The sequence below is a fragment of the Bradyrhizobium sp. 18BD genome (assembly GCF_054185225.1).
In genome coordinates, this window is sequence record NZ_JAVAYL010000011.1 from 110,928 (window position 1) to 166,585 (window position 55,658).

54 protein-coding genes, 3 tRNA genes and 1 pseudogene (1 of these 58 only partly in view) are annotated in these 55,658 nt (G+C 64.6%); 39 read left to right on the plus strand and 19 right to left on the minus strand.

All coding sequences use genetic code 11. The annotated features are described in order from the left end of the window. A protein-coding gene (locus tag RAD16_RS20815; RefSeq protein ID WP_458159762.1) for a hypothetical protein crosses the window boundary here: on the plus strand, positions 1–480 show its 3' portion. The gene continues 102 nt to the left of window position 1, outside the view; 480 of the gene's 582 nt are visible here — the last part of the coding sequence; the start codon falls outside the window, past its left edge; its stop codon occupies positions 478–480. 13 nt (positions 481–493) lie between these two features. On the opposite strand, the gene RAD16_RS20820 is transcribed toward RAD16_RS20815, so the two are convergent. Then, on the minus strand, positions 494–1,273 hold the full coding sequence (locus tag RAD16_RS20820) for an NAD kinase (protein WP_458159763.1): 780 nt from the start codon (positions 1,271–1,273) through the stop codon (positions 494–496). A gap of 251 nt (positions 1,274–1,524) precedes the next feature. On the opposite strand from RAD16_RS20820, the gene RAD16_RS20825 reads away from it, so the two are divergent. Next, positions 1,525–3,096, plus strand: a complete 1,572-nt coding sequence (locus RAD16_RS20825) for a S10 family peptidase (RefSeq protein WP_458159764.1) — start codon at positions 1,525–1,527, stop codon at positions 3,094–3,096. A 204-nt stretch (positions 3,097–3,300) separates the two neighbouring features. Here the strand turns inward: RAD16_RS20825 and RAD16_RS20830 are convergent, their stop codons facing one another. Beyond that, positions 3,301–4,263: an alpha/beta fold hydrolase gene (locus tag RAD16_RS20830; RefSeq protein WP_458159765.1), complete on the minus strand. Its 963-nt coding sequence runs from the start codon at positions 4,261–4,263 to the stop codon at positions 3,301–3,303. Positions 4,264–4,377: 114 nt separating this feature from the next. Here RAD16_RS20830 and RAD16_RS20835 point away from each other — a divergent pair, with 114 nt between their 5' ends. Further along, positions 4,378–5,400, plus strand: a complete 1,023-nt coding sequence (locus tag RAD16_RS20835; protein ID WP_458159766.1) for a C13 family peptidase — start codon at positions 4,378–4,380, stop codon at positions 5,398–5,400. 166 nt (positions 5,401–5,566) lie between these two features. Then, positions 5,567–6,418, plus strand: a complete 852-nt coding sequence (locus RAD16_RS20840) for a dienelactone hydrolase family protein (RefSeq protein WP_458159767.1) — start codon at positions 5,567–5,569, stop codon at positions 6,416–6,418. Between the two features lie 381 nt (positions 6,419–6,799). Here the strand turns inward: RAD16_RS20840 and RAD16_RS20845 are convergent, their stop codons facing one another. The 3 genes from RAD16_RS20845 to RAD16_RS20855 all read right to left on the minus strand — a co-directional run bounded on the left by RAD16_RS20845 (position 6,800) and on the right by RAD16_RS20855 (position 9,766). Next, entirely contained in the window at positions 6,800–7,417 is a 618-nt protein-coding gene (locus RAD16_RS20845; RefSeq protein WP_458159768.1) for a DUF2865 domain-containing protein, read from the minus strand. Positions 7,418–7,695: 278 nt separating this feature from the next. Next, positions 7,696–9,093 (minus strand): serine hydrolase domain-containing protein, encoded by a 1,398-nt coding sequence (locus RAD16_RS20850; RefSeq protein WP_458159769.1) that lies wholly within the window; start codon positions 9,091–9,093, stop codon positions 7,696–7,698. Between the two features lie 130 nt (positions 9,094–9,223). Continuing rightward, positions 9,224–9,766, minus strand: a complete 543-nt coding sequence (locus RAD16_RS20855) for a tetratricopeptide repeat protein (protein ID WP_458159770.1) — start codon at positions 9,764–9,766, stop codon at positions 9,224–9,226. 252 nt (positions 9,767–10,018) lie between these two features. Between RAD16_RS20855 and RAD16_RS20860 the strand changes: the two genes are divergently transcribed. From RAD16_RS20860 to RAD16_RS20875, 4 genes are all read left to right on the plus strand, one after another. Beyond that, positions 10,019–10,447 (plus strand): His-rich protein BRANT, encoded by a 429-nt coding sequence (locus tag RAD16_RS20860; RefSeq protein ID WP_458159771.1) that lies wholly within the window; start codon positions 10,019–10,021, stop codon positions 10,445–10,447. A 235-nt stretch (positions 10,448–10,682) separates the two neighbouring features. Next, positions 10,683–11,078, plus strand: a complete 396-nt coding sequence (locus tag RAD16_RS20865) for a hypothetical protein (protein ID WP_458159889.1) — start codon at positions 10,683–10,685, stop codon at positions 11,076–11,078. A 276-nt stretch (positions 11,079–11,354) separates the two neighbouring features. Then, the gene (locus tag RAD16_RS20870; RefSeq protein ID WP_458159772.1) at positions 11,355–12,062 is read left to right on the plus strand and encodes an outer membrane protein; all 708 of its coding nucleotides are present in this window, start codon (positions 11,355–11,357) and stop codon (positions 12,060–12,062) included. Between the two features lie 252 nt (positions 12,063–12,314). Then, a complete protein-coding gene (locus RAD16_RS20875; RefSeq protein ID WP_458159773.1) occupies positions 12,315–12,557 on the plus strand; it encodes a hypothetical protein in 243 nt (80 codons plus the stop codon). Between the two features lie 25 nt (positions 12,558–12,582). On the opposite strand, the gene RAD16_RS20880 is transcribed toward RAD16_RS20875, so the two are convergent. After that, on the minus strand, positions 12,583–12,837 hold the full coding sequence (locus tag RAD16_RS20880) for a hypothetical protein (protein ID WP_458159774.1): 255 nt from the start codon (positions 12,835–12,837) through the stop codon (positions 12,583–12,585). A 308-nt stretch (positions 12,838–13,145) separates the two neighbouring features. After that, positions 13,146–13,541 (minus strand): hypothetical protein, encoded by a 396-nt coding sequence (locus RAD16_RS20885; RefSeq protein ID WP_458159775.1) that lies wholly within the window; start codon positions 13,539–13,541, stop codon positions 13,146–13,148. Positions 13,542–13,644: 103 nt separating this feature from the next. On the opposite strand from RAD16_RS20885, the gene RAD16_RS20890 reads away from it, so the two are divergent. Beyond that, positions 13,645–13,809, plus strand: a complete 165-nt coding sequence (locus tag RAD16_RS20890; protein ID WP_458159776.1) for a hypothetical protein — start codon at positions 13,645–13,647, stop codon at positions 13,807–13,809. A gap of 3 nt (positions 13,810–13,812) precedes the next feature. On the opposite strand, the gene RAD16_RS20895 is transcribed toward RAD16_RS20890, so the two are convergent. After that, complete coding sequence (locus RAD16_RS20895) at positions 13,813–14,004, minus strand: hypothetical protein (RefSeq protein ID WP_458159777.1); 192 nt, start codon at positions 14,002–14,004, stop codon at positions 13,813–13,815. Positions 14,005–14,262: 258 nt separating this feature from the next. On the opposite strand from RAD16_RS20895, the gene RAD16_RS20900 reads away from it, so the two are divergent. Then, on the plus strand, positions 14,263–15,960 hold the full coding sequence (locus RAD16_RS20900) for a methyl-accepting chemotaxis protein (protein WP_458159778.1): 1,698 nt from the start codon (positions 14,263–14,265) through the stop codon (positions 15,958–15,960). A gap of 249 nt (positions 15,961–16,209) precedes the next feature. Then, entirely contained in the window at positions 16,210–16,929 is a 720-nt protein-coding gene (locus RAD16_RS20905) for a class I SAM-dependent methyltransferase (protein ID WP_458159779.1), read from the plus strand. A 10-nt stretch (positions 16,930–16,939) separates the two neighbouring features. On the opposite strand, the gene RAD16_RS20910 is transcribed toward RAD16_RS20905, so the two are convergent. Next, positions 16,940–17,695, minus strand: a complete 756-nt coding sequence (locus RAD16_RS20910) for a dienelactone hydrolase family protein (RefSeq protein WP_458159780.1) — start codon at positions 17,693–17,695, stop codon at positions 16,940–16,942. Between the two features lie 88 nt (positions 17,696–17,783). On the opposite strand from RAD16_RS20910, the gene RAD16_RS20915 reads away from it, so the two are divergent. Both RAD16_RS20915 and RAD16_RS20920 read left to right on the plus strand, forming a co-directional pair. Next, the gene (locus RAD16_RS20915; protein ID WP_458159781.1) at positions 17,784–18,494 is read left to right on the plus strand and encodes a class I SAM-dependent methyltransferase; all 711 of its coding nucleotides are present in this window, start codon (positions 17,784–17,786) and stop codon (positions 18,492–18,494) included. Between the two features lie 79 nt (positions 18,495–18,573). Next, positions 18,574–18,840 (plus strand): annotated as a pseudogene (locus tag RAD16_RS20920) (GFA family protein); the annotation flags it as partial. 18 nt (positions 18,841–18,858) lie between these two features. Here RAD16_RS20920 and RAD16_RS20925 read toward each other — a convergent pair. Together RAD16_RS20925 and RAD16_RS20930 are read right to left on the minus strand one after the other, a co-directional pair. After that, a tRNA-Thr gene (locus RAD16_RS20925) sits at positions 18,859–18,933 on the minus strand. A gap of 165 nt (positions 18,934–19,098) precedes the next feature. Then, positions 19,099–19,569, minus strand: a complete 471-nt coding sequence (locus RAD16_RS20930; RefSeq protein ID WP_458159782.1) for a hypothetical protein — start codon at positions 19,567–19,569, stop codon at positions 19,099–19,101. Between the two features lie 305 nt (positions 19,570–19,874). Between RAD16_RS20930 and RAD16_RS20935 the strand changes: the two genes are divergently transcribed. Then, positions 19,875–20,360, plus strand: coding sequence for a hypothetical protein (locus RAD16_RS20935; RefSeq protein ID WP_458159783.1), 486 nt, complete (start codon positions 19,875–19,877; stop codon positions 20,358–20,360). A gap of 44 nt (positions 20,361–20,404) precedes the next feature. Next, positions 20,405–20,905, plus strand: coding sequence for a hypothetical protein (locus RAD16_RS20940; protein ID WP_458159784.1), 501 nt, complete (start codon positions 20,405–20,407; stop codon positions 20,903–20,905). A gap of 244 nt (positions 20,906–21,149) precedes the next feature. Here RAD16_RS20940 and rlmB read toward each other — a convergent pair whose 3' ends face one another. Then, positions 21,150–21,980: a 23S rRNA (guanosine(2251)-2'-O)-methyltransferase RlmB gene (gene rlmB / locus RAD16_RS20945; RefSeq protein ID WP_458159785.1), complete on the minus strand. Its 831-nt coding sequence runs from the start codon at positions 21,978–21,980 to the stop codon at positions 21,150–21,152. A gap of 207 nt (positions 21,981–22,187) precedes the next feature. Here rlmB and RAD16_RS20950 point away from each other — a divergent pair. Next, positions 22,188–22,273: transfer RNA gene (locus RAD16_RS20950), tRNA-Tyr, on the plus strand. Positions 22,274–22,391: 118 nt separating this feature from the next. Here RAD16_RS20950 and RAD16_RS20955 read toward each other — a convergent pair. Together RAD16_RS20955 and RAD16_RS20960 are read right to left on the minus strand one after the other, a co-directional pair. Continuing rightward, positions 22,392–23,423 (minus strand): LLM class flavin-dependent oxidoreductase, encoded by a 1,032-nt coding sequence (locus tag RAD16_RS20955; RefSeq protein WP_458159786.1) that lies wholly within the window; start codon positions 23,421–23,423, stop codon positions 22,392–22,394. Between the two features lie 154 nt (positions 23,424–23,577). Beyond that, entirely contained in the window at positions 23,578–24,501 is a 924-nt protein-coding gene (locus tag RAD16_RS20960; RefSeq protein WP_458159787.1) for a LysR family transcriptional regulator, read from the minus strand. A 114-nt stretch (positions 24,502–24,615) separates the two neighbouring features. On the opposite strand from RAD16_RS20960, the gene RAD16_RS20965 reads away from it, so the two are divergent. The 3 genes from RAD16_RS20965 to RAD16_RS20975 are packed head-to-tail and all read left to right on the plus strand — an operon-like array spanning position 24,616 to position 27,734. Then, on the plus strand, positions 24,616–25,974 hold the full coding sequence (locus RAD16_RS20965; RefSeq protein ID WP_458159788.1) for an MFS transporter: 1,359 nt from the start codon (positions 24,616–24,618) through the stop codon (positions 25,972–25,974). Then, positions 25,971–26,474 (plus strand): GAF domain-containing protein, encoded by a 504-nt coding sequence (locus tag RAD16_RS20970; RefSeq protein WP_458159789.1) that lies wholly within the window; start codon positions 25,971–25,973, stop codon positions 26,472–26,474. Before RAD16_RS20965 ends, RAD16_RS20970 begins: the two co-directional genes overlap by 4 nt. A 12-nt stretch (positions 26,475–26,486) precedes the next feature. After that, the gene (locus RAD16_RS20975; RefSeq protein ID WP_458159790.1) at positions 26,487–27,734 is read left to right on the plus strand and encodes an amidohydrolase family protein; all 1,248 of its coding nucleotides are present in this window, start codon (positions 26,487–26,489) and stop codon (positions 27,732–27,734) included. Positions 27,735–27,798: 64 nt separating this feature from the next. On the opposite strand, the gene RAD16_RS20980 is transcribed toward RAD16_RS20975, so the two are convergent. Continuing rightward, the gene (locus RAD16_RS20980; protein ID WP_458159791.1) at positions 27,799–29,856 is read right to left on the minus strand and encodes an ATP-dependent helicase; all 2,058 of its coding nucleotides are present in this window, start codon (positions 29,854–29,856) and stop codon (positions 27,799–27,801) included. Between the two features lie 124 nt (positions 29,857–29,980). Between RAD16_RS20980 and RAD16_RS20985 the strand changes: the two genes are divergently transcribed. Continuing rightward, positions 29,981–30,571: a TMEM175 family protein gene (locus RAD16_RS20985; RefSeq protein WP_458159792.1), complete on the plus strand. Its 591-nt coding sequence runs from the start codon at positions 29,981–29,983 to the stop codon at positions 30,569–30,571. An 8-nt stretch (positions 30,572–30,579) separates the two neighbouring features. On the opposite strand, the gene RAD16_RS20990 is transcribed toward RAD16_RS20985, so the two are convergent. Continuing rightward, positions 30,580–30,960 carry a YciI family protein gene (locus tag RAD16_RS20990; protein WP_458159793.1) on the minus strand — a complete coding sequence of 127 codons (381 nt, stop codon included), beginning with the start codon at positions 30,958–30,960 and terminating at the stop codon, positions 30,580–30,582. Between the two features lie 210 nt (positions 30,961–31,170). Between RAD16_RS20990 and RAD16_RS20995 the strand changes: the two genes are divergently transcribed. Together RAD16_RS20995 and RAD16_RS21000 are read left to right on the plus strand one after the other, a co-directional pair. After that, positions 31,171–31,356 (plus strand): hypothetical protein, encoded by a 186-nt coding sequence (locus RAD16_RS20995; protein WP_458159794.1) that lies wholly within the window; start codon positions 31,171–31,173, stop codon positions 31,354–31,356. A gap of 26 nt (positions 31,357–31,382) precedes the next feature. After that, the gene (locus RAD16_RS21000) at positions 31,383–31,586 is read left to right on the plus strand and encodes a hypothetical protein (protein ID WP_458159795.1); all 204 of its coding nucleotides are present in this window, start codon (positions 31,383–31,385) and stop codon (positions 31,584–31,586) included. Between the two features lie 10 nt (positions 31,587–31,596). Here the strand turns inward: RAD16_RS21000 and RAD16_RS21005 are convergent, their stop codons facing one another. Next, positions 31,597–32,310 (minus strand): substrate-binding periplasmic protein, encoded by a 714-nt coding sequence (locus RAD16_RS21005; protein ID WP_458159796.1) that lies wholly within the window; start codon positions 32,308–32,310, stop codon positions 31,597–31,599. Between the two features lie 334 nt (positions 32,311–32,644). Between RAD16_RS21005 and RAD16_RS21010 the strand changes: the two genes are divergently transcribed. The 3 genes from RAD16_RS21010 (at position 32,645) to RAD16_RS21020 (ending at position 38,031) form a co-directional block, all read left to right on the plus strand. Next, positions 32,645–35,056 carry an ATP-binding protein gene (locus tag RAD16_RS21010; protein ID WP_458159797.1) on the plus strand — a complete coding sequence of 804 codons (2,412 nt, stop codon included), beginning with the start codon at positions 32,645–32,647 and terminating at the stop codon, positions 35,054–35,056. A gap of 319 nt (positions 35,057–35,375) precedes the next feature. Continuing rightward, positions 35,376–35,449: transfer RNA gene (locus tag RAD16_RS21015), tRNA-Gly, on the plus strand. Positions 35,450–35,871: 422 nt separating this feature from the next. After that, positions 35,872–38,031: an exonuclease domain-containing protein gene (locus RAD16_RS21020; protein ID WP_458159798.1), complete on the plus strand. Its 2,160-nt coding sequence runs from the start codon at positions 35,872–35,874 to the stop codon at positions 38,029–38,031. A 15-nt stretch (positions 38,032–38,046) separates the two neighbouring features. Here the strand turns inward: RAD16_RS21020 and allE are convergent, their stop codons facing one another. Next, positions 38,047–38,844, minus strand: a complete 798-nt coding sequence (gene allE / locus RAD16_RS21025) for a (S)-ureidoglycine aminohydrolase (protein WP_458159799.1) — start codon at positions 38,842–38,844, stop codon at positions 38,047–38,049. 252 nt (positions 38,845–39,096) lie between these two features. On the opposite strand from allE, the gene gmd reads away from it, so the two are divergent. From gmd to RAD16_RS21080, 11 genes are all read left to right on the plus strand, one after another. After that, positions 39,097–40,167, plus strand: coding sequence for a GDP-mannose 4,6-dehydratase (gene gmd / locus RAD16_RS21030; RefSeq protein WP_458159800.1), 1,071 nt, complete (start codon positions 39,097–39,099; stop codon positions 40,165–40,167). After that, positions 40,148–41,095, plus strand: a complete 948-nt coding sequence (gene fcl, locus RAD16_RS21035) for a GDP-L-fucose synthase (protein WP_458159801.1) — start codon at positions 40,148–40,150, stop codon at positions 41,093–41,095. Before gmd ends, fcl begins: the two co-directional genes overlap by 20 nt. 76 nt (positions 41,096–41,171) lie before the next feature. After that, complete coding sequence (locus tag RAD16_RS21040; RefSeq protein ID WP_458159802.1) at positions 41,172–41,624, plus strand: DUF2231 domain-containing protein; 453 nt, start codon at positions 41,172–41,174, stop codon at positions 41,622–41,624. Continuing rightward, entirely contained in the window at positions 41,621–42,955 is a 1,335-nt protein-coding gene (locus RAD16_RS21045) for a PQQ-dependent sugar dehydrogenase (RefSeq protein ID WP_458159803.1), read from the plus strand. Before RAD16_RS21040 ends, RAD16_RS21045 begins: the two co-directional genes overlap by 4 nt. Positions 42,956–42,972: 17 nt before the next feature. Continuing rightward, a complete protein-coding gene (locus RAD16_RS21050) occupies positions 42,973–43,176 on the plus strand; it encodes a hypothetical protein (protein WP_458159804.1) in 204 nt (67 codons plus the stop codon). Between the two features lie 374 nt (positions 43,177–43,550). Next, the gene (locus tag RAD16_RS21055; protein ID WP_458159805.1) at positions 43,551–44,597 is read left to right on the plus strand and encodes a Rieske 2Fe-2S domain-containing protein; all 1,047 of its coding nucleotides are present in this window, start codon (positions 43,551–43,553) and stop codon (positions 44,595–44,597) included. Between the two features lie 277 nt (positions 44,598–44,874). Continuing rightward, positions 44,875–46,263, plus strand: coding sequence for an MFS transporter (locus RAD16_RS21060; protein ID WP_458159806.1), 1,389 nt, complete (start codon positions 44,875–44,877; stop codon positions 46,261–46,263). Positions 46,264–46,384: 121 nt separating this feature from the next. Further along, on the plus strand, positions 46,385–47,212 hold the full coding sequence (locus RAD16_RS21065; RefSeq protein WP_458159807.1) for a 3-keto-5-aminohexanoate cleavage protein: 828 nt from the start codon (positions 46,385–46,387) through the stop codon (positions 47,210–47,212). A gap of 133 nt (positions 47,213–47,345) precedes the next feature. Next, positions 47,346–48,548, plus strand: coding sequence for an MFS transporter (locus RAD16_RS21070; RefSeq protein WP_458159808.1), 1,203 nt, complete (start codon positions 47,346–47,348; stop codon positions 48,546–48,548). A gap of 179 nt (positions 48,549–48,727) precedes the next feature. After that, on the plus strand, positions 48,728–49,957 hold the full coding sequence (locus RAD16_RS21075) for a CaiB/BaiF CoA transferase family protein (protein WP_458159809.1): 1,230 nt from the start codon (positions 48,728–48,730) through the stop codon (positions 49,955–49,957). Between the two features lie 215 nt (positions 49,958–50,172). After that, positions 50,173–51,045: a 3-keto-5-aminohexanoate cleavage protein gene (locus RAD16_RS21080; protein ID WP_458159810.1), complete on the plus strand. Its 873-nt coding sequence runs from the start codon at positions 50,173–50,175 to the stop codon at positions 51,043–51,045. A gap of 7 nt (positions 51,046–51,052) precedes the next feature. Here the strand turns inward: RAD16_RS21080 and RAD16_RS21085 are convergent, their stop codons facing one another. Then, positions 51,053–52,048, minus strand: a complete 996-nt coding sequence (locus RAD16_RS21085) for an AraC family transcriptional regulator (RefSeq protein WP_458159811.1) — start codon at positions 52,046–52,048, stop codon at positions 51,053–51,055. Between the two features lie 251 nt (positions 52,049–52,299). Here RAD16_RS21085 and RAD16_RS21090 point away from each other — a divergent pair, with 251 nt between their 5' ends. The 3 genes from RAD16_RS21090 (at position 52,300) to RAD16_RS21100 (ending at position 55,650) form a co-directional block, all read left to right on the plus strand. Then, positions 52,300–54,807 (plus strand): autotransporter outer membrane beta-barrel domain-containing protein, encoded by a 2,508-nt coding sequence (locus tag RAD16_RS21090; RefSeq protein ID WP_458159812.1) that lies wholly within the window; start codon positions 52,300–52,302, stop codon positions 54,805–54,807. A 136-nt stretch (positions 54,808–54,943) separates the two neighbouring features. Beyond that, positions 54,944–55,159, plus strand: a complete 216-nt coding sequence (locus tag RAD16_RS21095; protein ID WP_326902534.1) for a hypothetical protein — start codon at positions 54,944–54,946, stop codon at positions 55,157–55,159. A 98-nt stretch (positions 55,160–55,257) separates the two neighbouring features. Beyond that, positions 55,258–55,650: a RidA family protein gene (locus RAD16_RS21100; RefSeq protein ID WP_458159813.1), complete on the plus strand. Its 393-nt coding sequence runs from the start codon at positions 55,258–55,260 to the stop codon at positions 55,648–55,650. Positions 55,651–55,658 lie beyond the last annotated feature (8 nt).

Sequence of the window (55,658 nt, forward strand, 5' to 3'; positions counted from 1 at the left end):
GCCAGCACGACGGACCTGTCGATGCTGCGCGTCGCCGTGCAACTGCCCGATGCGCTGCGGCCACGTTCGGGCGGCGTCAAGCTCGACGTCGTCACCAAACTGACGGGCGAGGCCGAGACCAGGACGAGTTTTGCCATGATGGAGATGAGCGCGCGCGAGCGGGGCGGCCTGCCGGCTCCGCCACAGAACGCGTCCATCTATGCCTATCGCCTGTCGCTGGAAGATGCCGCACGCTTCGAAGCGCTGCGTGCCTCGATGATCGAGCAGGGAAAGCAAGGCAAGCACGGGTCGATGGGGCTCGGCGTGGCCGCCAAGGAATTCTGCCGTGCAAATGCGGCGCCGCAGGCATCGCTGCCCGTCACGATCTATCTGATGACATCGGAGACGAAGAGCTTCGTTCCCGTCGCCAAGGATTTCGACCTGCTGAGCGATCCCGCGATGGCGGGAGGCCTGGAAGCCATTCAGCCTTGCGGGCAGTGATGCGCGCTCGGGCTCAGTAGCCGAACTGCTCGCGCAAAATGCGCTCTTCCAGGCTGTGGCCGGGATCGAACAGCATCCGCATCGAGATGGTCTTGTCGGAGAGCACCTCGACGCGGCGGACGTCGCGCACCTCGTCGTGGTCGGCGACGGCTGCGACCGGACGCTTGTCGCCCTCCAGCACCTCGATCACGACGTAAGCCGTGTTGGGCAGCAGCGCACCGCGCCAGCGGCGCGGACGGAAGGCGCTGATCGGCGTCAGCGCCAGCAGGGCAGCGTTGATCGGCAGGATCGGCCCCTGCGCCGACAGATTGTAGGCGGTCGAGCCGGCCGGCGTTGCCACCATGATGCCGTCGGCGATCAGCTCGGGCATACGTTCGCGCTCGTCGATCAGGATGCGCAGGCGCGCCGCCTGATAGGTCTGCCTGAACAGGGCGACCTCGTTGATGGCGTGATGCAGGTGAACGCGGTCGTTGACGTCGGTCGCGCGCATCAGCAGCGGATTGATCTCGGATTCATGAGCCGCCTCGAGACGGGCACGCAGATCGTGCGTCGAATACTCGTTCATTAGGAAGCCGACCGTGCCGCGGTGCATGCCGTAGATCGGCTTTCCCGTGTGCATGTTCTGGTGCAGCGTCTGCAGCATCAGGCCGTCGCCGCCGAGCGCGACCACGACATCGGCTTCCTCGGGGGTGCAATTGCCATAGTCCCGGGTGAGCTGGACGAAGGCGGTCTGCGCCTCGCTGCTCGGGCTGGCGACGAAGGCGATCCGGTCGTACCGCACGTGATTGGTCATGGCTTCCGGGCAGGGCCGCTGGCTTGAGAAAGTTCCGCCGCGCTCGTCTATACGAGGTGGGGCTCGATTGTCGAGGATGACCGCCGTTCAAGGCAAACGGGTGACTGCCGGTTTCGGGACGAAAATCACCTCATTTCGAGCCCGATCGGCCGCCTTGGGGGCCGCCGGACCCACGATCCCCCAAACCGTCGCAATTTCGCGCTAGCTTTTCGGCCTTCCCCGGCCCTCATGGCCGGGCAGGGAGGACGATCATGGTCACGAGCTTGCCGGCGCTCCGTCGTACGGCCCTGGTGCTGGCGGTGTCGGCTTTCGCCGTTGCGGGATTTGCGCGTGCGGACGATCCGCCGCAGCCGCGCACCGAGGCGGCAGCGCCAGCCGGACAGAAGGGGGGACGTGGCGGTGGTGCCGCTCAAAGCGGACCGCAGGCTTCGCCGTCGGCTACCGAGCCGCACCGCCTGCCGCCGGACCAGACCACGAAGCAGACGCTCGATCTGCCCGGCCGCAATCTCAACTTCGCGGCAACGGCCGGCTCGATCCGCGTGTTCGACGGCAAAGGCGATCCGCTGGCCGACATCGCCTACACGTCCTACGAGCTCGACGGCTCCGACCGCGCGACGCGCCCGGTGACGTTCCTGTTCAACGGCGGGCCCGGCGCATCCTCGGCATGGCTCCAGTTTGGAGCGGCCGGGCCGTGGCGGTTGCCGCTCGACGGCGAGGCGCTGTCGCCATCGGCCTCGCCCGAGGTGAAGCCGAATGCGGAGACCTGGCTCGACTTCACCGATCTCGTCTTCATCGATCCCGTCGGCACCGGCTACAGCCGCTTCGTTGCCAGCGGCGACGACGCGCGCAAATCCTTCTATTCGGTCGACGGTGACGCCAACGCGATCGCGCTGGTGATCCGCCGCTGGCTCGAGAAGCACGACCGGCTGACCTCGCCGAAATACGTCGCGGGCGAAAGCTATGGCGGCATTCGCGGGCCGAAAGTGGTGCGCCAGTTGCAGCTCCAGCATGGCGTTGGCGTCAGGGGATTGATCCTGGTGTCACCGCTATTGGACTTCCGCGAGTTCACCGGCACCAGCCTCCTGCAATATGTCGCGACGCTGCCGAGCTATGTGGCGGTCGCGCGCGAAGCCAAGGGACCGGTCAAGCGCGCCGATCTCGCCGATGTCGAGGCATACGCACGCGGCGAATTCCTGACCGACCTCGTCAGGGGCGAGGCCGACAGGGAAGCCACCAACCGCCTCGCCGACAAGGTCGCCGAGCTCACCGGCATCGACCAGGCGGTGAGCCGCCGGCTCTCCGGCCGCTTCGACGTCGGCGAATTCCGCCGCGAGCTCGACCGCAAGAACGGCAAGGTGACAGGACGCTATGACGGCTCGGTGCGCGGCCTCGATCCCTATCCGGATTCGAGCAACTCCCGCTTCGGCGATCCCTCGGGCGACGCGCTGCAGGCGCCGTTGACCAGTGCCGCTGTCGACGTGCTGACGCGCAAGCTCAACTGGCGCCCCGACGGCTCCTACGAAGTGCTGAACGGCTCGGTCGAGGGCAATTGGGATTTCGGCCGCGGCATCAACCCGCCGCAATCGGTGTCGGAGCTGCGCCAGATCCTCGCGACCGATGCGAGGCTCAACGTGCTGGTCGGGCACGGCCTGTTCGACCTCGCGACGCCCTATTTCGGCACGAAGCGGGTGCTCGACCAGCTCCCGGCCTTCGTGACCCAGCGCGTGAAATTCGTCGTCTATCCCGGCGGCCACATGTTCTATTCACGCGACGGCTCGCGCCAGGCGTTTCGCAGCGAGGTCGAGGCGCTGATCAGGGAGTAGCGCATGATCCGGAAAAGTGCGTAGCGGTTTTCCCTCGCGACAAACGCGGAACGCGTTTGCGCGTAATCATGCTTCAACTAGGGCGTGTACCCATAAATGAGACGCTTGATCTTGGTCGAACCTGATGTCCGCTTATCCTTCAACAGCGGCACAAAAGCGGACATCGACGAAGGTCGCCGAAGGGCCAAGAGCGGACTCAGTGCATCAGTTCTGTTTCAGGAATTCCAGGAGCGCATTGCTTACGTCTTTGGCGCGCTCTTGCTGAGTCCAATGACCGCAACCTTTCAAGACTATTGTCTCGCGAAGCAAGGGCACGAACTGTTTCAGGCTAGGGATGAGATGGTTCCAATTCGGCGATCTGTAAACCCCGTCTCGATCGCCAACGACATAGAGTGCCGGGACCTGAACCTTTGCGCCAGACCATGGTGCGAGCAGTTCCCAATTCCGATCAATGTTGCGATACCAATTCAAACCTCCTCCAAAGCCGGTGCGCTTGAACTCCTCGACGTAAAATTCGATGTCATTGTCCGTCAGCCACGTCGGCAATGATTGGGTTGTAGGCTTCCCATCAAGCCACCCCCCCTCACTAGGAAGCATTGCGAGCGACGCAGGATCTTCAACCGGCGCATCGCCGGATAGAGCAAACAATGTTGTCCTGATTGCGTTGTGGACGTCTTTTTCGAGTTCTGCCTCGGCAACGCCCGGCGTCTGGAAATACAGTTGATAGAAGCGCTGCTTTTCGGTCCTCGGCATGACGGTGCTTGGTCGGTTGGGACCACGCACCTGAAATGGCACGCTCAAGCCAACGACGGCCCTAAATCGATCCGGTCTGAACAGAGCGCAGCGCCAGGCGACCGGCGCTCCCAAGTCATGTCCGACAACGACTGCCTGATCCGTGCCGATCGCGTCGAGCAATCCGACCATGTCTCCGGTCAAATGCAATAGAGTGTATTGATCGATCGCATCCGGTTTGTCCGTCTGCCCGTAACCACGCATGTCGGGCGCGATGGCGCGATATCCGGCGGCAGCGAGCGCTTCCAATTGGTGCCGCCATGAATACCAGCACTCCGGAAAGCCATGGCAGAGAAGCACGGTGGGGCCGCTCCCTGCTTCGGCCAGGTGCATTCGAATGCCATTTGTCTCGATAAATCGATGCGAGATCGTCATTGCCAACCTCCGCAAGATCATTGATCTGACAGCTAATCAGTCACATTGTGAGCTCCAGCCACAGCCGAAGTGGCTCCGCCGACACCCAGTCGAACGGCGGACCGCCAAAACGACATGCTCTACGAATTTATTTTCGAGCCCGCACCGCGCCTCCGGCGGCATCGGCGCAAGGTCGGCTTCGGGGTCATTCGCGACGGTCTTGCAGAATCTCTTTTCGGTCCAGTCTCCCCCTCAGAGCCGACATGGAGGCAATGGCCGGACTTGGTCGCGAAGGGCCATATCCGGACCCTTGCACGTGCCATTCCGAAGGATGGATGGAAATTCACTGGCTTTCCGCTATTTTGTGTTGAGCCGCAGTTCTGTAGCGGCGATCTCGAAACGAGGTTCGCGATGACCTCCAGGTCCTCGATCAGGCGGCTCGGCGCGCCGCTCGTCGCTTTTTTTCTGACCATCTGGCCGCTGGTTTCTCCGGTACGCGCTATTGCGGACGCTGGAAAGGTTGGCGTGGTGTCCTTTGGCCTGTACGGGGATCAAGGCGTGTTTAGATCCGAGGCGACCGGCGCGGCTCAGGTCGTGGCCGGCCGTTTCGAGACTGGACCGATCAACGTGGAGTACAATTCCAAGAAAGGGGGAAGTGCAACGATCGAAGCCCTGGCCAAGTCGCTACAGATGGCAGCCAACCGCTTGGATGCTGAGAAAGATGTTCTCTTTTTGATTCTCACCTCGCATGGCTCTCCTGATGGCCTTGCAATCAAGGCGGGGCGGCTCACAGAAACGCTCACACCATCTCGTCTCCGCGACATGCTCGCGAAGACAGGTGTGCGACACAAGGTGGTGGTCATCTCGGCTTGTTATTCCGGGGTTTTTATCCCGCACCTGGCGACTCCCGATGTGCTGGTCATCACCGCGGCCGATGACAAGCATCCGTCGTTCGGCTGCCAGGACAAGGCCAAGTGGACCTATTTTGGCGACGCTTTTTTCAACGTCGCGCTCCGGAAAGCCGTCAGCCTGAAGGATGCGTTTCTCGATGCGCGCTCACTCGTCCGGAAGCGAGAATTGCGGGAACATTTCGAGCCGTCGAATCCGCTCATGGCGGGCGGTGCAGACGTGCTGCCATTGCTTGTCGGACATCCTTGAACAACCGGCCGCGAGCGCAGAGGCTATTGCTGTTGCTCGCGGGCGCATCGCCGTTTCCGGTCACCCACGCCGGCCATAAGTGTCCGTGCATTCTTAGACTTACGGTGTGGATGGGCGGACATGAGCCTGCTACGCTGACTCCGTTCGGGAAGCGGAGGGAAGGAAAATGGTTACACGAGCCAAAGCATGTCTCGGTGTAGCAGTGTTCGTTGCATACCTTTCCACCAACGCCGCGACCTTGGCGGGAGAATTGGTCAGGTTCGAAAGTGCTCCCGTTCACGTCGGCCAACTCCAGCAGCGCCTGGCGCGCGAACGTGGCGAAACGCCGAAAGCAGCGTCTGAAACGATTGAGGGTTACCTGTCGAAACCTGAGGGCGACGGCCCATTTTCCGCCATTGTGTATCTCCACGGATGCGATGGACTTTCGGAAGACGCCCGAACGTACAACGCGCGGGGCTATGTGTCGCTTATGCTGGATAGCTTTGCGACCCGTGGCATCAAGAACGCCTGCACCCAGGTGACGCCGGGCCTGCTGCTTACCCGCCAAGGTGATGCTTTAGGCGCGCTATCCTATCTTTCCAATCTTCCCTTCGTCGATTCTCAACGTATCGCGGTTATTGGATATTCGCAGGGTGCAATGGTTGCGCTGCAGTTGGCGTCGAACCATCAGGCGGAAATCTTTGACGTCCCCCGGGATCGAAAGTTCAAGGCCGCCGTGGCCTACTACCCGCTTTGCGGCGTTGCCTCCGAGGAACTCATCGTTCCTGCATTGATCATGATCGGCGAACTCGACGACTGGACGCCCGCGACGGACTGCGAGCGTTGGATGAAGCGGCGGGCCGACAGGGGAGCACCCGTAAAATTGATCGTCTATCCCGGTGCCTATCACGCCTTTAATTCCCCCGCCTTCGCCGATGGCAGGGAATATCTCGGACATTGGCTCAAATATGATCCCACCGCGGCCGCCCAGTCAGTCCAGGAGATGCGGAGTTTCCTCGCTGCTCAATTTTCCCATTGAGTGAGACGGCGAAGCGAGTGCGCGGCATCGGCATCACGCATCGTCCGCTTTGGGTCTGGGCTGTGTGAAAACGCGAAGACGTTCAATCGCGGTAGAACAAGGTATTCGTCCAAGACCACTTTAGCCGCTCAACGCGCAAGCGAATTCAACTTAGAGGTCGACCTGAAGAACATCATTCTTCGTCGCGTTTTGATTTTTGAGTTTTCACACAGCCAGGGTCACAAGCAGACTTTGCTGGTTTGATCTATCGAGGTCGGCTCATCACGGGAGAGCGGACATTGATGCGGCATCAGTGCTAGCCGGCTAAGGACCAACAACGGAAGAAGCTCTGCAAGAGGTGATCGTCGGACATTGATTGGAACATCAATCCGCATCTACGCGCTAGTCGCGCGCGGGCACCGGCTTCCGCGTGATGGTCGCCGCCGGAAGCGGCGTGAAATCCGGGTTCTGGTCGTTGCCGACCCGTATGCCGGAATAGGCGACGAGCCCGTCAGCGGTGGCGACCGCGTCGCCCGAGCGTAACGAGCCGTCCATCGCGAGATCGACCGATGCAAGACCGGCGGGGCTTTGGCCGTTGCAAGTGCAATCGGCGCGTAGCGCCTTCCGATAGGCGAAGGCGTTTTCGCTATCGGCGTAGCGTTCGCCGGTTGCGGCATACGCTCTGTCGATACTGGAGCCGAAGAAAACTTTGGTCGGGCTTGCCGGACAGAAGGCCTGACACATCTGCGCCGGCGAGGCCGCGCCGCGCATCAGCGGAAAATATTTGCCGTCGCAACTGCGCACGCAGAAGGCAGGTCCCGCGCTTACGACCGGCCGCGGCGGTGGTGATCGCGGATCAAAAGTCGAGGTCTGCTGCTGTTGCTTCTGGCCGCCACCGAAAAGGAAATCAAGCAAGCCTTCGGCCGCGCTCATTTCGGGCGTCAGCGCCACGGGGCCGACGATGGCGACAGCAACAAGCATGCGGCGCAGCTTACGCTGAAAGCACAATTCGGTACGCATCGCTTGCTCCACCGGACGCAACGAACTCTCTTCAGCACAAGGGCGCTTGCGGCAATCTTGGATACGAAACGCGCTCTAAGCTGGGCGGTGAAGGGGAAAGAAATAGGCGAGTGGGCAGGTAAGCGCCACATTTCGGCCGTTGTGGGACGCCGTCGAAGCCGTGATCCCCCGGAGTTCGTGCCGCGTTGAAACCGGCCGAAGTCCGGTTCGGGGTCACTAGCGGTAATGCTCTAGCCGATCAGACCATTCCGCTCAGCGATCAGAAGCCGACATCGCCCTTATAAGTACACGCCCTGGATGGGCCGCCGCTTGCGTGGCTTGTATCGCCGCGCGATCTCGCGGGCCACGACGCTCGCGGGCTTCACATTGGCGCCGGCGAGCCAGATGTCGCTCACCTTGCCGCGCTTGTTGCGGATGCGGCGCACCGGCTCGCCATGGCTGGAATAGCCGGCAGCCCAGGCGAGCTTGCCGGTATCGCGGCCGGTGACCTCGATCTCGGCGGCATCCATGAACGGGTTGTTGAACTGCGGATTGGCGACCAGCACGCGGTTGCCCATCGGCACGAGGTCGCTTGCGCCCCAGACCGTCCACCAACGTCCGGTCCAGTCGCGCACGCGGCGGTCGGGTGCGCCGCGCGTCTTGAAGACACGCAGGATCTGCATCGCTCCGTCCATCCAGAACGGCGCCGCGCCATCGATGGAGTTGCTGAGGATGCTGATCGCGAGCTCGCATCCGGGGATGGAGCAGGTCCTGGAGATGTAGCCCTGGAAACCGCCACCATGGCCGAACCAGTCCCAGCCGTCGGTCTTGCCGGCGTTGACGCCGAGACCGTAATAGGCCTCGAAGCTCTGCGGTACGCGCCAGTGCTGCCGCGTCATCTCGCGGCGGCTCGCGACCGACAGCACGCTCTTCCTGGCATTGGGCGCAAGCTGCTGGAAGAAGCGGGCGGTGTCGGCGGCAGTCGCGACGAAGCCCGCGGCGGAGGCCATCGCATGCGCGGGATTGTCGCCGGGGATGACGCAGCGTTCGCCCAGCGGCACCTTGCGCGTGTGGCCGCGCGCGAACGATGCGCCCTTGGGAAGCGGCGCGTCAGGCTCGGTCTCGCGCAAACCTGCGGGTGCGATGATCTCGCGCTTGATCCAGACGGGGTAGGGCTCCTTCGTCACGGCTTCGATGACGAGACCGAGCAGGCCGAAGCCGTGATTGGAATATTTGAAGCGGGTGCCTGATTCGATCGCGGTCGGCAGCTTCAAGTCCGCCAGCAGCTCCTTCGCGTTGAGATAGGGGCGGCTGTCGATGAACTGGCCGGAATCGGCGCCGTCGCGCGTCAGCCCCGCGCTGTGCGAGAGCACCTGCGCTATCTTCGTCTCGGCGACGCGCGGATGAAGGCCGCCGACATGGTCGCCGATGGGGTCGTCGAGCCCAAGCTTGCGCTGCTCGCGCAGCTTCATGATGCCGGCCGAGGTAAAACTCTTCGAGTGCGAGGCGATGCGGAAGCGGTGACGCGGGGTGAGCTTCTCGCCGGTGTCGAGATTGGCAAGGCCGAATGCGTGCTCGGCGACGATTTCGCCGCGATGGGCGAATGCGACGATGACGCCGGGTTGCTGGATTGTCGTCTGCTGAAATTCGATCCAGGAGCTGATGTAGTCGATCGCGGATCGCAGCCACGTGTCCATTGCGCACCAATTTGCGAGGGGAGGATGGTGCGGAAGGCTAGCCGAGAAAGCGGAACGGGCACAACCGAAAGGTTGTGCCCGTTCGCGAGGTCGAAGATGCTGTCGTCTTCAGTAGAAGATGCTGTCGTCTTCAGTAGACGAGCGTCGCGCCGGTCGGCTTGTCGAGCGCTGCGGCGAGCGAGCGATATTCGGAGCTGTCGGTGCCGGCGAGCGAGGCGATCTTGTTCAGATGATACTGCGCCTGTTCGCGGTTGCCCTGCTCGAGCTGCCAGAGGCCGTAATACTGCCAGGTGCGGACGTGGTTCGGATCGTCCTTCAGCGCCAGCTCGTAATAGATCTTGGACGACTGATAGTCGCCGAGCTTGCGATAGGAATAGCCGATCAGATTGGCGACGTCGGCGACGTCATCACGCTTGAGCGACTTCAGCTGGCCGATCGCGCCGGTGTAGTCGTGGTTGTCATAGATCGTGGTGTAAGCGGTGCGATAGGCCGCGAGGAATTTGGGATCGCTGACGGAGGAGCTCTTCTTCTTGCCCTTCTTGGACGAGGAGTCCGACTTCGGCGGCGAGGAGGGCTCGTCGCTGCCGGCGGCATAGGCGCTGGACAGCACCGGCGCTGCCGCCAGCGACATGGCGACGAGTCCCGGCACAACAAGCATTGAGAGTTTGCGCATCTAGTTTCTCCCGTATGGAACGTGGCGATCCTACACGATTGCCCGAAGACCGGAACACCCAGGGGGCGAAAACATTCCCGCTTCGCACGATCTAATCGCCCCGGGGCAGATGACAAACTTGTCATCCAGATGAACGGAAGCCTGCAATCGGCTTCAGACTGGGTTCAGTGCGTGGCGCCTAGGCTCCCACCTACGATCGAAGGGTTGGCGAGAGGGCGCCGCCTCAAGATCCTTCCAAGAGGAGACAGCACCATGTTGAAGTCCATTTCCGCAGCCTTGCTCGCAGCTTCCGTGATCGCAGCCCCGGCCTTCGCCACGGATGCGGCAAAGACCACCACGACAGCACCGGTCATCAAGGCGGACCAGAGCCAGACCAAGGCGTCGACCACCGCCGCGAAACCCGAGGCTGGCGTCAAGGCCGATGCCAAGGCTTCCGATCTCAAGGCTTCCGGTGCCAAGGCTTCCGAAGTGAAGGCTTCGGACGTCAAGGCTGGCGACGTCAAGGCGGATGCCAAGGCCGACACCAAGTCGAAGTCGATGAATGCCAACGCCGCGGTCACGCCCGACGAGCACAAGATCGTGCGCACCCATCGCCATCACCACAAGCATCTGTCGGCCAAGAAGTCGCTGAAGGCGCAGCCGGACGTGACCAAGCCGGCGACCATCGAGAAGCGCAGCTAACGACTGATCCCGCGCGGCGGCATCCCTGGCATTGCCCCGTTGCCGCGCGGACTTCAGGCCCGTCCCGCCGTTCCGGCGCCTTGCGCGAAAGTGCAACGCATCGGCGGCGGGCCGGTGCGTTGAGCAAGCGAATTCCCTTCGTGCAACCTTGGGGCTAGAACGTTGTCCGGGTCTGTTCGAGCGGAGAGCGTAAGCGGTGGGGCGATTGGCGAAACCTGCGGTGAGCCTGGCATTGATCTTGGCATTGCCGCTGATGCTCGCGGCATGTTTCGGCAGCGACGGTGACCGTCCATCCCTGATGGAGGGGAGCCAGGCCGGAGGGCCGCAGCCCTTTCCCGACAATTTCCGCAGCGAGACCGTCGCCTTGATGCGCAGCTATCTCAACAACCCGGTCGGCGTGCGCGAGGCGAGCATGGCCGATCCGGTGCAGCGCGAGGTCGGCGGCCGGCAGTTCTACGTCGGCTGCCTGCACTTCACGCCACGCGAGACCGACGGCAGCTACAAGGCCATGCGCGAGCGCGCCGTGATCTTCGTGAACGGCCGGGCGGACCGGGTCGTGGACCGCGCCAACGAGCTCTGCGCCGGTGCGGTTTACGCACCCTTTCCGGAACTGGAAAAGATGACGCGGTAGCGCAAAGCCCGCCTTCATCGGCTGGTGCTAGACAGGGGCGCTGGATCACATTTCGGCGAGCTTTGAACGGGGCCGGTTTGCCTCGCGACAGATCGTTATGGCCAGCCTTGCGCTGACGACGAAAACAGCCGGTGCAAGGCGACGTGACGGAACAAAATCGCGTGGTTGCCACCCCGTCACAGTCACGAACGATCAACGTTCCGGCATCGCCGCCAAGCAACCAAATTCACGCCACGTTGTTTGCTGAGGGTCGATTTTGAAAGAACGGGGATGAGCATGAAGAGGATTTTGCTCGGTGCAGCAGCTCTGCTTGCGCTGGCCGCACCGGCGGCCGCAGCGGACATGCAGGCGCGCACCTACACCAAGGCGCCGGTCTATACGCCGCCGCAGGCGATCTACAACTGGACCGGTTTCTACATCGGCGGCCATGTCGGTGGCGCCTTCGCCGGCGACAGCAGCTTCCAGTCGAGCGACGCGCGCTTCCTGGGCGGCGTGCAGGGCGGTTTCGATTACCAGTTCGCGCCCAATTGGGTGGTGGGTATCGAGGCCCAGTATTCCTGGCTGCCGACCAACAACAACGGCGCTACGTTCCCGCTGGGGACGCAGGTGACCTCCAACACGGACCAGCTCGGCTCGGTGACCGGCCGCGTCGGCTATACCTGGGGCCCGGCGCTGGTTTACGCCAAGGGCGGTTACGCCTGGCGCAATGGCGGCCTTGGCGTCAACGTTGCCGGCGTCGCGCAGCCCTTTACCGCGACCGGCAACAACAAGGACGGCTATACCGTCGGCGCCGGCCTCGAATACATGTTTGCCCCGAACTGGTCGGCCAAGGCCGAGTACCAGTATTACAACTTCGGCAGCACGACCTTGACCTCCGGCCCGGCCGACATCGTCGGCGTCCGGGGCCGGGAGGACGAGCATACCGTCAAGGTCGGTGTGAACTATCGCTTCGGCTGGGGCGGCCCGCCGGCCTCGCGCTACTGACCCGCCAGAGCGACCCGAGATCTGAAAAAGGCCGGCTCACGCCGGCCTTTCGTTTGCCGGCCTCCAGGTTCGCAGGCGCTTGTTTGCGTTGCGTGAACCATCTGGCGCGTCATTTGCAAGCAAACGTTCGGCACGTGGCTTTCTCACGCGTGTCATGGGGCTGGCGTAAAGCAAAAATAATTTTTGCGACTTACGGAACTCGCGCTCCGGAAGGCGTTATATGAGAATTACCGGGCTGGTGGGACGACGGACATGCGTATCTTTGTGTCGGCTGCAGTGATCTCCTGCTTCTTTTCCCTGCCGTGCGCTGCACAGACAATCCTCAAGTCCGAGCCTCTGATGCTGGCACCCTATGAGGTCGCCTTCGTCAAGGACGCCTCCTGTCCGTCCGGCAAGGTGCTGAAGGTCACCGGCGCGATCCGTGGGCTGCACCGCCGCAAGGCCTGTGTGGTGCTGGCCGGCGAGCAGGCCTCGCTGGCGATCGCGACGCCCTGAGCGCATTCCGACCTTCGGCCTGATCTCAAGAACTCAGCTCGAGCTCTAACCGCGACTGCCGCTCGGCCTCCGCCTTGTTCTCGGCGGGGTCTTCGCCTTGGGCGGGCCGGCAGGGTTTGATCTCGTAATCATTGTCCAGCACCCGGCGCGGTCCGTGCCGGTCATCGTCGGCCGCCACATCAACGACGAGGCCGCTCCGCTGCGCGAGCTTCCAGACGTCGGCGTCGCTTGGGTAGGCCTTGCTGATCTGGGCGTCGTTGCAGAACAGGGCGTAGGGCATGCTTCCCGCTCCAGGAAAGCGCGTTAACGATTCGAGGGCGCAAGCGGTTCCGGGGTGATCACGGACCCGTGATCTGGCGCTCAGGTCTGACCGGTCCCTGAGTCCTTAACGAGTCCTGAATCCCCAAAAAAAGAAACCTTGGGACTCGTTTGCCGGAATCAGCGGATGTTTTCGGCCATGACGACCGACCTCAAGACCTGCTGCGGGCACATGCTGTTGCCACTGACGCTGGGATTGCTCAGCGCCTGTGCGGCCAATCTCTGGTTGGTTTGGTCCTGGCTGTAGGGGGCCCTGACCGGCCGCCGGCCCTAGTCTTCGGCTCGCGGCCGGAGGGAGGGGTCCCGAATGGCGGCGCGGAGCCTGGTCAGGGTGGCCGCGCAATATTCCTCCCGCTCGCGCTCGAACCGCTCCTGGTGCTTTCGGAAATTGGCGATGCGAGCCTGCATCTCGGAGCGGAAATCGCCGCCGGTCCGGGGTGGCGCGACCATGACGGGCGGGGGCGGTGCGGGCGCTGGCGGCGGCTCGATCTCGACTGTGAAGGTCTCGACCGCGACAGTCTTGACCGCGACGGTTTCCACCCACACCGCCGGGGCAGCCGTCGGGACGGTTTCCGGCGGATGGAGGTCATCCTTCTTGCCGGTTACCGATTGAACGAAGGCCAGTGTCTGCGCGATCAGTGCGTCGCGCTCTCTGATCCACTTCATGGGACACCCCTGCTGGAGCCATTCCACCAAAGCTCGCGGGGCGAATCAAGGAGGTATCCTGCAAGGGATTGCATATTTTTCCCGGTCGCCCGACAGTGGGCGGATGGATGCCGGAAAAGAACGCTCGGACGAGACGGACGGCTTGAGGCTCGTTCGCGCCTTCCTGTTGCTGCCGCGTGAGAAGCGGGCGGAAGTGATCGCCTTCGTCGAGGCGCTGGTGCGTGCTCAAGCCCAGCCCGCAGAAGGTGAGAGCACTTCCCCGACGTGAGCGCTATCGCTCGCGCGGCGTGACGTTGGGCACGAAAGGCGCGCCGACCACACGGACCGCCGCCGGGGCTGCGGCCTCGACGGGCCTGCTGTCGGCGACCTGATTCTTCGGCGCCTCTCCAAAGACGGGCTCGACGATTGCGATCGTGCCGGCCACCACGGCGCAGCAAAGCGTCACCGCGCCGAGCAGAAACATGTTTCGATTTTCTTCTCTGATCCGCATGGGCCGAGAACGACCGGGGCAGCCCAATGGTTCCGCGTCGACGAAAGCCGCCCAACCGCCGTCAAAACCATCAAAGCTTACGTGAAGCTTACGCGCGGACTCGAAAAGGTTAGCTTTCCGTATGTTTACGAGCGTCAATTGGTATCAAATTTTAACGTCCGCCGGTTCCAATGGCCCTACTGGAGAAACTGCTTCGGTCAATGGTGACCGGAAAATCATTGGGCGGCTGAGATGAGCTTTTTGAACAATTTGAAGATCGTATGGAAGGTCGCGCTGATCGTGGCCGTGATGGGATGCGCGATGATCGCCGTCGCGACCTTCGGCACGCGCGAACTTTCTGCGACCGTCGACGGGTTCAGCGAGCTTGCCGCCTCGCAATCCTCCGCTCTCAATCTCACGCGCGCCCAGCGCCGCGCCGAGACTTATCATGCCGCGCTCTATGCGGTCTTCACCGAGGCGACCGAGGCCGGCAACGCTGCTCGTCTCAAGACCGCCAACCAGAACCGCGACGAAATCCGCCAATATCTGGACGCGGCCGAGCAGGATGATCCGTCGCGCACGACCCAGATCAGGAGCCTCGGAGACCAGTTGAAAGCGGTGTTCGCAAGCTGCGATCCAGTGCTGAAGGCAGGCTCGCAGGCGAGCAGCACGGAAGAGAATGCCAAGGCCGCTGACCGCGCCCACAAGGAGTGCGATCCGGTGATGGACGCGGCTCTGGCGCGCATCGCCCAGTTTGTGACCGAGACGGCTCAGCTCGTCAACAAGCGCAAGGAAGCCATCAACCGCGACGCGAGGTCGGCGACCTGGACCGTGATCGGCGTCAGCGCCGGCGGCCTGCTGGTCGGCATCGCGATTGCGCTGTTCATCGGCCTCAAGGCGATGTCGCAGCCGATCGCGCGGCTGAAGCTCGCCATGGAGGGTCTTGCCCGCAACGATCTCAAGATCGACGTGCCGGAGAAGGACCGCCTCGACGAGATCGGCGACATGGCCAAGACGGTCGAGATCTTCAAGACCAACGGCCTCGAGGTCGAGCGCCTCAAGGCGGCGCAGGCAGAGGCCGAGAAGCAGGCTGCCGAGCTGCGCAAGCGCGACATGGTCAACCTCGCCGACGGCTTTGAACGCGCGGTGGGCGAGATCATCGAAACAGTCGGATCGGCCTCCACCGAGCTCGAGGCCTCGTCCTCGACCCTTGCCACCACCGCACAGCGCGCCCAGGAGCTGACCTCGGTCGTCGTGATGGCGTCGGGCGAAGCCTCCGGCAACGTGCAGTCGGTTGCGACCGCGACCGAAGAGCTGTCGTCCTCGGTCAACGAGATCAGCCGGCAGGTGCAGGAATCCGCGCGCATGGCGGGCGAAGCCGTCACCCAGGCCCGCACCACGACCGAGCGCGTCAGTGAGCTCTCGGTCGCGGCGACGCGCATCGGCGACGTCGTCGAGCTGATCAACACCATTGCCGGCCAGACCAATCTTCTGGCGCTGAACGCCACGATCGAGGCGGCGCGCGCAGGCGAAGCCGGCCGCGGCTTCGCGGTGGTGGCGTCCGAGGTGAAGACGCTGGCCGAGCAGACCGCCAAGGCCACCGGCGAGATCAGCCAGCAGATTTCCGGCATCCAGTCCGCGACCCAGGAATCGGTGAACGCGATCCGTGACATCTCCGCGACGATCGAGCGGCTCTCGGAAGTGTCGTCGACCATCGCCGCCGCCGTCGAGGAGCAGGGCGCCGCGACCCAGGAGATTTCGCGCAACGTGCAGCAGGCCGCTCATGGCACCCAGCAGGTTTCCTCGAACATCACCGACGTGCAGCGCGGTGCGGCCGAGACCGGCTCGGCTTCCTCGCAGGTGCTCTCGACCGCCAAGATGCTGGCGACCGACAGCAACCGCCTGAAGGACGAAGTCGGAAAATTCCTGCGCACGGTGCGCGCCGCCTGAGCCGTCGCGGCGGCTTTCGTCCGCCGCGTTGGCAGCGCCTGCTACAGCAGGAACGCAAGCACCACGACGAACAGCACGGCCGTCATGATGACGGCCGTTGCCGCACCAGCGACCATTCTGGCCTTCTCTTTCGCTGAAGTCGTGCGCATCGGACGCGCATGCTACCTGATGTTGAACTCTGATCCAATCCGTGGTCAGTAGCGGTCCCCGCGATGTGCGCGGCCAACATCCATTTCACAAGGCCACCCCATGAACGAGGATGTCAGCGACGACTGGGCCGCGTCTGCGGCCGCCTGGATCGTCGAGCAGGGCAACGACGGCGACTATGGCCGCCGCTTCGTGCTGGATGCGCCGATGCGCGAGCGCATCGAAGGGCGCGGCTTCCGCAATGCGCTGGATGTCGGCTGCGGGGAGGGGCGCTTCTGCCGCATCATGCAGCGTGCCGGCATCCGCACCACCGGCATTGACCCGACCGAGGCGCTGCTCGCGCGCGCGAGGGAGCTGGACCCGGATGGCGACTATCGGCTCGGCCGTGCGGAGACGCTCGAGGCCGATGCGGATTTCGATCTCGTCGTCAGCTATCTCAGCCTGATCGACATGCCGCATCTCGGCGCAGCGATCGCAAAAATGGTGGCGGCGCTGCGGCCGGGCGGCACGCTGCTGATCGCCAATCTGACCAGCTTCAATACCGCCGGTCAGCCGACCGGCTGGACGCGCGACGGCGAGGGCGTCCTGCGCTTCGCCATCGATCACTACATGGACGAGCGGCCGATCTGGGTGAGCTGGCGCGGTATCCGGATTCAGAACTGGCATCGTCCGCTCAGCACCTACATGACGCTGCTGCTGGATCAGGGCCTCCAGTTGCGACTGTTCGTCGAGCCGAGGCCCGCAGGCGGCGACCCCGACAGGAACGCCCTTCATCTGCGGGTGCCATATTTCCACATCATGGAATGGCAGAAGCCGGCTTGAGCCGGTCCGGTCAGACCGCCAGTTTGGCCTGGAAGAACCGTGTGACGCGATCGATTGCATCTGGCGTCATCGGGTCGGTGTCGGAGAAGTCAAACCCGTGAGCCCTGCCCGGATAGGGCACGAATTCGGCCTCGGCACCGGCGGCCTTGCCGAGTTCGACGAGCTCACGTCCTTTGGCGATCGGCACGTTTCGGTCCTCCTCGCCATGTAGTACGATGAGCGGTGGCAAATGCTTGACCTTGGTGGCCATGGCCTCGGGCATGCCTCCGTAGAGCACTGCGACAGCTGTAATGCGGGTGTCGCGCGCGGCGGCCTCGGCGGCGATGTAGCTGCCCAGCGAGAAGCCGAGCAGGCCGATGCGTCCCGAGCTGTCGGTCCGGCCGAGCACAGCCGTCACGGTGGCGGCGACCGTATCGGCCCAGTCGTCGAACCGCCTCGTCTCATAGGCCTCGCGGATCTCATGCGAGGTGGATGTCAACGCAGCCATGTCGGCCGACGTCATGTAGCGGAGAAAATAGGTGTCGATGCCTCGCGCCGTCAGCGCATCGGCATAGCGCTCATAGGCGCGGGCTCTGAGCTCGATGCCGCGGGCGCCGTGTAGCGCGATTACGGCGGGGCGCCTCTCCGATCCGGCCGCCGCATAACGCGACACGGAGAGGCTGTCGCGGCCGGAGGTAACGTTGAACTCTTCGCCGGGAGCGCAGCGTGCGGCAATGGGTGACAGCAGAGCGGCGAGGCCGCCCAGGGCCATTCGTCGGGTGATCATCAACGAACTCGCTTGCGAGAGATTCTGGATTGAACGCCTCGCCCGTATAGTATGCTTGCGACGGAATCTTGACGCGAGTCCCCGCTTGATGATCGCCAATCGTCCCCCTGTGCTCGCCCATGAGCGCTTCGTCGCCGACCGCGAGAATTTTGCCGGCCTCGATCTCGCCGCTCGCTTCGAGCGAATCGAGCGGACCAACCTCTGGGGAGCTACGACCTCGGTGTCGGGCCTCGGCTCTGAGGATCGCGCCACTGCAGCGATCCGCGAAGTACTGCCCGGCCTGTTGCAGCAGCTCGGCGCGCGCTCGCTGCTCGATGCGCCCTGCGGAGATGCGGGCTGGATCGGCCGCATGAAGCTCGAGATCGGCTACACCGGCATCGATATCGTGCCGTCGCTGATCGCGGCCAACAGCGAGCGCGTGGCCCGCGGTGAACTCGCCGGTCGCTTCCACGTCGCGGACATCACGCGCGATGCGCTGCCGAGCGCCGACGTCATTCTCTGCCGCGATTGTCTGGTGCATCTGAGCTTCGACAATATCGCCCGCGCCGTCACCAATTTTCGCGCCAGCGGCGCGCGCTTCCTGCTGGTCACGACGTTTCCCGAATGGGACGACAACCGCGATTGCGAGGACGGCGACTGGCGGGCGCTGAATATGGAGAAGGCGCCGTTCGGCTGGCCGGCGCCGCGCGCGCTGATCAACGAGCGCTGCGAGGAGGGCGGTGGCGGCTGGCACGACAAGAGCATTGGGCTGTGGCAGCTCGACGAGCTGCCGGAACGGCTGGTCCAGACGACCACCTGAACGGCGAGATTTTCTTCGTCAGTCAAAACAGGCATGCGGGCTCCGGCTTCAGCGCGTTGAGATACGGAGCCGGAGGTGCGCGGGTCTGCCGAAGGAGTACGTTCGTTCAGCCGAGAGCGGCGGCAAGGTCCGTTCCTATTTCTGCTCCGATTGCGGTTCGACGGTGTATTGGAAAGCCGACAACCTGCCGTCGATGCTTGGCGTTGCCGTCGGCACTATTGCGGACCCGGATTTCCCCGCGCCCATCAAGTCGGTGTTCGAGCGGTCGAAACATGCCTGGGTCGCGATCGACGGCACCGGCGTCGAGCATCTGCAGCACGGCAGTATGCAGAAGAGTTCGGGCTGAGTGACGGGCATGGCGTGCTGGTGCCGGCTGAGGGGATTGAACCCCCGACCTTCGGTTTACAAAACCGCTGCTCTACCGCTGAGCTAAGCCGGCGACGCTGGAATGCGGGCAGGGCCGGCATGCGCCGGGCTGTCCGCCCGCGCGCCGCAATATCAGACTTGATCGGAAAGTGCCAGAACCCGCGCGGGGCGTTTCGCCGGCATGAAACAGGCGGCCCGGAGGGCCGCCTGAAACCTTTCAGCCTGATCGAAGAGGGCCTTACTGGCAGATGTGCCGGCGGCCGTCCTCGCCCTTGATCCAGGTGCCGGGCCTGCAAACGATGCCGTTACGGGCGGCATAGGTATCCCAATTCCCATACCAGCCCATTTCGCCGCGGTCATAGCTGCCGTTGTAGCTGCTGGAAGCGTATGCATTGCCCCAGCCTTGGAACGGCGCGGAGGCGACGGCTGCCGCGGTACCGACGGCAGCACCAGCGACGGCGCCCGCTGTATCGACCGGCCAGAAGCCGCTGTTCGCCCTGTTCGGCTCATTGTAGCGGGCTGCTCGCCGATATTGTCGCTGTTGGCGGCTGGTGGCGTAGGGGCTGCCGGCTCCGGCGTTCAGGCAATTTTCGCTTGGGAACATGGATTCACACGCCGCAGGATTGGTGATGGAAGCTTGACCCAATGCGGGGCTCGCCAACGCGGACGCAGCGAGCGCAGCCGCGCCGATCAATTTCAGGCTCGTCATGGTCTCTACTCCATGTGGTTGGGATCGTGGCTAAGTGCGGCACTCCAGAGTCGTTCCGTGGTTTTCGTGCAAGCGGGGTCACATCGACGTGAGCCCGTCCAGGATGTGCAGTTCGTGCCACGCAACCCCGCGCGCTTCCGGCACACGCGCGCATTCTCATCCCGTTAACGCTTCGCTAGCGCGCCTTGCGGCATTTGAGCCGCTCTCGACCCTTGCGCGTTAGGCTTACCGGAAATTGGCGAGCTGGCCTTAACCCTCTCTGTGGCGCAATCGGTTAGGTTGTCTGCGGATAAACGGGATTTCTCATGCGCGCCGTGGCACTTGCTGCCCTCTTGATCGGACTGCCTGCGACGGCGTTGGCCGGCGGCGGCTTCGATATCGTCGTGCCCGGCCGTCCCGGCGTGCCCATCATCATCAATGGCATCGACGCGTCCTATAGCGTCGTCGAGGGCGTCTGGGGCCTCGGCAAGAACGTCCAGGTGCAGCCGACCATTTATGGCGGACGCTATATCGCCGAGCGGCAGCCCGATGATGTCGGCCATTATTATCCGACGCTGGGCCTGCGGCCCGGCTACGGCCGGCTCGAGGTCGAGCCGCCCGCGAACCGCAAATTGCCCAAGCCCGCCGAGAGCTATCACCAGAGCTGGGGCGCATCGTCCGCACCGCTGCCGGTGCAGATGGACCCGCCCGTCGATCCGCCGCCGGTGATCTACGCGCCCGAGATCAATGACCGGCCGCGCCGGCCCCGGCCGCGTCCGCATGTCGAATTGCCCGGCAAACCGCCGGGTTGAGAAACGTCAAAAATCCAACAAACGGAAATCAACAGGAGAGAGTAATGCGTCAAATGATTTCGGGACTGGTCGCGGCGGCAGCCGTGATGTTCGCTGCCACCGCGCCGGCCTCGGCGTGCGGCTTCACCTCGTGCGCTCCGGTCGCGCCGGTCTTCTCCGGCTGCAACACCGGTTGCGGCGGCTATGGTTACGGCTATGGCGCCTATGAGCGTCTCGCCGAGCCGACCACGCAATATTACTACGTCAACCAGGGCCCGACCTACACCGGCCCGGGCGCCTTCGCGCCGTATCCGACCTATCGTGAGGACGCGGTCGTTGCCCCCGCCAACTACGGCTACGGTTATGGCTATCGCGCCGCCGCCGTCGAAGCGCCAGCCGCTTATCCCTATCGCCGCCCGTACTACCGTCCGTATCGCTACGGCTATGGCCCCCGTTACGGCTATCTGCCGCGCACGCATTACGGCTACGGCCCGCGCTATGGCTACGCGCACCGTCACGCGCCGTACTATTACGGCGGCCACCGCGTGCTGCGCCGCTATTACTGATCTCTGATCGGTTGAGCTGACGAGACGCCTGTCCGCGCGATGCGGGCAGGCGTTTTGCTTTTCACCTCGCCCCGCTTGCGGGGAGAGGTCGGATTGCATCGAAGATGCAATCCGGGTGAGGGGGGCTCTCCGCGAGTCCAGCTGTCACCGTGATTGCGGAAGCAGCCCCTCACCCCAGCGCGAGCGTAGCTCGTCGCGGCCCCGCAAGAGCGGGGCGAGGGAGCGCACCTGCTTCGCGGCCGATCTACCGTTTCATCAAGCCGAGGCGGCTAGCGCCGACATAGAGCGAGAGCACGGCGGCGTTCGAGACGTTGAGGCTCTTGATCTCGCCGGGCATGTCGAGCCGCGCCACGACGCTGCAGGTCTCGCGCGTCAATTGCCGCAGGCCCTTGCCTTCGGCGCCCAGCACCAGCGCGAGCGGCTCGCGCAGCGTGACGTCGGAGAGGTCCTCGCTGCCTTCGCTGTCCAGCCCAACCGTCTGGAAGCCGCGCTCGTTCAGCGCGGTGAGCGCACGGGCCAGGTTTTGCACAGTGATAACAGGCACCAGTTCCAGCGCGCCGGAGGCGGCCTTGGCCAGCACGCCGGTCGCCTCGGGACTGTGGCGCGCGGTGGTGACGATCGCCTTCACCGCGAATGCGGCGGCGGAGCGCAGGATGGCGCCGACATTGTGCGGATCGGTGATCTGGTCGAGCACCAGCACCATGCCTTCCTGCTTCAAGGTCTCGATGTCCGGCGAGGGCAGGGGATCGGCTTCGGCCAGCAGGCCCTGATGCACGGCGTCGGGCGAGAGCAGGCGGTCGATCTCCTGGGGCCGCACGATCTCGGGGGTGACGCCGGTCTCGATGTTTTCCTCAGCAAGGCGCCTTGCGGCGTTCTCGGTCAGCGTCAGCTTGCGGATCCGGCGCTGCGGGTTGGCGAGCGCCATCGTGACGGTGTGCCAGCCATAGAGGATGACGGGTCCGTCGGGTCCCGAATCGCGGTCGCGCCAGGCCGGCCGGCCGGTTGATTTCCCGGGCCTGTTGAAGGGCTTAGCCCCGCCGCGGGGGCCCCTCGGGGCGAATTTTTTGTCCTTCATGGGCTCGCTTGTGTCACGGGTGCCGGAATATGGCAATTTGGGTGCCTTCGAAGGCGATTTTAGCTGTTCGCCTCGGTTGACTTTGCCCCACCGCTTCGCCCATAAACGCGCCCGGTCGCGCCCCGATCCGGGTTGTCGCGGCCTTCACGTTCCATGGCCGTCTTCGGTCCGCCGGCAAGGTCCGGCCCGATTGTGCTGCCGTCGAGCGGGGGAGTGTCCCGAGTGGCAAAGGGAGCTGACTGTAAATCAGCCGCCTCATGGCTTCGCAGGTTCGAGTCCTGCCTCCCCCACCAGCCTTCGCTCGCTTCGCGAGCTACGGCTGGGCAAGCCAGCCCAAATCACCGTCACGCGAAGCTAACGAAGGCTGCCGCCCCGTAGCCTGAAGGGCGCGAGGCGGGCTGTCGCGAGGCGCTACCCCATCATCTCCCGCACCAGCGGAACCACCTTGCGTCCATAGAGCTCGATGCTCGTCATCAGCTTCTCGTGCGGCAGCGGCCCGGCCGAATATTTCAGCTGGAAGCGCGAGATGCCGAGCGCCTTCGCCGTCTTGGCGATCTTGCGCGCGACCGTTTCCGGCGAGCCGACATAGAGCGAGCCGTGCTCGGCCTCGTTGACGAACTCGTCGCGGCCCATCGGCGGCCAGCCGCGCTCCTTGCCGATGCGGTCGCGCATCGCCTTGTAGTCGGGCCACAGCTCTTCGCGCGCCTGCTCGTCGGTCTCGGCGACATAGCCGGGCGAGTGCACGCCGATCGGCTGCGCGGGGCGGCCGAATTCCTTGAAGGCGCGGTGATAGAGATCGACATAGGGCGCAAAGCGCGCGGGATCGCCGCCGATGATCGCGAGCATCAAGGGCAGATCGTAATGCGCGGCCCGCACCACCGATTGCGGACTGCCGCCGACGCCGATCCAGGTCTTCAAGGTGCCGTTCTCGACCGGCGGATAGACCAGTTGATCCCGCAGCGGCGGACGCAGCTTGCCCTCCCAGGTCACCGGCTTCTGCGACAAGAGCGCTGCGAACAGGTCGAGCTTCTCCTCGAACAGCTCTTCGTATTTGCGCAGATCGAAACCGAACAGCGGAAAGGATTCCGTGAACGAGCCGCGGCCGAGGATCACCTCGGCGCGTCCGTTCGAGAGCGCATCGATCGTGGCGAAGCGCTGGAACACGCGGATCGGATCGTCCGAGCTCAGCACCGTCACGGCCGAGCCGAGATGGATGTGCTTGGTGCGCGAGGCGATCGCCGCGAGCGCGGTCTCGGGCGAGGAGATCGCAAAATCGGCGCGGTGATGCTCACCGAGGCCGATGAAGTCGAGGCCGAGCTCGTCGGCCAGCACGGCTTCCGCGACGACGTTGCGGATCACCTGCGCATGCGGAAGCATGGCGCCGGAGGCATCCCTCGTGACGTCGCCAAAGGTGTCCAGGCCGAATTGCAGTGGTGTGGTCATTGATGAGGGTCTCTGCGGGCGGCCTTGCGCCCGTCATCATGGGAGGGGAAAGGTTTTGCGGTCGAGCTAGGCCGCATCGGACGGTGCGACAATGCAGCTTCGGGAAACGCATCGTTTCCGCTTTTGACATCGTGCCGGGCTCGCGCCCATTCGCTCAATCGGATCTGGCGAACATCTCGACCAGGGTCTCGCGCAGCCAGCGCTGCGCCGGCACGGTGTCGTTGCGCTGATGCCAGAACAGGCTGACGATGCGCGGCGGCGCCTTGAGCGGCAGCGGCATGGCGTGCAGGAACGGCGCGTGCCGAGACTGCGAGCGCAAATCGCTCGGCATCACCGCGATGAGATCCGACTGGCGCACGACCTCGTAGGCGGCGCTGTAATGATTGACGGTCGCAACCAGATTGCGCGACTGCCCGCGCGAGGCGAGGAACAGATCGTAGGACGGCATGGTCTTGCCCGCGAGGCTGACATCGACGTGGCCCGCGTTCAGGAAGGTGCGCGTGCTCAGCCGCTTCTGGGCGGCGAGGGGATGGCCGCGCCGCATGAAGCAGGCATAGTCGACGGTCCACAGCGAGCGTGAGCGAATGGCGGCCGGCTGCTGCGCCTCGTTGACATAGACGCTGAGCACGCAATCGACCCTGTTGTCCTCGAGCTGGTCGGCGATCTCCAGCACGGTGTTGGGCACAGTGTGGACGCGCGCCTTCGGGGCGACCTCGCCGAGATGATTCAGCAGGTTCGGCATCACCAGCGAGGAGACGTAGTCCGACATCGACAGGCTGAACTCGGTCTGCGCGCGGGTGGGATCGAACACCCGCTCGTCGAGCGCACCGCGCACGCTTTCCAGCGCTTCGCCGATCGGCTCCCACAGCGCAGCCGCGCGCTGGGTGGGACGAATTCCGGTCCCGGAGCGCACGAACAGGGGATCGCCGAGCGCGTCGCGCAGCCGCGCGAGCGCGTTGCTGACCGCGGGTTGGGTCATGCGCAGCGCATTCGCGGCGCGCGTGACGCTGCCCTCGGTCATCAGCGCCTCGAACACTTTCAGCAGGTTGAGGTCGAGCGCGCGGAACGACACGGACATTCACCCCAGTGATATATTAGATCATGATTATAAATTATGACGATAATGTCACTTTGTCTATGGTTTCCCCCAGGGACACGCGGAGCGCCGGGCCGCCAGACTGAGGGGACTTTCATGTCGATGATTTCGGCGCGGGTCGAGCGCCTTCCATTCGCACGCTTTCACAAGCATCTGCTGCTGATGGGCGGGCTCGGCTACATGTTCGACGCGATGGACGCGGCGGTGCTGGCCTTCATCCTGCCGGTGCTGCGCACGTCGTGGAATCTGTCGAGCGTCCAGATCGGCGTGCTCGGCAGCAGCACCTATATCGGCTTCCTGTTCGGCGCGCTGTTCGCCGGCACGCTCGGCGACCTGATCGGCCGCCGCGCCGTGATGATGTCGGCGCTCGCGCTCTATTGCGTGGCGTCGATCGTGAGCGCGGTGGTGGACACGTGGCCGACGTTCTTCGCCGCGCGGGTCGTCGCCGGCATGGGCACCGGCGCGGAGAGCGCGATCATCGCGCCCTATCTCGCCGAGTTCGTGGCGCGCCGCTACCGCGGCAGCTTTACCGGTGCGCTGGCCGGCTTCTTCTCGTTCGGCTTCGTCGCGGCGGCCTTGCTCGGCTACTTCATCGTTCCCGCCTACGACAACGGCTGGCGCATCGTGCTGGTTATCACCGCGGTGCCGGTCGTCATGCTGTTGTGGTGGCGGCGGGCTCTGCCGGAATCGCCGCGCTGGCTCGAAAGCCGGGGACGGGAGAAGGAGGCCGAAGCCGTTCTCGACAGGATCGAGGCCAGCTTCGCGCGTGCGGGCCATAAGCTGCCGCTGCCGGTGGTCGAAGCCGCGGCGCCGGCCGGGGCCGGCGGAACGTTGCTCGCCAATTTCGCGGCGCTGCTGGCGGGGCGGCAGGCGCGCATCACCATCATGACCTGGATCATGTGGCTCGCGATCACCTTCAGCTATTATTCGTTCTTCGTCTGGATCCCCGGTCTGCTGGTCCAGAACGGCATGAGCATCACCAAGAGCTTCGCCTATTCGATCGCGATCTATTGCGCGCAGATCCCCGGCTATTTCAGCGCCGCGTATTTCAACGAGCGCATCGGCCGGCAGGCGACGATTGCCACCTACATGGTGCTCGGCGGCATCAGCGCGCTCGGGCTCGCTTTCGCGCAGAGCGACCAGCAGATCATGGCGGCGGGAATTTTCCTGTCGCTGTTCATGAACGGCACCTATGCCGGCGTTTATGCCTATACCGCCGAAGTGTTCCCGACGCCGGTCAGGACCACAGGCGCCGGGCTCGCCTCCGCCATCGGCCGCATCGGTGCGATCGTCTCGCCGATCCTGGTCGGCTATCTCTACCCGAATTTCGGCTTCGCCGGTGTGTTCGGCGTCACCACCACCGTGCTGCTGCTCGGGGCGGTCACCGTCGTGCTGATGGGCGTGCCGACGCGCGGCCGGTCGCTGGAAGACATCGCGGCCGGTGAAGCGGCATGAGGGCGGCGAAACGCGGCGTCGATCCTCTGCTCTGCACGGTCGCGGCTGCGCAGGGCAGGGTGGATCAGCCGGATGCGTTGTTCGCGGCGCTGGACGAAGCCGTGCGATCGGCGATCGGGCACAAGCTGTTCACGATCCTGACCTATGACGGCGACAGCGGCGAAGCGGCGCGGATCTATTCCAATCTTCCCGGCCCATATCCGACCGGCGGACGCAAGCGCCTCGCGCCGGGTCCATGGACCGAAGCCGTTCTCGACCGCGGCGAGGCCTATATCGGCCGCACGCGGGAGGATCTGCGTGCCGTCTTCCCCGACCACGAGCTGATCGCCTCGCTCGGCTGCGAGAGCGTGCTCAACATGCCCGTGCGCTGGCGCGGCCGCACGTTCGGCTCGCTCAACCTGCTGCACGAGGCAGGCTGGTACGGCGAGGACGACGTCGCCGCGTGCCTTCCCTTTGCCCAGCTCACCTTGCCGGCCCTGCTTGCGCCGGCCCATTCCTGACAGGACGCCGCGATGCCCAGCATTCTCTTCAAGAACGCCGCGCTGCTCGATCCGCTTCAGCCGGAGCTGCTCGCCGGTCATGACGTGCTGGTCGAAGACGGCCTGATCAAGGAGGTGTCGGACCGGCCGATTCAAGTTGCCGCCGATCGCACCATCGACCTCAAGGGCAAGACGCTGATGCCCGGCCTGATCGACCTGCATGTGCATGCGATCGCCGTCGAGCTCAACCTGGCGCAGCAGGTGCACATGCCGAACGTGCTGGTGACGCTGCGCTCGACGCTGCTGCTGCGCGGCATGCTGCGGCGTGGCTTCACCACCGTACGCGATGCCGGCGGCGCCGGCCATGCGCTCAAGCAGGCGATCGAGACCGGTCTGACCGACGGGCCGCGGCTGTTCGTCTCCGGCCGCGCGCTCAGCCAGACCGGCGGTCACGGCGACATGCGGGCGCGCTCGGATTATCTGGCGAGCGACGCAACCTGTCCGTGCTGCGTGCGCGTCGGCGCGCTGGCGCGCGTTGCCGACGGTGTCGACGGCGTGCGCAAGGCGGTGCGCGAGGAGCTGCAGATGGGCGCCGACCAGATCAAGATCATGGCCTCCGGCGGCGTCGCCTCGCCGACCGACCCGGTCGGCGCCTTCGGCTACTCCGAGGACGAGATCCGCGCCATCGTCGAGGAGGCGCGCGGGCGCCAGACCTATGTGCTCGCTCACGCCTACACCGCCGCCGCGATCGAGCGCGCGGTCCGCTGCGGCGTGCGCACCATCGAGCATGGCAATCTCGTGGATGCGCCGACCGCGCGGCTGATGGCCGAGAAGGGCGCCTATGTGGTGCCGACGCTCGTCACCTATGAGGCGCTCGCCAACGAGGGCGCCCAATATGGCCTGCCGGCGGAGAGCGTCGCCAAGATCGCCGATGTCCGCGATGCGGGTCTGCGCTCGCTCGCGATCTATCGCGATGCCGGCGTGAAGATGGGGTTCGGCAGCGATCTGCTCGGGCCGTCGCAGCGTCTGCAGAGCGACGAATTCCGCATTCGCGCCGAAATCCTCGGCCCGCGTGCCGTCATCGCCAGCGCGACCGTCATTGGCGCCGAGGTGCTCGGCATGGCGGGCAAGCTCGGCCGCATCGCGCCCGAGGCCATCGCGGACCTGCTGGTGGTCGACGGCAACCCGCTCCGCGATATCGCCTGCCTGCTCGGCCAGGGCGAGCACATTCCGCTGGTGATGAAGGCGGGCAAGGTCCAGTTCGACCGGCTGAACGCCTGAAGCGTTTTCGAGCGAAGTGGATACCGGTTCGCGTCAAGGCAATGCGTCAAGACAAGCGATCGACTTACCGCCACATCCCGCGCATCTTCGCGCCGATGTCGATCTTCGGCCCCTGCGCGGCGGTGCGCGCTGCGCTTGCGCCCGCCTTCGGCCAGGCGGTGCGCTCGAACAGATAGACCAGGGATTCCGGGATGAAGCGGGTGCGGGAGGCGTAGACGTGGCGGTCGCCCTTGGCGGCTTGGCCATGGACGAAGAAGCGCTGGGGAACGACGAGGTGCAGATCGTCCTTGGCGCGCGTCATCGCGACATAGAGCAGGCGGCGCTCCTCCTCGATCTCGGCGCTGGTGCCGGCGCCGAGGTCCGAGGGCATGCAGCCGTCGACGACGTTGAGCACGAACACCGACTTCCACTCCTGGCCCTTGGCGGAATGAATGGTGGAGAGGATCAGATAGTCCTCATCACGAAGCGGAGGCCCGGATTTGTCGCTGGTCGCGTCCGGCGGATCGAGCGTGAGCTCGGTCAGAAATTTCTCGCGCGAGGAATAGCCGCTCGCGATCTGCTCGAGCTGCATCAAATCGGCGCGGCGGGTCTCGGAATCCTCGTGGATGCGGTCGAGATGCGGCTCGTACCAGAGCCGCACGCGCTCGAGATCGGCAGGCCATTCCGAGTAGCGCAGGTTTTCGACCGTACGGACGAAGTCGGTCCAGTCGGCGCCGGTGCGCGCCGGCACCGGGAGCAGGGAGAGCGCGTGCAGCGGATCAGTGCTCTCCGCCATCTGGTCGAGCACGCGCTGCGCGGTCGCCGGGCCGATGCCCGGCAACAGATGCAGGATGCGGAAGCCGGCGACGCGGTCGCGCGGGTTTTCGGCAAAGCGCAGCAGCGCCAGCGTGTCCTTGACGTGCGCGGCATCGAGGAATTTCAGCCCGCCGAACTTCACGAAGGGAATGTTGCGGCGGGTCAGCTCGATCTCGAGCGGGCCGGAATGCGAGGACGTGCGGAACAGCACAGCCTGGTGCTTGAGCAGCGCGCCTTGTTCGCGATTGGCCAGCACCTCCTCGACGATGTAGCGCGCCTGGTCGGCCTCGTCATGCACGGTGACGAGCTGCGGCTTCTGCCCGGAGGCGCGTTCGGTCCAGAGGTTTTTTGTGAAGCGCTCGCGCGCGAGCCCGATGACGCCGTTGGCCGCCGCGAGCACAGCTTGCGTCGAACGGTAATTGCGGTCGAGCGTGATCATCTCCGCGCGCGGCGAAAAGCTCTGCGGAAAATCCAGGATATTGCGCACGGTCGCGGCGCGGAACGAATAGATCGACTGCGCGTCGTCGCCGACGACGGTGAGCCCGCGGCCGTCGGGCTTGAGCGCCAGCAGGATCGAGGATTGCAGGCGGTTGGTGTCCTGATATTCGTCGACCAGGACATGATCGAAGCGGCTGCCGATTTCTTCGGCGATCAGCGCATCGCTCATCATCTGCGACCAATAGAGCAGGAGGTCGTCGTAATCGAGCACGTGCTGGGCCTGCTTGGCCTCGACGTAAGCGGCGAACAGGCCCTTCAACTCGGCGGCCCAGCCGGCGCACCAGGGATAGTGCGCGCCCAGCACCTTCTCGATCTCCATCTCGGCGTTGACGCAGCGCGAGTAGATCGACAGGCAGGTGCCCTTGGCGGGAAAGCGGCTCTCGGTCGTCGACAGGCCGCGCTCGTGCCGCACCAGATTCATCAGGTCGGCGGAATCCTCGCGATCGTGGATGGTGAAGGCGGGATCGACGCCGATCCGCTCGGCATATTCGCGCAGGAGGCGCGCGCCGATGCCGTGGAAGGTGCCGGCCCAGGTCAGCGCATCGCGCATGATCGCGGCATTGTTGTCGCCCAGCACCTTTCGCGCGATTCGCTCGACCCGGCCGGCCATCTCGGCCGCGGCGCGGCGGGAGAACGTCATTAGCAGGATGCGGCGCGGATCGGCGCCGGCGACGATCAGATGCGCGACACGGTGGGCCAGCGTGTTGGTCTTGCCGGAGCCCGCGCCGGCGATGACGAGCAGGGGGGCACCCACGGTCACGCCGTCGGCCACGCCATGCTCGACGGCGCGGCGCTGCTCCGCATTGAGCGTGTCCAGATAGGTCGTCACGAATCGCCCCGGTGAAAGGATGAGAATCGGCGATCGCGGCGCGAATCGCAATGCGGCTGGACGCGGCCAGTGTTAAGACCTAGGGACAACACGCCCCAAACTTCCAGCCCGAAAAGCACCCGGCATGACCGAGCTCAAGCCCGAACAGTTCGAGATGCGGCGGCTGGAATCGCTCAGCAACACCATCTTTGGTGTTGCCATGACGCTGCTGGCCTATGACCTGCCCAAATCGGCCGTGTTCGCCGGCGCGCCGGACTGGGACGATCTCGCCCGCGTCTATTCCGGCAAGCTGGCCGGCTTCGCGCTCAGCTTCATCATCGCCGGCCTGTTCTGGATCAGCCATCACCGGCGTCTGGCGCGTCAGCCGGTGGGAACCCGCGGTGCGGTGATCCTCAACCTGTTCTTCCTGCTCACGATCGTGCTGCTGCCGGTGACCAACGGACTCTACACCAATTACGCCATGAGCAGCGCGGTGGCGGTGCTCTACGGCCTGCATCTGGCGGCAATCGCCGGCCTCAACGCGTGGCTGTGGTGGAGGATCTTGGGCGGCTGGCGCCGCGAGACCATGGCCTCGCTGTTTCCGCTGCTCGTGTTCATCCCGGGCACGATCGTTGCGGCATTCGCGCCGCGTGTCGCACCCTTCCTGTGGTTCATTGCCTTCGGCGGGCTCCTGATCCGGCGCTTCTATGCGTCATCGGCAGATCAGGACTCGTAGGCCTGGGTTCAAGGCGGCGTCGCGCCGAACCCATTGGCCGGCACGTAAAGCTTGACCGGGCGGATTTCGTAGACCGCGGACGGATTGACCTCGCGCAGCTTCCGCGCCGCCGCGATCGCCTCCTCATCGGTGTCGTATTCGACGAGGTGGAAGCCCAGAAGCTGCTCCTTGGTCTCGGCAAAAGGTCCGTCCAGCACCATGCCGGCGCCGGGCCCACGCAAGGTGCGGGCTTTTTTCGTGTCATCCAGGCGGGCTGCCGGCCCAAGGTGTCCGCTGGCCCGCATCGGCGCCTGGACCTCGATAACCTTGGCCACGACAGCGGCATCCTGCTCCGGCGTCCAGGACAGGATCTCGTCTTCCACATGGTAGGCCAGGATGGCGTATAGCATCGTCACCTCGTTGATTTTGATTTTTCGCTGCGCGCGTCCAGAGGACGTATTACCACAGCCAGCGCCGACACCCCCCGAGCAAAAAATATTGCGTCGCGCCGGCCTCGACGAAACCATCCTGAAACGCGATTGCGGCCCCTCTGTGTGAACGCTGCCTGAAGCCGATGCGACTGATCACCACCAAGAAGGCTGAGGAATTCGGAGGCGGCTATGTCGGGTCACACCACCAAGATCATCTGCGATGCAGGGCGGGCGGCACAATCGGAGCCTGCCGATTTGCACGACCAGTCCGGTCATCACCGTTATTACGGTAGCTCCGCCGAGAACGGCGGCGAGCGCATCGTCGAGAGCCGCCGCGGCAAGCGTCCGCGCGCGCACAATGTCTGCGGCTTCTGAAGCCTGCGGCGAGATCGTCTTCCAACATGGACGTCCTCCAAATAGCGCTCGCCTCGCTGCCGTTCCTGGTCTCGCTCGCAAGCCGGAACGGCAAGGCGATCGCGCCGTGCCTGCTCACCAGCATCTTCACCGTGCTTCTCGGCGGGGAGCCTCACAGGGCGGTCATGGCCTGGTGCGTCGGCGTGCTGATCGCCGCCGTCGCGTTGCGCGAACGGATTCGCACGATTTGAGCCGGGATGGTCACGGCGCGCTCAGGACCTGCTTGACGAGGGACTCGCGCAACGTCGCCAGCTCGCCGCTCGCCTCCATCTGCGCGATCACCGTGCCGACCTTCGGCACCAGATCGCGGTGCCGCTCGTGCAGATAGTGATAAATGTGGATGCGCTCGAGCGGCGGCGAGAGCGGGTAGATCCTGCCTTGCAGATTGAGCTTCCTCACCGCGACGAGCCCGCTGAAGAGGTCGGTGACCATCACTTCGAAACGGTCGGCGTCGAGCATCTTGACCATGCTCTCCAGGCTCGTGGTCGCGGTGACCCGGGCCATGCCGCGCGTGCCGATTTCCGACGAGCCGACGCCGCGGACGATGCCGATGCTGTAGTCGCGGATCGAATCCCAGCCGGCGACGTCGAAATACAGCTTCGTCGTGAACACCGCGGGCTCGATGTAGTTGATCGCTGGCGTGACCTGGACCAGCGTCGGATAGTCGCGGGACAGCGTTCCGATCCGCTGGATCTCGCCGTCGACCTCGCCGGCGCTCGACAGCGCCAGCGCCCGCTTGCCGGGGACGTCCTCGAATTCGAGCCTGATATTGAGCCTGGCATAGACGGCCCGCAGCATCTCGCCGCCGACATATTGGTCGGGGATGTCGGCGATGCGCGCCAGACGGATCAGCTCCTGCGCTTGCGCGGGAGCGGCTGCGAGCAACGACAGGCAGGCGAGGGCGATCCGCCACATCACGCGTCTCCTTGATCGTGCATTGCTACCACTGATCCGGAAGGCTCGTGCGGTCTACCGGAAGTGGCGTCCGACCGCTGGCCGCAACGCGTAATGCTCGCCCGTGAAGCAGGCGACTCCGGACTTTCACCGATGTCATTCTAGCACGCGAGGTGATAGCTTTCGCTGGAATCCTGCTGCTGGGCGCAAGATATGACCCCGCCGACCTCAAGCCGCCCATGGGCCGACAGGATCACCGCGCACATCGCGTGAAGGGAGAATCCGAACTGTCGATTTGCTCGCGGCTGTGACCGGCCGGCCGGAGCAGGGCGCCGCCATTCCGGGGAGATGGTGCATGGGCAATTCAGGCGATCAGGAGACCAAGCGCAGCCGCGCCGTTGCCCCGGCGGCCACGAAGCAGGATGTGGGCGGGATCGGCGCTGTGCTTGCGCCGGCGATGTTTGGGGCGCTGTTGTCTCGGATTTTCAATTGGTCGCGCAGCGGCGTCGGGCCGCGCCTCCTGGCCGCGGTGCTGTTGTTCTCCTCGATCGTCACGCTGATGCTGACCGCGCTTCAGCTCTATCTGGATTACAATCGCGAGGTCGGGGTCATCGAGACACGGCTCGAGGAGATCGGCCGCAGCACCACCGGCAGCCTCGGCGAGAGCCTGTGGAATCTCGACCAGAACCAGCTCAAGCTTCAGCTCGAAGGCCTGCTGCGGCTGCCCGACATCCGCGCCGCCGAGGTGCGCGAGATCGCCGATCGTCCCAATCCGATCCGTGTCGCGGTCGGCGAGCCCGGCACCCGGTCGATCGTGACGCGCGATTATCCGCTGAACTACACCGTGCAAGGCATGGCGCGCGCGATCGGCGTGCTCCATGTCGAGGCGACGCTGAGCGAGGTCTATCAGCAATTGCTCAACCGCGCCCTGGTGATCCTGGCAAGCCAGGCCGCGAAGACGTTCCTCGTCTCGCTGTTCATCATCTACATGTTCCACTTGCTGGTGACGCGACACCTGGTCGCCATCGCCGACTTCGTCAGCAAATACAGCCTGACGCGACCGCCGCCGCCGCTGCAATTGGAGCGCCGGCCGCCCTACGATCCCGACGAGCTGGACAAGGTGATCGTCGCCTTCAACGCCATGTGCGCCAATCTCTCGCGCGCCTATGGCGAGCTGCGTGAGGCCAATGCCAGTCTGGAGCGCGATCTCAAGATCCGCCGGCGCGCCGAAGACGAGGCGCGTGCGAGTGAGCAGCGCTTTCGCGACTATGCCGAGACCGCGTCCGACTGGTTCTGGGAGACCGGACCGGATCACGTGTTCACCTATGTTTCGGAACGGTTCGACGCCTTCGGCATGAACCGGGAAGCCACGATCGGCCGTCGGCGCTTCGATGCCGCGGTCGATCACGAGTCCGAGCCGGAGAAATGGCGCGAGCACATCGCGGCACTGGACCGCCACGAGCCGTTCCGGAAGTTCGAATATCGCGGCCGCGATCTGGCCGGACGCGTGCGCCATTTCAGCGTCAACGGCCAGCCGATGTTCGCAGCCGACGGCCGCTTCATGGGTTATCGCGGCTCCGCCACCGACCTCACCGAGCAGCACGAGACCGAGGAGCGGCTGCGCCAGTCCCAGAAGATGGACGCGATCGGCCAGCTCACCGGCGGCGTCGCGCACGACTTCAACAACGTGCTCACCGTCATCACCGGCACCATCGAGATCATCCAGGAAGGGCTTGCGGACAAGCCTCAGTTCGCCGCGATCGCGCAGCTCATCGACGATGCGGCCGCGCGCGGCGCCGGGATCACCTCGCAGCTCCTGACCTTCGCGCGCCGCCAGCCGCTGGAGCCGCGCGAGATCGACGTCAACGCCCTCGTGGTGGAGACGGCGAAGCTGCTCCGGCCGATCCTGGGCGAGCATTTCGAGATCGTGACCCGCCTTGCGGACGACGCCTGGTGCGCGATGGCGGATCCCTCGCAGCTTTCCTCGGCGATCGTCAATCTCGCCGTCAATGCGCGCGACGCGATGCCGGGCGGCGGCAGGCTGACGCTCGAGACCGCGAACCGGGAGCTCGACGGCCTGCGCAATGTCGGCGACGGGGATGCCGTGCGCGGCGCCTTCGTGATGGTCGCGGTCGCCGACGCCGGTCACGGCATTCCGGCCGACATCCGCGAGCGCGTGTTCGAGCCGTTCTTCACCACCAAGGGAGTTGGACGCGGCACCGGGCTTGGGCTCAGCATGGTCTACGGCTTTGCCCGCCAGACCGGCGGCACCGTCGCGATCGAGAGCGAAGAGGGACGCGGCACGGTGGTGCGGCTGTTCCTGCCGCGGTCGAAGGGCGAGGCGACGGCCCGACCGGCGGCCGTCCAGGCGCCCGGCACCGCGCGCGGGCACGAGACTATCCTGGTCGTCGAGGACGACCCGCTCGTGCAGGGCTATGTCATCGCCCAGCTCGGCAGCCTCGGCTATCGCACGCTCGTGGCCGGCGACGGCGCGGCCGCGCTCGCGCTGGTCGACCAGGGCGCCAGATTCGATCTGCTGTTCACGGATATCATCATGCCCGGCGGCATGAACGGGCGGGAATTGGCCGACGCCGTCCGGCTCCGACGGCCGGGCGTGAGGGTGCTCTACACCTCGGGCTATACCGACAACACCATCGTCCACGAGGGGCATCTCGATCCCGGCGTGGCTCTGCTGCGCAAGCCATACCGGAAGGCGGAGCTCTCGCAGAAGATTCGCGAAGTGCTCGCCGGCGAGACGCCCGCCTGAGCGGTGCGCACCCACGAAAAAGGCGCGGCGGGGAAGCCCCCGTCGCGCCCGATTTCTTGCTCGCTGGTCCAGGGCTGAGAGCGCCCCGATGCCAAGCCTCAATTAAAGCTTAGCGGGCGATCCCAGCGAGGTGACAGCGCTTGAGATAAGACACTGGATCACCTCCTTTCGTTGGTTTCGGGACACTCAATATAGGGTGGAATCCCCGCGAGGTTAAGGGGGAGGGCGAGGCACCGGGAACAAGCCCGCCCGCGGGGCGGGAAAGTCCGGTCAGGGACAGTTGAGACCGCCGCCGGGCCGTGTTAGGTGATCGCCCGACGCGGGTGTAGCTCAATGGTAGAGCAGCAGCCTTCCAAGCTGAATACGAGGGTTCGATTCCCTTCACCCGCTCCATGCTTAGTCAATGACTTGGTTTGCTCCGCAAGGATAATGACTTGGTTTGCTCCGCGAGGATGTGGAGGCTTGTCGCGGGTCATGTCGATCGGGGCAGGCGTCTGGCCCAGTCGCGCGCCAACATCAACAGCCGTTCGCTTCAGTTTGATTGCGTCGAGCTCGCTCATCAGCTCAGGACGCGCCCGCCTCACCACTTGCAATGTTAGTCGCGGATGCGCCTGCGAGCGGCGACGTCCTCGCCATAGCGGTTGGTGCAACCCAATCGGCAAGGGCTCGCGAAGTTCCGAGCTTGACACTGTCGAGCGAAAAGAACAGAAGTCGAACATGGGCGCCCATGAATCAGGGGTGGCCGGCATGTCCGGCGGCCGCGCAACATCGACCAGAGCGGGATCGCGCTACGCTGCGCTGAGAGCGACGCACGGATGACGCTGCCTGTCCTGCCGGTCTACTACTACCACGACCACTTCACGGAGATGCTGAGCTTCGTTTGCGAGACCTACGGTCCGGTGCTGACCGAAGGGCATCACGCCTTTGTCGCTCGCTTCTCGTCGTTGTCCAAAGACGCCCAATGCCTGTTCATCCGGATGGTCAACCGGAACGGCACGGTCTTCAATCCCTCCACGTTCAAGTACACGGAGATCGCCGACCCCATCGGCGCATGGGGGGAGCTTGGTATCGCCGGTTATGTCCGAGGCCTGAGCGAACAGGATTACGCTGCGTTCCTGGCCTGTCTTGCAAAGCCTGTGCTGTTCGATGGTGCCAAGGCGGCCGGCATGAGCGATGTCCGGGCCTCATGGCCCAAGGCCAAGCTGACGGAGTATTGTCTCGCCAATCTGTCGTTCGGCACGGCATTCCGGCATTGCGGTGGTGAGGCCTTCATTGCGCTCGGTGACACCGAGCCGCTGGAGTTCTTGCTTTATCTCTATTTCGGCAAGACAGAGGACAACCTCAAAAATTTCGCGCTGCGTGACCTCGGCATCCTGCGCACGAACGATCAGGCTGATTTCAGCGCCCGGTTTGCCGACGCGGATGAGGCGAGGGCCTGCTTCCACTACGCACGCCTGCTGCGTCACCTCGAGACCAAATCGGACGAGGTCTATCGCAATTCCGTTGCAGGGATTCTCGGTGGTCCTGTCTGCCCGACGGACTACGCCGCCGATCTGCGCAGCCGCGCGGCACACAAGGCGGGTCTGCACTTTGAGAAGAAGGGGGAGGCCGCGCTTGCGGTTCAGCTCTACCGCGCCAGTTCCTCGGGCGACTGCAATGAGCGTCTCGCCCGTCTGCTCTACGCGGAAGGCGACAAGGATGCCGTCGAAGAACTGCTGCGCCGTATGATCGACGATCCCGCCAGCGACGACGAGTTCGTCTTCGCGAGCGATTTCTACGCCCGGAAATTCGACGGACGCCGGACGGGACTGTGCACGGAGCTGCTCCGGGCAGGGCGAACGCTTCGGGTCGACGATACCTGGCGCGGCAGCCCGGAAGCAGGGATCGCGGGCGTCCTGCGCCGGCAGGGTCTTGAGGTCTTCTACGCCGAGAATACGCTCTGGCATTGCCTGTTCGGATTGCTGTTCTGGGACGAGCTGTTCGAATCCGGACAGCTGCACAGCGGCTTCGACTGGATGCCGCACTGCCTTAAGGACCGAACCTTTGCGCGATTGTTCGCGCCTCAAATCGAGACGAAGCTTAAGGCCGTCGCGTCGAGCGCCGCGCTCCCCCAGATCCTGCGCGTCGTCGCCGCAAAGTGGGGCAAGCCGAACGGCGTGTTCGCCTGGGACCATGTCGATATGGATGCACTCCGCGCGCTGCTTGCCGGCGCGAGCGCTGCGGGCCTCGCCACCATCCTTCGCTTGATGTGCGAGGACTACCGCGCGATGCGCGATGGTTTTCCCGACCTCATGCTCGTGGCCAACGGTGCCGTCTCGTTCATGGAAGTGAAGGCCGAGGGCGACGTGATCAGACGCAACCAGCTGACGCGGCTGCGCCAGCTCGGCAACGCCGGCATTCCCGCAGAGATTGGCCGCGCCGATTTCCGCTTCGATCCGGACCAGGACTACATCGTCGTGGACATCGAGACCACCGGCGGCTGGACCGGTGGGGATCGCATCACCGAGATCGGAGCCGTCAAGATCCGCAACCACGAGGTCGTGGCGGAGTGGCATTCGCTGCTCAACCCCCAGCGCTCGATCCCGGCCAAGATCGTCGCGTTGACCGGCATCACCAACGAGATGGTGCGGAACGCACCGTTGTTCGCGGAGGTCGCGGACAGCTTCATGCAGTTCATGGCCGACGGTGTTTTCGTCGCCCACAACGTCAACTTCGATTATGGCTTCGTCGCCGCGGAATATGAGCGCCTCGAACGCCGCTTCCGCTTCCCGAAGCTCTGCACTTGCGCAGGCATGCGCCGGCACTATCCCGGTCACAAATCTTACGGACTTGGCAAGCTCACCCGGGCGTTCAGCATCGAGTTGAAGGATCACCACCGGGCCTTGTGCGACGCCCGCGCAGCCGCGCACCTCCTCAACCTGATCAATGCAAGACGCAGTGAAAGCGGGCGCGCGGGCAACGAGATCGCTGCGTAATCAGGGCGGCTGTCGTCAAAGCACGACATCCCGATTGACGTTCTTGTACAGGAGATAGACCGCCTGGCTCGCGCCGGTGGGATAGAATTGCTGCGGGCAGAACGATCCCATCCAGATGAAGTCGTCGACCCAGATTTCGTGCCAGCTATTGCCGAGATAATACAGGCCTTGACCCTCCAGCATGAACAATCCGTGCTCCATGATGTGGGTCTCGACGGCTGGAAAGCAGACGCCGGGCTGGAAGAACATCAGGTTCATCTCGAAATCGAAGCGCAGGTCGCCCATCGGCAGCAGGTGCTTGAAGCCGCGCCCCTGGAGGCCGGTATGGTTCGTCATCGGCATCGATTGCTGTTGACCGATGATGGCCGTCGGGGCCGCGATGCCCTCAGCGGTTTCATAACGCTTCTTGAGCGCGAGAACGCGGGCTGGCGCAGTGGCAGGGCAGGACATCGTGAAGGACGTGCCCGGCGGCACGTACGCGAAGCCACCTTCGGTCAGCGAGGTCGGGGCTTCGGTGCCGAGGGTGAAGTTGACGGCGCCCGACACGATGTAGAAGAAATGCTGAAGATCGACGCTGATCGGCCGGGCCGTGCCGCCGGAGGGCTCGATCTCCAGCATGAATTGGGCAAACTCGGCTCCGAGCGACGGCGCCGCCAGAAAACGCACGGTCGTAGACGACCACGCCGGCAGCCGGCTCTTCAGGACGCCTTCAGGTGGAATGAACGCGAAATTGCGGCCGACGACCGCGCGGCTGTGGCCGATCGCGCCTGGACGAACGACGCCGGGTTGGACAGGCAGATCGGTGGGGTGCATCTCGAATTCCTTGGTCAACCCGCATCAGCGCGCGGCCACGAGCGGAAGGCCGGAGTATTGCGACGCGCGCGAATGTGGTTCAGTTCATACCGGCTCCAATTTGATAATTGAGAGCGTAATGTCCCGCAACGGCGGCCGGGCGATGCCCGCCATGCCGGGTTGACCCCGGCGGCCGTTCTGTCAAAGAAGGCGGGGCTCGGTCGGAATTCGAGCCGCCGGCCCCTTTAGATGGCGTTGGGAGTTGCTGCGGACATGTCTGAGCGGATCGCTCTCATCACCGGCGTGACCGGCCAGGATGGCGCCTATCTCGCCGAATATCTGCTGTCGCTCGGCTATGTCGTGCACGGCATCAAGCGGCGCTCGTCCTCGTTCAACACCGCGCGGGTCGATCACCTCTATCAGGATCCGCATGTCGGCAATGTGCCGTTCCTGATGCATTACGGCGACATGACGGATTCGACCAATCTGATCCGCCTGGTGCAGCAGATCCGGCCGACCGAGATCTACAATCTCGCAGCCCAAAGCCACGTCGCCGTCAGCTTCGAGAGCCCGGAATACACCGCCAACGCCGACGCGGTCGGCGTGCTGCGCCTGCTGGAGGCGATACGCATTCTCGGCATGGAGAAGGAGACGCGGTTCTACCAGGCCTCGACCTCCGAGCTCTATGGCCTTGTGCAGGAGATCCCGCAGAAGGAGACGACGCCGTTTTATCCGCGCTCGCCTTATGGCGTCGCCAAGCTCTATGGCTACTGGATCACGGTGAACTACCGGGAAGCCTACGGTATGTTTGCGAGCAACGGCATCCTGTTCAACCACGAGAGCCCGATCCGCGGCGAGACCTTCGTCACCCGCAAGATCACCCGTGGCGTCGCCCGCATGGAGGTCGGTCTGGAAGACACGCTCTATCTCGGCAATCTCGAGGCCAGGCGCGACTGGGGCCATGCGCGCGACTATGTCGAGGGCATGCACAGGATCCTGCAGGCCGACAAGGCGGACGACTTCGTGCTCGCCACCGGCGAGATGCATTCGGTCCGCGAGATGGTCGAGCTTGCCTTTGCGCAGGTCGGCCGCCGCATCGCATGGCGCGGGGCGGGTGTCGAGGAGACCGGCATCGACGAGACCAGTGGCAAGACATTGGTCAGGATTGATCCCTCCTATTTCCGCCCGACCGAAGTCGATCTCCTGATCGGCGATGCCAGCAAGGCACGCGAGGTGCTCGGCTGGAAGCCGAAGCGGACCTTTGCAGAGCTCGTTCAGGAGATGATGGCGAGCGATCTGGCCGAGGCAAAGCAGGACGCGGGCCGTGACAAACACAACCTTTGAGCTGAAGGGCAAGAGCGTCTACGTCGCCGGCCATCGCGGCATGGTCGGCAGCGCGATTGCGCGCCGGCTTGCCGCGGAAGACGTCAGGCTCGTCACCGTGGACCGGGGCGAGGTCGATCTGCGCAACCAGGCCGCAGTGTTCGACTGGTTCGCGAGAGAAAGACCGCAGGTGATCTTCCTCGCCGCCGCCAAAGTCGGCGGCATCGTCGCCAACGACACGCTGCGGGCCGAGTTCATCTACGACAACATCGCGATCGCGGCGAACGTGATCCAGGCCGCGCATCAGAACGGCGCCGAGAAGCTGATGTTTTTGGGCTCGTCCTGCATCTATCCGAAGCTGGCGCCGCAGCCGCTGCGCGAGGAGTCCGTGCTATCAGGCCCGCTGGAACCGACCAACGAACCCTACGCGATCGCCAAGATCGCCGGCATCAAGATGGTGGAGGCCTATCGCAGCCAGTACGCATGCGACTTCATCAGCGTGATGCCGACCAATCTCTACGGCCCCGGCGACAATTATCACCCCGAACTGAGCCACGTCGTCGCCGCCCTGATCCGGCGTTTCCACGAGGCGAAGCTGTCTGGTGCTAAAAACGTCGTCGTGTGGGGCACCGGCACGCCGCGGCGCGAGTTCCTCTATGTCGACGACATGGCGGATGCCTGCGTGCACCTGATGAAGACCTATTCCGGCGCCGAGCTGATCAATATCGGCACCGGCGAGGACATCACCATCGCCGAGTTCGCGCGCGTGGTCGCCGAGATCGTCGGTTACAGCGGCGAGATCAGTTTCGACACCTCACGGCCCGACGGCACGCCGCGCAAGCTGCTCGACGTCAGCCGTCTCGCAAAGCTCGGTTGGCGCGCCACGACCTCGCTTCACGACGGCTTGAGACGCGCCTACGCGGCGTATCAGGCCGACGTGAAAGGGTGACTGCGCCGGAGTAGGAACCTTCACTGCAAGCACGAGTTGGCCGGTCGGGCAGGGCGTAAGTCACACGAGGCCAACTGTGCAAGACACTGTGGGCGTGCGCTCCACCGCGCAAATCGGGGGTCATCCGATTCATCCGATGCTGGTGCCGATTCCGATCGCGTGCTTCATCGGGGCATTGCTGACCGACATCGCCTATGTCGTCAGTGCCGAGATGATGTGGGCGGATTTCTCCGCCTGGCTTCTGGTCGTCGGCGTCATCTTCGGGGTGCTCGCGGCGATCGCGGGCCTGACCGATTTCCTCGGCAACCGCCTGGTGCGGGCGCAATCACCGGCCTGGCCGCATCTGCTCGGCAACGCCGTGGTGCTGATCCTCGCCACCATCAATGCGCTGATCCACACACGCGATGGCTGGACCTCGGTGTGGCCGACCGGGCTCATTCTCTCTGTCATCACCGTGCTGATTCTGCCGGTCACCGGCTGGCTCGGCTGGGCCATGGTGTATCGCCATGGCGTAGGAGTTGCGCGATGACGTCTTTTGTTGCCCGCGCGCTGTTGTGCTCGTCGCTCCTGTGTCTCGCCGGCTGCAATGACGGCAGCGGCGATCCCAAGGCGCAGATCGGCGCCAATCCGGTGCTTCCCGATATCCAGCAATACTGGCTGCCGCCAATTCATATTGCGCGTATCGTCGGCTGGAAGAAGGGCGAGACGCCCACGGTTGCGCAGGGCCTGCAGGCCAAGCCGTTCGCGACCGGTCTGCAGCATCCGCGCTTCCTCTACACCCTCCCCAACGGCGACGTCCTGGTGGTGGAGTCCAAGGCGCCGAAAGCGGCTGCGATCAAGCGGCCCAAGGAAATCGTGATCGGCTATATCGAGTCCTGGGCGACCTCGGGCGGCGACACCGGCGAGAGCAACCGCATCACGCTGCTGCGTGACACCGATGGCGACGGCGTGCCGGATACGCAAAGCGTCTTTCTTGATCATCTCAATTCGCCGTTCGGCGTCGCGCTTGTCGGCAACGACCTGTACGTCGCCAACACCGACGCGATCGTGAAATATCCCTACACCGAAGGCGATACCAAGATCACCGCGCCGGGCACGGTGCTGACGCCATTGCCGGGCGGGCCGATCGACCATCACTGGACCAAGAGCCTGGTCGCGAGCCCCGACGGCTCGAAGCTCTATGCCGGGGTCGGTTCCAACAGCAACATCACCGAGAACGGCATGGAGGCCGAGCACAATCGCGCCGCCATCCTCGAGGTCGATCGCGCCAGCGGCCGCTGGCGCATCTTTGCGAGCGGCCTGCGCAATCCCAACGGCCTCAGCTTCGAGCCGCAGACCGGTGCGTTGTGGACGGTGGTGAACGAGCGCGACGAACTCGGTCCCGATCTCGTCCCCGACTACATGACCTCGGTGAAGGACGGCGGCTTCTATGGCTGGCCCTACAGCTATTACGGCCAGCATGTCGATCCTCGAGTCAAGCCGGAGCGGCCGGATCTGGTCGCCAAGGCGATCGTGCCTGATTACGCGCTAAGCTCGCATGTCGCGCCGCTCGGAATGGTCTTCTCCACCGGCACGAGCCTGCCGAGCGCCTATCGCGGCGGCGCCTTTGTCGGCGAGCACGGCAGCTGGAACAGGCAGGTCCTGAACGGCTACAAGGTCGTGTACGTGCCGTTTACGGACGGCAAGCCGAGCGGGCCGGCGCAGGACGTCGTCACCGGCTTTCTCAACAGCGACAACCATGCGCGCGGCCGTCCCGTCGGCGTCGCCCTCGACAAGACAGGCGCGCTGCTGGTCGCCGACGACAGCGGCAACACGGTGTGGCGCGTGACCGCCGCGCATCCGCAGCTCACGCAGCGATAAACTTCGAGGAGCGAAAAATGGGCCTTGCTCAATATGCCATCGTGCCGGTGCAGGACGAATGGGGCGTGCTGCATGACGGCGACGTCAAGAGCAGATACGCCACCAAGGAAGCGGCGTTCGAGTCGGCCGTCGCCGCAGCATCCCTGGCCCTGCGGGAGGGCCATGAGGTCCATGTCAGCGTGCCCGGCCGCGAAACCGGCGAGAACGCGCTGGGAAGCTAGCTTCATCGCAGTGTGACCTGAACAAGGTTGGGATCTCACAGGCGCCGCCCGGTGCAAATCGACCGTCCGCGCTGAGGCGTGCCGGTCGGAATGGTTGTTGAAACGATCGACGAATCCAGTGGTGGCATCCACCTTGTCGCGGGCCTATCGCAGCTCGCGAACGACCGGATAAGGACGAGGCGGGACCTCGTATGCTCCAGATTTCATTCGCAGTCGTACAATCTCGAGATTCCGGTTGACGTGTAAGCATCCAGGGGTTGTATTGATCCCCAGAGCATGAATTTGCGGGAGGGGGAAGCCCACCTGTCACTCCGCGCGACCGCATGCGTGATGACGGCCTGTCCGGCTGGACCAGTGGCGAGTGAGGTGAGGTCATGGTGATCGCGTCAACCTGGGACACCGAGAGAGCCGATTATCGCGCCATTATCAACGAATGGCACGTGGTCCGCCGGAGCGAGGAAGTCGCGGAAGGCGCCATCGTGTCGACGCGCCTGCTTGGCGAGGATATCATCCTGTGGCGCCATGACGGCGAGGTTCACGCCTGGAAGGACTATTGCCGTCATCGCGGTGCGCGCTTGTCGCTCGGCTGGGTGAAGGACGGCTGCGTCGTCTGCCCCTACCATGGCTGGGAATACGGCACCGATGGAGCCTGCCGCCGTTACCCGGCCCATCCGACGACCCGGCCGACAAGCCGAGCCGCGGCATTTCGCCATCACGCGGTCGAGCGGTATGGATACATTTGGGTCTGCATGGGCAATCCCGTCGCCGCTGTTCCTCCGTTTCCCGTTTGGGAGGATGCGACCTATCGCAAGGTCCAGGCCGGGCCGTATTATTACAACGCAAATGCCCTTCGTGCCGTGGAGAACTTCCTCGATCCCGCGCACTTTCCGTTCGTGCACGCCAACCTGAATGGCAACCCCGACGATCCCGACGAACTCGTGGATTACGATGTCGTGTTGACGGATGAAGGCTTGCGCACGAGCGAAATCACCTTGTTTCAGCCCTACGGCGATCATCGCGGCATTCCCATCAATGCGGTCTATCATTACTACTGCTTCCGCCCCACCACGGCCTATTTCAACAAGAAGACCGGCGAGGTCGAGCGCTTCTGCACGTTCATGGCCGTCACGCCGGTCGATCTGGAAAATTGCGTGCTGCATCTGACCGCGGCCATCAACTATGGCTTTGACGTCGCTGTCGAGCAGATCGTGGCGCGCCTGGACAAGGTGTACGAACAGGATCGCGTGATCGTCGAGTCGCAACGCCTGAAGACTTTGCCGCTTCATCCCAAGGACGAGATTCACCTGAGAAGCGATCTTCTCGGCGTGGAATATCGCCGCTGGGTTCGTGCTTTGGCGGGCGATGGACCCCATGCCGGATCTGCGCCAGAGCCGGCGGCCGAGGGCACGGTCGCAAACTGAGGGACCGGGCGAAGCGCAACGCGCGTGACGTTGAGGAGGGCGCTTTGAGCGCGGTGGGCTCCAAACGTTCCACCGCGTAAAATAACATCATGTTAGGTTTATCGCATAACTGGGTAATTGTGTTAGCCCGGCGATAGCCTATTGTCGCGACCAATCAGACATCTATCGGCAGTGGCAAGCGCGCGGAAAAACTCCGCAGAGCGCTCGGAGATGGCTGTCCAATTGTCAACGAAGCCCGCCAACGGGACGTCAGAAAAACCAGTGGAGGAATTTTGAGATGACCGCAACCCGTCAGACGAGTCAGTCCAGGAAGGCTGCTGCCAGCGGCTGGATCGGTTCGGCTCTCGAATATTATGACTTCTTCATCTACGCCACCGCCGCCTCGCTGATCTTCCCGCAAATCTTCTTCCCGTCGGAAAATCCCACCGTCGCCATCGTCGCATCGCTGGCGACCTACGGCGTCGGCTACGTGGCCCGGCCGATCGGCGCCTTCGTGCTCGGACATTGGGGCGACACCCATGGCCGCAAGACCGTGCTCATCGTTTGCATGTTCCTGATGGGCATCTCGACCATGGCGGTCGGTCTTCTGCCGACCTATCAGCAGGTCGGCATTTTGGCGCCGATCCTGCTCGTCATCCTGCGCCTCGTGCAGGGTTTTGCCGTGGCCGGTGAAATCTCCGGCGCAAGCTCGATGATCCTGGAGCACGCGCCGTTCGGCCGGCGCGGCTTCTATGCGAGCTTCGCACTTCAGGGGGTGCAGGCTGGACAGATCCTTGCGGCGGCCGTGTTCCTGCCGCTGGCGGCCTATATGCCGACCGAAGCCTTCAACAGCTGGGGCTGGCGAATTCCGTTCCTGCTCAGCTTCTTCGTCATCGTCGCTGGCTACATCATTCGCCGCGAGGTCGACGAAACCCCTGCCTTTGCCCGCGAGGACGAGCGGGGAGAAACGCCGCGGTCGCCCATCGTTCAGGCCATCAAGGTGAGCTGGCGCGACATGCTCAGGGTCATCTGTATGGCCCTGATGAACGTCATCCCCGTTGTTGCGACCATCTTCGGTGCGGCATACGCGGTGCAGCCGGCCTATGGCATCGGTTTTGCCAAGGACGTCTATCTGTGGATCCCGGTCCTCGGAAACATGCTGGCCATATTCGTCATTCCCTTCGTGGGCAATCTCTCCGACAAGGTCGGCCGCAAGCCTCCGATCATCGTCGGCGCGCTTTTCTCCGGCCTGCTCGCGTTCGGCTATCTCTACGCCATCAGCATCAGGAACGTGCCGCTCGCGATCCTGCTGTCGCTGCTGATGTGGGGCGTCGTCTACCAGGGCTACAACGCGATCTTCCCGAGCTTCTACCCGGAGCTGTTTCCAACGCGCACCCGCGTGTCGGCAATGGCGATCTCGCAGAACATCGGCACGACCATCACCGCGTTGCTCCCGGCACTGTTTGCGACCGTGGCGCCTCCCGGCTCGGCCAACATTCCCTTCACGGTCGGGGCGATCGCCTTCAGCATCACGGTCATCGCGGCGCTGGCAGCCGTCACGGCGCGAGAGACCTACCGGGTCAGCATCGATGATCTCGGCAATCCCAAGGCCGTCCCGATGGCGCGGGCCGATTATGAGCGGCAGCGCGTGGAGGCGGCGAGCGGTGCGGCCGCAATTCCGACCTGACGGGAGCGCAAGGAAGCCATGCCGCTGCGATCGGGGATGTTTGCAGCGGCAGGCTCGACACGTTACGTGATTGCCTGGTCGAACCTTCAGCGCGTGAGCGCGATCATCATGAGGTCAAGGGATGAACCCCGTCGTCGTTGCTGTCGCCATCACCGGCTCCGTTCCGCGCAAGAAGGACAATCCGGCGGTGCCCATCCTGCCGTCCGAACAGATCGAATCGACGCAACAAGCCTTCGAGGCCGGCGCCATGCTCGCCCACATCCATGTTCGCAACGATGACGAGACGCCGTCTTCCGAGCCAGGGCGCTTTGCCCTCGTGCAGGAGGGCATCAGGAAGCACTGCCCCGGAATGATCATTCAGTTCTCGACCGGCGGGCGCGGCCGCGATCCTTCGGCGCGTGGATCGTCGCTCTACCTGAAGCCTGACATGGCTTCGCTGTCCACGGGCTCGGTGAACTTTCCGACGATCGTCTATGAGAACAGCGCCGCCTTGGTCGAGACGCTTGCCACCGGCATGAAGGCGAATGGCATCCGGCCGGAGATCGAGATCTTCGACCTGTCGCATCTGCATGGCGCTCGCCGCCTGATCGAGGCGGGGCTGATCGACGCACGTCCGCATGTGCAATTCGTCATGGGCGTCAAGAACGCCATGCCCGCGGACGAGCATGTGCTCGATATCCTTCTGGGAGAGTTGAAACGGCTGATCCCGCAAGCGACCTGGACCGCGGCCGGGATCGGACGCCACCAGGCCGAGGTCATGGACTGGGCGCTGGCGCGAGACGCTGATGCGGTCCGCACCGGGCTCGAGGACAATATCAGGATCGACAAGGCACGTCTTGCCGCCAGCAACGCCGAGCTCGTGACCATCGCCTGCGAGGCTGTCACGCGCCACGGCCGGCGCGTCGCGACCGCGGCCGAGGCGCGATCCTTGCTCGGGCTCGTTGGATAAGGGCTGCTGCCTCTTCCTGACATGCTCCCGGCTGCATTCTGCCATACGGCGACTGGCGTTCCCCCGCGCTGAGTCTCCGGCTAAGACATGTTCACAGGCGCGCTCTGCGCCTGCCGGGCAGGCGACGTTTGGAATGCGGTTTCTGAAATCTGACAGCAGACTCATCGGCGTCCTGCTGGTCCTCGCTATCACCCAGCTCATTGGATGGGGTACGATCGGCCTTCCGGCCGTCGTCGGCCGCGACCTTGCCGACGGACTCGGCATGAGCCTGCCGGCGGTATTCGCGGGCAGTTCGGTCCTTTATGTCACGATGGGGCTGTGCGCGCCCTGGCTCGCCAAGGCCTTTGGGCGGCACGGCGCGCGCAAGGTGATGATGGTGGGCACGGTTGTCTCCGCGCCCGGCTTTGTTGTCATGTTTTTCGCGCACGAGCCGATGCTCTATTTCGCCGGCTGGGTCATTCTCGGCATGGGCGGCAGCGCGACGCTCTCGACCGGCGCCTATATCATGCTGAACGAGGTCGCCGGGCGAGGGGCAAAGAACGCCATCGGCGGCCTGATGCTGGTAACGGGCCTCTCCAGCAGCATCTTCTGGCCAACCACATCGTTCCTGAGCGGCCATTTCGGTTGGCGCGGCACCTGTCTCGTCTACGCGGCGATGCTGCTCTTCATCAACCTGCCGCTCTATGCGTTCGTCGCACCGCGCCGGAAAATCGCGACGGACGACGGCGCAGAGCTGGGCAAGGCGCCGCCGCCTGCGATTCCCAGGAGCACCTTCGGTCTCGTCGTAACCGCGATCACGATGAACGCCTTCGTCAATTTCGGTATCAGCGCCATCTTGATCGAGCTGCTCCGGGCGGAGGGGCTGGCGCCGGGGCAGGCGCTCGCCTTCGGCTCGATGCTGGGCGTGATCCAGGTCAGCGCCCGCGGGCTGGATCTGCTCGGCGGCGGGCGCTGGGACGGCATCACGACCGGGCTCGTCGCGGGAACGGCACTGCCGGTGGCCATGCTGCTGCTGATGATGAGCGAGGGCGCGACCTGGGCGGTCGCGGTGTTCATCCTGCTCTACGGCGCCGGCAGCGGCGCGATGGCGGTGGCGCGGGCGACGATCCCGCTGGTGTTCTACGACCAGGCGGAGTTCGCCAAGGCCATGTCGATGATCGCGCTGCCGCTCAATCTGGCGTCCGCCATCTCGCCGCCGCTCCTTGTCGGCCTGCTCACCGAGTTCGGCAGCCGCGGTGCGCTCGGTCTCACCTTTGTCTTTTCCTGCGCGACGGTGCTGATCCTGGTCCTGCTCGGCCGGCGCCGGCCGCAGGTGGCTGCGGCGGCGGCGACCTGAGCCCTGCCAGGTAATATTCGCAGTGCGGAAAATCACTGCAGCGGGTCGCCTCCGCTGCGGGGCGGGGGATGGCCGTATGCCCGGCGTGCAGTGCTCAGGGCCTGAAAATGGTGTATCCGCAAGGAGCGCGGCCCGCGATCTCGCCGCCGCGCCAAGATCCAGTTCCCGGAGGAAATCGCATGTCGGCCCTGCCGCTCTCAGGCATCAAGATCCTTGACCTTACCCGCGTCCTTGCCGGGCCCTTGTCGGCCCAGATGCTGGGCGATCTCGGCGCCGAGGTGATCAAGATCGAGCGGCCGGGCACCGGCGACGACGCGCGCGCCTTCGGCCCGCCTTATCTGACCGATCCCGAAGGCAAGGCGAACAACAACAATTCGTTCTACCTTTGCGCCAACCGCAACAAGAAGTCGGTGACCGTCAACATAGCCAAGCCCGAGGGGCAGGCGATCATCCGCGAGCTTGCCAAGGACGCCGACGTCTTCATGGAGAACTACAAGGTCGGCGATCTCAAGCGCTATGGCCTCGACTACGACACGATCAAGGCGATCAACCCCGGCATCATCTATTGCTCGGTCACCGGCTTCGGCCAGACCGGCCCTTACGCGCCGCGCGCCGGCTACGACGCGATCCTGCAGGCGATGGGCGGCCTGATGAGCGTCACCGGCCATATCGACGGCGAGCCGGGCGAGGGCCCGATGAAGGTCGGCCCGTCGATCGTCGACTACATGACCGGCATGAACACCTCGATCGGCATTCTTTCGGCGCTCTATCATCGCGACGTCAATGGCGGGCAGGGACAGCACATCGACGTCTGCCTGTTCGACACCGTCATCGCCTCGCTGTCGCACTGGCTGCAGATCTTCCTCGTCAACGGCAAGATGCCGCCGCGCCGCGGCACCTGGGGCAATGGCGGCATGCCGGCCGGTGTCTTCCGCTGCACCGACGGCGAGCTGATGCTGGTGGTCGGCAATGACGGCCAATTCCAGCGCACCTGCGCCGTGCTCGGCGAACCCGAGCTTGCGAGCGATCCGCGCTTCGTCAAGAACAACGACCGCGTCGTGCACGGCAAGGAGATCATGGCGATCTTCGCCGGCCTGTTCCTGAAGAAGCCGGTGGCCTACTGGCTGGAGAAGCTGGAGGAGGCCGGCGTGCCGTCAGGTCCGATCAACAATTTCGAGCAGGTGTTTGCCGATCCGCACGTGCAGTCGCGTGGCATGCGGGTGAAGGTCGAGCATCCCTTCGAGCCGGATCTGTCGCTGATCCGCAACGCGGTGACCCTCTCGGGCACCCCGATCAAGGACTACCGCGCGCCGCCGCTGCTGGGCGAGCACACTCAGGAGGTGCTCGGCGGCAAGCTCGGCTATGATGCCGGCAAGATCGAGCAGCTGAAGCAGCAGGGGATTATCTAGCGCAGGGGCGCGCGAGCTTTCTTTCCCTCTCCCCCTGCGGGAGAGGGTGGATCGCCGCGCAGCGGCGAGACGGGTGAGGGGTTCTTTCGGCGATTCCCTTTACCGAGTTTGTGGATACAGACCCCTCATCCGGCGCTTCTCGCCACCTTCTCCCGCAAGGGGAGAAGGAAGAGGGCAGCGATCGTGATGAGATAGAGGGGCAAGGACAACATCGCATGACCAAAACCATCATCACCTGCGCCATCACAGGCAACCTGACAAAACCCGAGCAGTCGCCGTATCTCCCGATCACGCCGGAGCAGATCGCGACCTCCGCGCTGGAAGCGGCCGAAGCCGGCGCCGCCATTGCCCACATCCATGTCCGCGATCCCGCCACCGGCCGGCCCTCGATGTCGATCGACCTCTACCGCGATGTCGTGGACCGCATCCGCGCCCGCAACAAGAGCCTGGTCATCAATCTCACCACCGGCCCCGGCGGACGTTTCGTGCCCTCGGTCGAGGATCCCCGCGTCGCCGGCGCCGGCACCACGCTGCTCCAGCCCGAAAAGCGCGTGGAACATATCGAGCTGCTCAAGCCCGACATCTGCACGCTCGACCTCAACACGATGAATTCCGGCGGCGAGGTCGTGATCAACACGCCGCGCAACGTCCGCATCATGGCCGAGCGGATGAAGGCGGCCGGCGTGCTGCCCGAGATCGAGCTGTTCGATTCCGGCGACTGTCATCTCGCGCGTGACATGTTGGCGGACGGCTCGCTGAAGGGGCCGGGCCTGTTCTCGCTCGTGCTCGGCGTCAAGTACGGCTTCTCCGCCACGCCCGAGACGATGTTCTACGCCCGCAGCCTGCTGCCGCCGGGCGCGATCTGGTCCGGATTCGGCATCGGCCGTGCCGAATTCCCGATGGTCGCGCAAGCCTGGCTGCTCGGCGGCCACGTCCGCGTCGGCATGGAGGACAATCTCTATATGTCCAAGGGCGTGCTGGCGAAGACCAATGCCGAGCTGGTCGCCCATGCCGCCGGCATTTTGAAGAGCCTGGGCGCGACCGTTGCCACCGCGGAGGATGCGCGCGCGATGCTGGGGCTCGCCTGAGCGCCGTTTACTCCCGCTGTTCCCGCCACACGCACTTGGCCGCCTCGCGAAAATCCGAGGGGCGGCTGCCGAAATGGCGGCGGAAGGCGCGGTTGAAATAGGAGACGTCGCCGAAGCCGCTCTCATGTGCGATCTGCGCGATGTTGAGATGGCCGAAGCTCCGGTCGACCAGCATGCGATGGGCCTTGGCCAGCCGCTCGGCGAGCACGAAGGCCGAGAATGACGAGCCGTCCTGCTCGAACAGTTTTCGGACGTAGCGCGGCGAGATGCCGTGGCGGATGGCGATGGCCTCGGTCGAGAGCTCGCTGTCGCCGATCGCCTTCAGGATGTCCGACTTGATGGCGGTCAGCCGGGCCGCGGTGCCGCCGCGCAGGCGCGCGAGCTCGGCATAATCGCCATGGGCCCCGAGCGCGAGCGCGGCGAGGTCGAGCATGTGCTCGGAGGCGCTGCGTGCGATCGCGGGATCTGTCGCGGACGCATCGTTCGCGACGATGTCGGCGTAGCGGGTGAGGAGACGCAGGGCTGCGTTGGAGCCGGGGATCGGCCGACCGAACGCCTGGGTGTAGTGCGGCGCGCGGCGGGCGATGACGGGCAGCGCGCAGATCAGGGTGACGAAGCTGCCCTCCGTCAGCATGGTGCTGGTCGATGGCTCCAGCGGCGCGATCACGCTGGCGCTGCCGACGCCTGAGATCAACTCCTTGCCGAACTGGGTGGCGCTGGCGCGGCCCGAGCACAGCATGCTGATGACGATGAAGTCCTTGGCGCGCGTCGCGAGCTCCTTGGACGCGCGGTAATGCGCCGGCGAGCGCGAGCCTGTGGCGATGCCGACGCCGGGGAGCTGGCTGAAGGTCACGTCGGCATGAAACGGGGTGTCTCCGATCGGCTCGATGTCCACGGTGGCGATGCCGCGTCCATAGACCTCGCGCCACATTTGCAGGCGCTTGGCCTCCGGAAAGGCGTCGGTGGAGATACGTGCGCGCCGAAGCGATCCTGTGTCGTGCATTGGCCCCCGCCAGAAAACATCGCGTCGAGCCCTTTGACGCGCCGTCCCGTCATCGCGTTCGAAGTGGTTCCGTCTAGGACAAAAATTTCCCCGCGATGGTGGCGCGGGCGCAACAGGGTTCCGAAGAAAACTCACGGTTGTGCCGCCTGGTCCGATGCGGTGCCGTCGGGGCCAAGACAGTCGGAACCCGCCCGGGTGATGTGAGCGCGTGGCTGCTTCGGCCACAAGACTGCAAGACTCGGGAATGCCTCATGAAAACGACGATCAGCCGGACGCGCCACACACTGTCAAAGGCGACATCGCGCACGGGGCGGCCCTTCGCCGTGCTGACCGTCACCGCGTCGCTGCCGCTGGCCGCCTTCGTCAGCCTCGCACCCATGCCGGCCATGGCCGCCTGCGTGCAGGCCGGCAACGTCGTCACCTGCAGCGGGGCGACCAGCACCGGCTTCGGTACCGGCGCCGAGACCAATTTGGCCGTCACCATTCAGTCCGGTGCGTCGATCACGGTCCCCACGGCCGTGGCCGCGATCTATCTCGCCACCGGCAACACCGCGACCAACAACGGCACGATCTCGGCCGGCAACAGCGCTTTCGGCATGGTCGGCACCGACAACAATTTCTTCACCAATACCGGCACGATCGCGATCGGCTCTGCTTCGACCGGCATCTTCATGCTGGGCAGCAACAATACGGTCTCCAACTCGGGTTCGATCAGCGGTTCGACGGCGATGAGCGCCGGTATCGACGTGCTCGGCACCGGCAATTCCGTCACCAACACCGGCTCCATCGTGCTGACGGGCACCGGCTCGACCGGCATCGCCGCCAACGGCATCGGCAACACCATCCTGAACTCCGGCACTATCACGATCGGCAGCGCCAGCGGCACCAACGGGCAGGGCATCTTCCTGCTGACGTCGAACAATTTCACCAACAGCGGCACGATCAACGCAGCCGGCGATGACAGCGTCGGCGTCAGCATCTGGGACAACGGCAACACCATCACCAACACCGGCACGATCCTGGCGAGCGGCCCCAACAGCCTTGCGATCGGCATCAACGGCACCGGCAACACGCTGGTCAACAACGGGACGATCAGGGCCGGCGCCAACAATCAAGCCTTCTTCTCCTTCGGCGCCACCGGCAACGCCATCATCAACAACGGCACGATCGACGGCGCCATGTTCTTCATCGGCACCGGCAACAGCCTGACCAACAACGGGCTGGTCACGATCAGCGACCCCGGTACGTCGATGTCGACCGGCAACATCGGCTTCGGCGGACTGTTCACGCAGACGGCGACGGGAACGCTCGCCTTGCGCGTCGACAATCTCGGCAGCCATGACGGTCTCTCCGCCTTTGACGGGGCCAAGCTCGGCGGCACCTTGCGCGCGGTGGTGCAGGCAGGCCTCTATCAGACGACGACGACCTATAGCGACGTCGTGCAGACCTCCGGCGCGGTCACGGGGCAGTTTGCCAGCGTCACCTCGACCTCGGCCTTCCTCAAGGCGACGGCGACCTACAATGCCAATTCCGTCGACGTCACCTTGACCCGCCAGGGATTTGGCGCGGTCGCGGGAGAAACAGCCAACCAACGCGCGGTTGGCAACGCGCTCGAGGCAGGCTACTCGCCCGCGCTCACCGGCACCGCGGCGGCGTTCTATTCGCAGCTGCTGATGGCCGGCTCGGCGGGCGTGCTCGACAGGCTCTCGGGCGAGGGCACCAGCGGAACGCAGAACACCGCCTTCGCCGCGGGCAGCCTGTTCGGCCAGAGCATGGACGGACAGATGAATGCCTGGCGTGCCGGCGGCCGCTTTGGTGTGGCGGGATCGGGCGCGCTCGGCTATGCCGAGACGCGGCCGGTGACCTCCGCATTCAACGCGCTGAAGGCGCCACCGCTGGTGCAGCCGCAATGGCACGCCTGGGCCTCCGGCTTCGGCGCGAACCAATCGCTGAACGGCGATGCGGCAACCGGCAGCGCCGGCTTCAGCGACCGGATCGCCGGCGGCGCGGCGGGCGTCGATCATCTCCTCAATCCGGACCTGCTGGTCGGCATCGCCGCCGGCGGCTCGAGCGCCATCTTCGACGTCCGCGATCGCGCCACCTCGGGCCGGCTCGACGGCGCCCATGTCGGCGCCTATGCGATGCAGCGTTTCGGCGGAACTTACGTCTCGGCGCAGCTCGCCTACAGCCACTTCAACAACACAACGACCCGCAGCATCACCGGCATGGGCGCGGATGAGATCGCCAAGGGCTCGTTCGGCAGCGACCAGCTCGGCGGACGGCTGGAACTGGGCCACACCTATGATTTCGGCACGGTCGCGGCGACGCCGTTCGCCGCGCTGCAGGCGGCAAGACTGTGGCAGGCGGGCTATACCGAGACCAGCGTCATGGGCGCAGGGCCCGGCGTGCTCGGCCTCAGCTATGCCGCGCGCAACGTCTCGTCGCTGCCGCTGTTCCTCGGCAGCAAGTTCGATGCAAGGTTCGACCTCGGCAATGGCATGATGTGGATGCCGTTCGCCAATGTGGCCTGGGTCCACGAATTCTCGCCGTCGCGCGGCGTCACCGCGGCGCTGGTGTCGCTGCCGGCATCCGCCTTCACCGTCGAGGGCGCGCGTGCGGCCAGTGACGCTGCCCGCGTCGAGCTCGGCTCGCGGCTGGCGCTGAACGCCTGGGCGGAACTGTCGGCACGCTTTTCCGGCGAGTTCTCGAATGTCGGCCAGAGCTATGCCGGCACCGGATCGCTGCGCATAAGCTGGTGACCTCAGCATGACGCGCGTGCGGCTTATGCGAGGCTTGCGCGCAATCCCCAGGTAAACCCGATCCGTACTCACACAGGCTTCCGCTTCGCGCGCGACTCAGCTTCGATCTCTCCTACTAGTGCGGGAGGGAACTGCAATGTCCTACACGATCGGGTTTCAGGCGAAGGACCAGAAGGCCATTCTGGCGACCGAGGCTCCGACGGCCAACCAGGCCGTCGCCATCATTGCCGCACTGCGGCAGAGCGCCGACGAAATCAAGTTCATCCGCTCGCCGCAGGAAGGCGAGATGGGGATCGAGATGCTGCTGCTGCTCGCCAAGGAAGAGGCCGAGGAGATGCCGCAGCGGGGCTAATCCCGTGAGGCGATCATACTTCGATCAGAAGCGAAACATGCTGGCTGCAATATAATGTAGTCAGCAGGCAGTCTCGCTCGAACCGAAGGTGGCCGCCCATGAAACGCGAAGCGCTCCGCGTCGAACCGATCTCGACGTTCCTCGATCGCTGGAAGGCGCCGACATCGCCGGTCACGCGCGCCGGCAACATGATCTTCGTCGCCGGCCTGCCGCCGTTCGACCCGGAGACGGGCGAGCTCGCGGAGATGCCGATCGAGCGGCAGAGCGAGATTATCATGGAGCAGATGAAGCTGTGCCTCGAGGCGGCCGGCGCCTCGCTCGACAACGTCATGAAGTGCAACGTCTACTGCACCTCGACCAAACACTTCGCCGCGTTCAACGCGGTCTATGCGCGCTATTTCCCGAGCGATCCGCCGGCGCGGATCTTCGTCTGCACGCCGGAATGGTTCGGCCCCTTCGACGTCGAGATCGACTGCATCGCGATGATGTGAGGGGCTGT

Bases quoted from the DNA above. Each gene is read 5' to 3' on its own strand.
- RAD16_RS20880 (WP_458159774.1), bottom strand. From the start codon at position 12,837: ATGCCCTACGCCCTGTTCTGCAACGACGCCCAGATCAGCAAGGCCTAC.
- RAD16_RS20965 (WP_458159788.1), top strand. From the start codon at position 24,616: ATGTCGATGATTTCGGCGCGGGTCGAGCGCCTTCCATTCGCACGCTTT.
- RAD16_RS21095 (WP_326902534.1), top strand. From the start codon at position 54,944: ATGTCCTACACGATCGGGTTTCAGGCGAAGGACCAGAAGGCCATTCTG.
- RAD16_RS20905 (WP_458159779.1), top strand. From the start codon at position 16,210: ATGAACGAGGATGTCAGCGACGACTGGGCCGCGTCTGCGGCCGCCTGG.
- RAD16_RS21045 (WP_458159803.1), top strand. From the start codon at position 41,621: ATGACGTCTTTTGTTGCCCGCGCGCTGTTGTGCTCGTCGCTCCTGTGT.
- RAD16_RS21090 (WP_458159812.1), top strand. From the start codon at position 52,300: ATGAAAACGACGATCAGCCGGACGCGCCACACACTGTCAAAGGCGACA.
- RAD16_RS20970 (WP_458159789.1), top strand. From the start codon at position 25,971: ATGAGGGCGGCGAAACGCGGCGTCGATCCTCTGCTCTGCACGGTCGCG.
- RAD16_RS20890 (WP_458159776.1), top strand. From the start codon at position 13,645: ATGGATGCCGGAAAAGAACGCTCGGACGAGACGGACGGCTTGAGGCTC.
- RAD16_RS20850 (WP_458159769.1), bottom strand. From the start codon at position 9,093: ATGGACACGTGGCTGCGATCCGCGATCGACTACATCAGCTCCTGGATC.
- RAD16_RS20825 (WP_458159764.1), top strand. From the start codon at position 1,525: ATGGTCACGAGCTTGCCGGCGCTCCGTCGTACGGCCCTGGTGCTGGCG.
- RAD16_RS20915 (WP_458159781.1), top strand. From the start codon at position 17,784: ATGATCGCCAATCGTCCCCCTGTGCTCGCCCATGAGCGCTTCGTCGCC.
- RAD16_RS21085 (WP_458159811.1), bottom strand. From the start codon at position 52,048: ATGCACGACACAGGATCGCTTCGGCGCGCACGTATCTCCACCGACGCC.
- RAD16_RS21100 (WP_458159813.1), top strand. From the start codon at position 55,258: ATGAAACGCGAAGCGCTCCGCGTCGAACCGATCTCGACGTTCCTCGAT.
- RAD16_RS20960 (WP_458159787.1), bottom strand. From the start codon at position 24,501: ATGTCCGTGTCGTTCCGCGCGCTCGACCTCAACCTGCTGAAAGTGTTC.
- RAD16_RS20855 (WP_458159770.1), bottom strand. From the start codon at position 9,766: ATGCGCAAACTCTCAATGCTTGTTGTGCCGGGACTCGTCGCCATGTCG.
- RAD16_RS20955 (WP_458159786.1), bottom strand. From the start codon at position 23,423: ATGACCACACCACTGCAATTCGGCCTGGACACCTTTGGCGACGTCACG.
- RAD16_RS20900 (WP_458159778.1), top strand. From the start codon at position 14,263: ATGAGCTTTTTGAACAATTTGAAGATCGTATGGAAGGTCGCGCTGATC.
- RAD16_RS20895 (WP_458159777.1), bottom strand. From the start codon at position 14,004: ATGTTTCTGCTCGGCGCGGTGACGCTTTGCTGCGCCGTGGTGGCCGGC.
- RAD16_RS20990 (WP_458159793.1), bottom strand. From the start codon at position 30,960: ATGCTATACGCCATCCTGGCCTACCATGTGGAAGACGAGATCCTGTCC.
- RAD16_RS20830 (WP_458159765.1), bottom strand. From the start codon at position 4,263: ATGACGATCTCGCATCGATTTATCGAGACAAATGGCATTCGAATGCAC.
- RAD16_RS20885 (WP_458159775.1), bottom strand. From the start codon at position 13,541: ATGAAGTGGATCAGAGAGCGCGACGCACTGATCGCGCAGACACTGGCC.
- RAD16_RS20935 (WP_458159783.1), top strand. From the start codon at position 19,875: ATGCGCGCCGTGGCACTTGCTGCCCTCTTGATCGGACTGCCTGCGACG.
- RAD16_RS21055 (WP_458159805.1), top strand. From the start codon at position 43,551: ATGGTGATCGCGTCAACCTGGGACACCGAGAGAGCCGATTATCGCGCC.
- RAD16_RS21065 (WP_458159807.1), top strand. From the start codon at position 46,385: ATGAACCCCGTCGTCGTTGCTGTCGCCATCACCGGCTCCGTTCCGCGC.
- RAD16_RS21005 (WP_458159796.1), bottom strand. From the start codon at position 32,310: ATGTGGCGGATCGCCCTCGCCTGCCTGTCGTTGCTCGCAGCCGCTCCC.
- rlmB (WP_458159785.1), bottom strand. From the start codon at position 21,980: ATGAAGGACAAAAAATTCGCCCCGAGGGGCCCCCGCGGCGGGGCTAAG.
- RAD16_RS21020 (WP_458159798.1), top strand. From the start codon at position 35,872: ATGACGCTGCCTGTCCTGCCGGTCTACTACTACCACGACCACTTCACG.
- RAD16_RS20910 (WP_458159780.1), bottom strand. From the start codon at position 17,695: ATGATCACCCGACGAATGGCCCTGGGCGGCCTCGCCGCTCTGCTGTCA.
- RAD16_RS20940 (WP_458159784.1), top strand. From the start codon at position 20,405: ATGCGTCAAATGATTTCGGGACTGGTCGCGGCGGCAGCCGTGATGTTC.
- RAD16_RS20840 (WP_458159767.1), top strand. From the start codon at position 5,567: ATGGTTACACGAGCCAAAGCATGTCTCGGTGTAGCAGTGTTCGTTGCA.
- RAD16_RS21000 (WP_458159795.1), top strand. From the start codon at position 31,383: ATGGACGTCCTCCAAATAGCGCTCGCCTCGCTGCCGTTCCTGGTCTCG.
- RAD16_RS20985 (WP_458159792.1), top strand. From the start codon at position 29,981: ATGACCGAGCTCAAGCCCGAACAGTTCGAGATGCGGCGGCTGGAATCG.
- RAD16_RS21080 (WP_458159810.1), top strand. From the start codon at position 50,173: ATGACCAAAACCATCATCACCTGCGCCATCACAGGCAACCTGACAAAA.
- RAD16_RS20820 (WP_458159763.1), bottom strand. From the start codon at position 1,273: ATGACCAATCACGTGCGGTACGACCGGATCGCCTTCGTCGCCAGCCCG.
- RAD16_RS21070 (WP_458159808.1), top strand. From the start codon at position 47,346: ATGCGGTTTCTGAAATCTGACAGCAGACTCATCGGCGTCCTGCTGGTC.
- RAD16_RS20835 (WP_458159766.1), top strand. From the start codon at position 4,378: ATGCTCTACGAATTTATTTTCGAGCCCGCACCGCGCCTCCGGCGGCAT.
- RAD16_RS21010 (WP_458159797.1), top strand. From the start codon at position 32,645: ATGGGCAATTCAGGCGATCAGGAGACCAAGCGCAGCCGCGCCGTTGCC.
- RAD16_RS20860 (WP_458159771.1), top strand. From the start codon at position 10,019: ATGTTGAAGTCCATTTCCGCAGCCTTGCTCGCAGCTTCCGTGATCGCA.
- RAD16_RS20845 (WP_458159768.1), bottom strand. From the start codon at position 7,417: ATGCGTACCGAATTGTGCTTTCAGCGTAAGCTGCGCCGCATGCTTGTT.
- allE (WP_458159799.1), bottom strand. From the start codon at position 38,844: ATGCACCCCACCGATCTGCCTGTCCAACCCGGCGTCGTTCGTCCAGGC.
- RAD16_RS20995 (WP_458159794.1), top strand. From the start codon at position 31,171: ATGTCGGGTCACACCACCAAGATCATCTGCGATGCAGGGCGGGCGGCA.
- RAD16_RS21075 (WP_458159809.1), top strand. From the start codon at position 48,728: ATGTCGGCCCTGCCGCTCTCAGGCATCAAGATCCTTGACCTTACCCGC.
- gmd (WP_458159800.1), top strand. From the start codon at position 39,097: ATGTCTGAGCGGATCGCTCTCATCACCGGCGTGACCGGCCAGGATGGC.
- RAD16_RS20870 (WP_458159772.1), top strand. From the start codon at position 11,355: ATGAAGAGGATTTTGCTCGGTGCAGCAGCTCTGCTTGCGCTGGCCGCA.
- RAD16_RS21050 (WP_458159804.1), top strand. From the start codon at position 42,973: ATGGGCCTTGCTCAATATGCCATCGTGCCGGTGCAGGACGAATGGGGC.
- RAD16_RS20875 (WP_458159773.1), top strand. From the start codon at position 12,315: ATGCGTATCTTTGTGTCGGCTGCAGTGATCTCCTGCTTCTTTTCCCTG.
- RAD16_RS21060 (WP_458159806.1), top strand. From the start codon at position 44,875: ATGACCGCAACCCGTCAGACGAGTCAGTCCAGGAAGGCTGCTGCCAGC.
- RAD16_RS20975 (WP_458159790.1), top strand. From the start codon at position 26,487: ATGCCCAGCATTCTCTTCAAGAACGCCGCGCTGCTCGATCCGCTTCAG.
- RAD16_RS20930 (WP_458159782.1), bottom strand. From the start codon at position 19,569: ATGACGAGCCTGAAATTGATCGGCGCGGCTGCGCTCGCTGCGTCCGCG.